39 protein-coding genes and 1 riboswitch (1 of these 40 cut by a window edge) are annotated in these 48,383 nt (G+C 71.5%); of the genes, 16 read left to right on the plus strand and 23 right to left on the minus strand.

From position 1 onward, the window contains the following. Positions 1–363, plus strand: partial view of a DUF6882 domain-containing protein gene (locus tag KVS71_RS12815; RefSeq protein WP_217584735.1) — the 3' portion only. 360 nt of this gene lie to the left of the window's left edge; only the last 363 of its 723 coding nucleotides appear in the window; its start codon lies off the left edge, out of view; the stop codon is at positions 361–363. An 80-nt stretch (positions 364–443) separates the two neighbouring features. Here the strand turns inward: KVS71_RS12815 and KVS71_RS12820 are convergent, their stop codons facing one another. Together KVS71_RS12820 and glyA are read right to left on the minus strand one after the other, a co-directional pair. Further along, entirely contained in the window at positions 444–1,322 is an 879-nt protein-coding gene (locus KVS71_RS12820; RefSeq protein WP_025103804.1) for a bifunctional methylenetetrahydrofolate dehydrogenase/methenyltetrahydrofolate cyclohydrolase, read from the minus strand. Next, a complete protein-coding gene (glyA, locus tag KVS71_RS12825; RefSeq protein ID WP_025103803.1) occupies positions 1,319–2,593 on the minus strand; it encodes a serine hydroxymethyltransferase in 1,275 nt (424 codons plus the stop codon). Before glyA ends, KVS71_RS12820 begins: the two co-directional genes overlap by 4 nt. Before the next feature lie 38 nt (positions 2,594–2,631). Next, a riboswitch (ZMP/ZTP riboswitch) is annotated at positions 2,632–2,716 on the minus strand. Positions 2,717–2,833: 117 nt separating this feature from the next. Between glyA and KVS71_RS12830 the strand changes: the two genes are divergently transcribed. The 6 genes from KVS71_RS12830 to KVS71_RS12855 all read left to right on the plus strand — a co-directional run bounded on the left by KVS71_RS12830 (position 2,834) and on the right by KVS71_RS12855 (position 10,263). Continuing rightward, positions 2,834–4,345: a family 20 glycosylhydrolase gene (locus KVS71_RS12830; protein ID WP_105949393.1), complete on the plus strand. Its 1,512-nt coding sequence runs from the start codon at positions 2,834–2,836 to the stop codon at positions 4,343–4,345. Next, entirely contained in the window at positions 4,342–5,514 is a 1,173-nt protein-coding gene (locus KVS71_RS12835; RefSeq protein WP_105949392.1) for an N-acetylglucosamine-6-phosphate deacetylase, read from the plus strand. The genes KVS71_RS12830 and KVS71_RS12835 overlap by 4 nt, the downstream gene beginning before the upstream one ends. A gap of 505 nt (positions 5,515–6,019) precedes the next feature. Next, positions 6,020–8,107 carry a sigma-70 family RNA polymerase sigma factor gene (locus KVS71_RS12840; RefSeq protein ID WP_217584736.1) on the plus strand — a complete coding sequence of 696 codons (2,088 nt, stop codon included), beginning with the start codon at positions 6,020–6,022 and terminating at the stop codon, positions 8,105–8,107. Between the two features lie 9 nt (positions 8,108–8,116). Next, positions 8,117–8,488, plus strand: coding sequence for a YrdB family protein (locus tag KVS71_RS12845; RefSeq protein WP_060922849.1), 372 nt, complete (start codon positions 8,117–8,119; stop codon positions 8,486–8,488). Between the two features lie 10 nt (positions 8,489–8,498). Then, positions 8,499–9,863: an FAD-binding oxidoreductase gene (locus tag KVS71_RS12850; protein ID WP_060922848.1), complete on the plus strand. Its 1,365-nt coding sequence runs from the start codon at positions 8,499–8,501 to the stop codon at positions 9,861–9,863. Then, the gene (locus KVS71_RS12855; RefSeq protein WP_060922847.1) at positions 9,856–10,263 is read left to right on the plus strand and encodes an NUDIX domain-containing protein; all 408 of its coding nucleotides are present in this window, start codon (positions 9,856–9,858) and stop codon (positions 10,261–10,263) included. The genes KVS71_RS12850 and KVS71_RS12855 overlap by 8 nt, the downstream gene beginning before the upstream one ends. A gap of 9 nt (positions 10,264–10,272) precedes the next feature. On the opposite strand, the gene nagB is transcribed toward KVS71_RS12855, so the two are convergent. From nagB to KVS71_RS12880, 5 genes are all read right to left on the minus strand, one after another. Continuing rightward, the gene (gene nagB / locus KVS71_RS12860) at positions 10,273–11,052 is read right to left on the minus strand and encodes a glucosamine-6-phosphate deaminase (protein WP_060922846.1); all 780 of its coding nucleotides are present in this window, start codon (positions 11,050–11,052) and stop codon (positions 10,273–10,275) included. Next, positions 11,045–12,010, minus strand: a complete 966-nt coding sequence (locus tag KVS71_RS12865) for an ROK family protein (RefSeq protein WP_217584737.1) — start codon at positions 12,008–12,010, stop codon at positions 11,045–11,047. Before KVS71_RS12865 ends, nagB begins: the two co-directional genes overlap by 8 nt. 31 nt (positions 12,011–12,041) lie before the next feature. Continuing rightward, positions 12,042–13,229: an ROK family transcriptional regulator gene (locus KVS71_RS12870; protein ID WP_060922844.1), complete on the minus strand. Its 1,188-nt coding sequence runs from the start codon at positions 13,227–13,229 to the stop codon at positions 12,042–12,044. A gap of 79 nt (positions 13,230–13,308) precedes the next feature. Beyond that, a complete protein-coding gene (locus KVS71_RS12875) occupies positions 13,309–16,578 on the minus strand; it encodes a family 20 glycosylhydrolase (RefSeq protein WP_217584738.1) in 3,270 nt (1,089 codons plus the stop codon). Continuing rightward, complete coding sequence (locus KVS71_RS12880; protein ID WP_217584739.1) at positions 16,569–17,786, minus strand: alanine racemase; 1,218 nt, start codon at positions 17,784–17,786, stop codon at positions 16,569–16,571. The genes KVS71_RS12875 and KVS71_RS12880 overlap by 10 nt, the downstream gene beginning before the upstream one ends. A gap of 25 nt (positions 17,787–17,811) precedes the next feature. Here KVS71_RS12880 and KVS71_RS12885 point away from each other — a divergent pair, with 25 nt between their 5' ends. Together KVS71_RS12885 and KVS71_RS12890 are read left to right on the plus strand one after the other, a co-directional pair. Beyond that, positions 17,812–18,216 carry a RidA family protein gene (locus KVS71_RS12885; protein ID WP_025103791.1) on the plus strand — a complete coding sequence of 135 codons (405 nt, stop codon included), beginning with the start codon at positions 17,812–17,814 and terminating at the stop codon, positions 18,214–18,216. Positions 18,217–18,331: 115 nt separating this feature from the next. Then, positions 18,332–19,819, plus strand: coding sequence for a L,D-transpeptidase (locus KVS71_RS12890; RefSeq protein WP_259984155.1), 1,488 nt, complete (start codon positions 18,332–18,334; stop codon positions 19,817–19,819). Between the two features lie 85 nt (positions 19,820–19,904). Here the strand turns inward: KVS71_RS12890 and KVS71_RS12895 are convergent, their stop codons facing one another. Continuing rightward, the gene (locus KVS71_RS12895; protein ID WP_060922842.1) at positions 19,905–22,124 is read right to left on the minus strand and encodes an NADP-dependent isocitrate dehydrogenase; all 2,220 of its coding nucleotides are present in this window, start codon (positions 22,122–22,124) and stop codon (positions 19,905–19,907) included. 165 nt (positions 22,125–22,289) lie between these two features. Here KVS71_RS12895 and KVS71_RS12900 point away from each other — a divergent pair, with 165 nt between their 5' ends. Continuing rightward, positions 22,290–22,748 (plus strand): N-acetyltransferase, encoded by a 459-nt coding sequence (locus tag KVS71_RS12900; protein ID WP_060922841.1) that lies wholly within the window; start codon positions 22,290–22,292, stop codon positions 22,746–22,748. Positions 22,749–22,832: 84 nt separating this feature from the next. On the opposite strand, the gene KVS71_RS12905 is transcribed toward KVS71_RS12900, so the two are convergent. The 8 genes from KVS71_RS12905 to KVS71_RS12940 all read right to left on the minus strand — a co-directional run bounded on the left by KVS71_RS12905 (position 22,833) and on the right by KVS71_RS12940 (position 33,545). Further along, complete coding sequence (locus tag KVS71_RS12905; RefSeq protein ID WP_083371022.1) at positions 22,833–23,654, minus strand: hypothetical protein; 822 nt, start codon at positions 23,652–23,654, stop codon at positions 22,833–22,835. 107 nt (positions 23,655–23,761) lie between these two features. Further along, positions 23,762–25,573 carry an ABC transporter ATP-binding protein gene (locus KVS71_RS12910; RefSeq protein WP_060923216.1) on the minus strand — a complete coding sequence of 604 codons (1,812 nt, stop codon included), beginning with the start codon at positions 25,571–25,573 and terminating at the stop codon, positions 23,762–23,764. Beyond that, entirely contained in the window at positions 25,570–27,516 is a 1,947-nt protein-coding gene (locus KVS71_RS12915) for an ABC transporter ATP-binding protein (RefSeq protein WP_060923215.1), read from the minus strand. The genes KVS71_RS12910 and KVS71_RS12915 overlap by 4 nt, the downstream gene beginning before the upstream one ends. 307 nt (positions 27,517–27,823) lie before the next feature. Continuing rightward, positions 27,824–28,321, minus strand: a complete 498-nt coding sequence (locus tag KVS71_RS12920; RefSeq protein WP_105949384.1) for a methylated-DNA--[protein]-cysteine S-methyltransferase — start codon at positions 28,319–28,321, stop codon at positions 27,824–27,826. Next, a complete protein-coding gene (locus tag KVS71_RS12925) occupies positions 28,318–29,826 on the minus strand; it encodes an AlkA N-terminal domain-containing protein (RefSeq protein ID WP_217584740.1) in 1,509 nt (502 codons plus the stop codon). The genes KVS71_RS12920 and KVS71_RS12925 overlap by 4 nt, the downstream gene beginning before the upstream one ends. Positions 29,827–29,970: 144 nt before the next feature. Beyond that, positions 29,971–31,578 (minus strand): bifunctional phosphoribosylaminoimidazolecarboxamide formyltransferase/IMP cyclohydrolase, encoded by a 1,608-nt coding sequence (purH, locus tag KVS71_RS12930; RefSeq protein ID WP_060923212.1) that lies wholly within the window; start codon positions 31,576–31,578, stop codon positions 29,971–29,973. Positions 31,579–31,609: 31 nt separating this feature from the next. Next, positions 31,610–32,197: a phosphoribosylglycinamide formyltransferase gene (purN, locus tag KVS71_RS12935; RefSeq protein WP_060923211.1), complete on the minus strand. Its 588-nt coding sequence runs from the start codon at positions 32,195–32,197 to the stop codon at positions 31,610–31,612. Positions 32,198–32,258: 61 nt separating this feature from the next. Then, entirely contained in the window at positions 32,259–33,545 is a 1,287-nt protein-coding gene (locus tag KVS71_RS12940; RefSeq protein ID WP_217584741.1) for a DUF6350 family protein, read from the minus strand. A 91-nt stretch (positions 33,546–33,636) separates the two neighbouring features. On the opposite strand from KVS71_RS12940, the gene KVS71_RS12945 reads away from it, so the two are divergent. After that, on the plus strand, positions 33,637–35,112 hold the full coding sequence (locus tag KVS71_RS12945) for an NCS2 family permease (protein WP_217584742.1): 1,476 nt from the start codon (positions 33,637–33,639) through the stop codon (positions 35,110–35,112). 129 nt (positions 35,113–35,241) lie between these two features. Here the strand turns inward: KVS71_RS12945 and sucD are convergent, their stop codons facing one another. Together sucD and sucC are read right to left on the minus strand one after the other, a co-directional pair. Then, entirely contained in the window at positions 35,242–36,144 is a 903-nt protein-coding gene (gene sucD / locus KVS71_RS12950; RefSeq protein ID WP_217584743.1) for a succinate--CoA ligase subunit alpha, read from the minus strand. Positions 36,145–36,162: 18 nt separating this feature from the next. After that, complete coding sequence (gene sucC / locus KVS71_RS12955; RefSeq protein ID WP_025103777.1) at positions 36,163–37,329, minus strand: ADP-forming succinate--CoA ligase subunit beta; 1,167 nt, start codon at positions 37,327–37,329, stop codon at positions 36,163–36,165. Positions 37,330–37,502: 173 nt separating this feature from the next. On the opposite strand from sucC, the gene KVS71_RS12960 reads away from it, so the two are divergent. From KVS71_RS12960 to KVS71_RS12970, 3 genes are all read left to right on the plus strand, one after another. After that, positions 37,503–37,787, plus strand: a complete 285-nt coding sequence (locus KVS71_RS12960) for a hypothetical protein (protein ID WP_060923023.1) — start codon at positions 37,503–37,505, stop codon at positions 37,785–37,787. Between the two features lie 125 nt (positions 37,788–37,912). Then, positions 37,913–38,578: a TetR/AcrR family transcriptional regulator gene (locus KVS71_RS12965; protein WP_060923022.1), complete on the plus strand. Its 666-nt coding sequence runs from the start codon at positions 37,913–37,915 to the stop codon at positions 38,576–38,578. Between the two features lie 67 nt (positions 38,579–38,645). Next, on the plus strand, positions 38,646–39,881 hold the full coding sequence (locus KVS71_RS12970) for an acyl-CoA dehydrogenase family protein (RefSeq protein ID WP_217584744.1): 1,236 nt from the start codon (positions 38,646–38,648) through the stop codon (positions 39,879–39,881). Here the strand turns inward: KVS71_RS12970 and KVS71_RS12975 are convergent. Then, complete coding sequence (locus tag KVS71_RS12975; protein ID WP_217584745.1) at positions 39,878–40,429, minus strand: GNAT family N-acetyltransferase; 552 nt, start codon at positions 40,427–40,429, stop codon at positions 39,878–39,880. The two genes, KVS71_RS12970 and KVS71_RS12975, sit on opposite strands and share 4 nt — an antisense overlap. Next, on the minus strand, positions 40,429–40,911 hold the full coding sequence (locus KVS71_RS12980) for a hypothetical protein (protein ID WP_060923019.1): 483 nt from the start codon (positions 40,909–40,911) through the stop codon (positions 40,429–40,431). Before KVS71_RS12980 ends, KVS71_RS12975 begins: the two co-directional genes overlap by 1 nt. A 65-nt stretch (positions 40,912–40,976) precedes the next feature. Between KVS71_RS12980 and KVS71_RS12985 the strand changes: the two genes are divergently transcribed. Both KVS71_RS12985 and KVS71_RS12990 read left to right on the plus strand, forming a co-directional pair. Beyond that, entirely contained in the window at positions 40,977–42,428 is a 1,452-nt protein-coding gene (locus tag KVS71_RS12985) for an NAD(P)/FAD-dependent oxidoreductase (RefSeq protein ID WP_217584746.1), read from the plus strand. Positions 42,429–42,471: 43 nt separating this feature from the next. Next, positions 42,472–43,515 (plus strand): ATP-dependent DNA ligase, encoded by a 1,044-nt coding sequence (locus tag KVS71_RS12990; protein WP_060923017.1) that lies wholly within the window; start codon positions 42,472–42,474, stop codon positions 43,513–43,515. 7 nt (positions 43,516–43,522) lie between these two features. On the opposite strand, the gene ligD is transcribed toward KVS71_RS12990, so the two are convergent. The 3 genes from ligD to KVS71_RS13005 all read right to left on the minus strand — a co-directional run bounded on the left by ligD (position 43,523) and on the right by KVS71_RS13005 (position 48,294). Beyond that, positions 43,523–44,593: a non-homologous end-joining DNA ligase gene (gene ligD / locus KVS71_RS12995; RefSeq protein ID WP_060923016.1), complete on the minus strand. Its 1,071-nt coding sequence runs from the start codon at positions 44,591–44,593 to the stop codon at positions 43,523–43,525. Between the two features lie 63 nt (positions 44,594–44,656). Next, on the minus strand, positions 44,657–45,796 hold the full coding sequence (locus KVS71_RS13000; RefSeq protein WP_083371020.1) for an SseB family protein: 1,140 nt from the start codon (positions 45,794–45,796) through the stop codon (positions 44,657–44,659). Positions 45,797–45,840: 44 nt separating this feature from the next. Continuing rightward, positions 45,841–48,294, minus strand: coding sequence for a UvrD-helicase domain-containing protein (locus KVS71_RS13005; protein WP_217584747.1), 2,454 nt, complete (start codon positions 48,292–48,294; stop codon positions 45,841–45,843). Positions 48,295–48,383 lie beyond the last annotated feature (89 nt).

Genomic DNA, 48,383 nt, shown 5'->3' on the forward strand with positions numbered 1-48,383 from the left:
TGGATCGCCCGCGCGGCGCACACGATCGGCGGCGTGGCGGTGGAGCTCACCGGACGCTCCCCGTACTACTCGGCCCCCGTCGACGGCGGCACCCGCGCGGTGTTCCTGCTCGACGCCCCGCTCGCCCCGCTCACGGTCGCCGACACGGTGGTGGCCCTCCCCCGCACCCTCGCGCAGACGCCCCTTCCCGACGCCCGCACGGCGGTCTGGGACCTCGCTCGTCTCGCCGGGTGGACCCTCGCCTGGACGGACGAGTCCTTCTCCGGCGCCACGGTGACCGACGCCTCGGGCACCGCGACGATCCGCTTCGACGAGCAGGCCCGGATCAGCGGCGTGGAGAGCTCGCTGCACGGCCAGGGCTGAGTCCGCAGAATCGCACGAACGCCGCAGGGATCCCGGGGATCCCTGCGGCGTTCGTGTGAATCTGCGACGTGGTGCGGAGGTCACACCGTCCGCTCGGCCGCCTCGACGACGTTGGTCATGAGCAGGGCGACCGTCATCGGCCCCACCCCTCCCGGATTCGGCGACAGGTACCCGGCGACCTCGGCGACCTCGGGAGCGACGTCACCGAACACGAGGTTCTTGCCGGTCTCCGGATCAGTCTCGCGGGTGACGCCCACATCCAGCACCGCGGCTCCGGGCTTGACGTCCTCGGCGCGGATGAGGTGCTTGACCCCCGCGGCCGCGACGATCACATCGGCCTCTCGCAGGTAGCGCGGCATGTCGACCGTGCCGGTGTGCGTCAGCGTGACCGTGGCGTTGAGGTCGCGACGGGTCAGCAGCAGCCCGATCGAGCGCCCGATCGTGACACCGCGACCGACGACCACGACGTGCTTGCCCTTGAGGTCGTAGTCGTTGCGCAGCAGCAGCTCGATGACACCGCGCGGGGTGCACGGCAGCGGCGTGTGGATCGGCGCGTTGACGTTGAGGACGAGACGCCCGAGGTTGGTCGGGTGCAGCCCGTCCGCGTCCTTCGCCGGATCGATCCGCTCCAGGATCGCGTCGGTGTCGAGGTGCTTCGGCAGCGGCAGCTGCACGATGTACCCGTGGCAGGCGGGATCGGCGTTGAGCTCGTCGATCAGCGCCTCGACGTCGGCCTGGGTGGCATCAGCCGGCAGCTCGCGCTGGATCGAGTTCATCCCGATCGCCTCCGACTGCCGGTGCTTCATGCCCACGTAGAGCTGCGAGGCGGGGTCGGCTCCCACCAGCACCGTGGCGATGCCGGGGGTGACGCCCTTCTCCTTCAGCGCGGCGACCCGCTCCGTCAGCTCGGCACGGATCTCGGCCGCCGCCGCCTTGCCGTCGAGGACGACCGCGGTCACTGCTGCAGGTCCGGGTAGAGCGGGAAGGCCGCGGCGAGCGCGTCCACGCGAGCGCGGAGCGCCTCGATGTCGGCACCCGGGAGCAGCGCGAGGGCGATGATGTCGGCCACCTCGGTGAACTCGGCGTCGCCGAAGCCGCGGGTCGCGAGCGCCGGCGTGCCGATGCGGAGACCCGAGGTCACCATCGGCGGACGCGGGTCGTTCGGCACGGCGTTGCGGTTCACGGTGATGTGGATGTCGTGCAGGAGGTCCTCCGCCTGCTTGCCGTCGATCTCGGCGTCGCGGAGGTCGACGAGCACGAGGTGCACGTCCGTCCCGCCCGAGCGCACGGCGATGCCGGCGTCCTTCACGTCCTGCTGCGACAGGCGCTCGGCGATGAGCTTCGCCCCGCGCAGCACGCGCTCCTGGCGCTCCTTGAACTCCGGCGTGCCGGCGAGCTTGAACGCGGTCGCCTTCGCCGCGATCACGTGCATGAGCGGACCGCCCTGCTGACCGGGGAAGACCGCGGTGTTGATCTTCTTGGCGAGGTCGGCGTCGTTGGTGAGGATGAAGCCCGAGCGGGGGCCGCCGATGGTCTTGTGCACCGTGGAGGACACGACGTGCGCGTGCGGCACCGGGTTGGGGTGCAGGCCGGCGGCGACGAGGCCGGCGAAGTGCGCCATGTCGACCCAGAGGATCGCGCCCACCTCGTCGGCGATGGCGCGGAAGGCGGCGAAGTCCATCGTGCGCGGGTAGGCGGACCACCCGGCGATGATGACCTTGGGCTTGTGCTCGATCGCGAGGCGGCGGACCTCGTCCATGTCGATCGTCGAGGTCTCGGCGTCGACCCCGTAGGCCACGATGTCGTACAGGCGCCCGGAGAAGTTGATCTTCATGCCGTGCGTGAGGTGGCCGCCCTGGTCGAGCGAGAGGCCGAGCAGGGTGTCGCCGGGGCGGGCGATCGCGTGCAGCACAGCGGCGTTCGCGGACGCACCGGAGTGCGGCTGGACGTTCGCGAACTCCGCGCCGAACAGGCTCTTGGCGCGGGAGATCGCGAGCTCCTCCGCGACGTCGACCTCCTCGCAGCCGCCGTAGTAGCGGCGGCCGGGGTAGCCCTCGGCGTACTTGTTGGTGAGCACCGAGCCCTGCGACTGCAGGACCGAGACGGGGACGAAGTTCTCCGAGGCGATCATCTCGAGGAAGGTCTGCTGACGCTTCAGCTCGCGATCGAGGACCTCGGCGATCTCCGGGTCGACCTCGGAAAGCGGGGCGTTGAAGTAACGGTCGGTCATGACGTGCTCCTTTTGACGACGGATTCGAAAAGGGTGTTCCTATCGGCCCAGGCGCGCGGTCGAATTCCGTGGTCAGTCGCTCCCCGGTGGTTGTCCACCCAGACGCCAGTCGCGACGGTTACGAGCATAGCCGATGCGCGACCCCGCGCACGCGGCCGTTTCGGGCACCGTGCCCGCCGTCCGCAGAATCGTTTCGATCCCCCTGTTCCCTTGCGGCGATCCGACGGCTAGGTTTTGTTCATGGTCCTACCTCTTGATCTGCCCCTCGTTCCCGCTCCGGTGTCCGCGAAGGCCAGGGAGGGACGTCTGCCGCTCGCCGCGACGACGCGCGTGCTCGGCTCCTCCCCCGCCGCCGGACAGCTGATCGACGCCGTCGAACGCCGCACCGGCCTCCGCCTCACCGAGGTGGACTCCGGCCCCGCCGAGATCGAGCTCTTCGTCGACGCGGCGTCGTCCGCGCCGGAGGGCTACACGCTCGAGGTCGGCGACCGCGCCATCCTCATCGGCGCCGACGAGGCGGGGCTCTTCTACGGGGTCCAGACGCTGCTGCAGCTGCTTCGGGAAGACGACGCGGGCTGGGCGCTGCTCCGCGCCGACATCGCGGACGCCCCGCGCTTCGCCCGCCGCGGCGTGATGCTCGACGTGGCGCGGCACTTCTTCGGCGTCGAGGACGTGAAGCGGTTCATCGACAGCACGAGCGCGCTGAAGTTCAACCACCTGCACCTGCACCTCACCGACGACCAGGGCTGGCGCGTGCACATCGACTCGTGGCCGCTGCTCACCGAGCGGGCCGCCGCCACCGCGGCCGACGGCGCCCCCGGCGGCTTCTACACCAAGGACGACTACCGCGAGATCGTGGCGTACGCGGCCGCACGCCACATGATCGTGATCCCTGAGGTCGACCTTCCCGGCCACACCCACGCGATCGGCGTGGCTTACCCGGAGTTGGTCGAGGCCCCGGTCCTGAACGACGCGCTGGTCACCCAGTCCGAGCAGCTCGGCCAGCCGCTCCCCGTGGCCGGAGAGCCCTACCTGGGCTGGGGCGTCGGGCACTCCAGCGTGCGCATCCACGAGGAGGAGACGTACCGGTTCGTCCGCGACGTCGTCCGCGAGCTCGCCGAGATGACCCCGGGGCCCTACATCCACATCGGGGGCGACGAGTCCCTCGGCACGCCCCAGGCCGACTTCGACCTCTTCGCGGAGCGCGCGACGGCGATCGTCGTCGAGGAGGGCAAGACCCCGGTCGCGTGGCACGAGATGGGGTCGGCAGCCGGCATCGCCCGCGGCACGATCGGCCAGTACTGGGGCATGACGACGCCGACGGGCACGCATGCCGAGGAGGCCGCGCACTTCGTCGAGCGCGGCGGAGCCCTGATCATGTCGGCGGCGGATGCGACATACCTCGACATGAAGTACACCGCCGAATTCCCGCTCGGCCTCACCTGGGCCGCGATCATCGACGTCCGTCGCGCGTACGAGTGGGAGCCGACCGCCGTGCTCGCCGTGCCGGACGAGGCGATCCTGGGGATCGAGGCGCCGCTGTGGTCCGAGACCACCCGCACACTCGACGAGGTGGAGCAGCTCGTGTTCCCCCGTGCCGCCGCGCAGGCCGAGATCGCCTGGTCGCCGCGCGAGGGCGTGGGCCGCACGTGGGAGTCGTTCCGCGCCCGGGTCGGCGCCCTCGCGCCGCTGTGGAAGGCTGAGGGGGTCGATTTCCACCCCGCCCCCGATATCCCCTGGAGCGCCCGTTGAAGACCCTCTCCTCCGCGACCGGTTCCCTGGTCATCCACTCCGTCCGCCTCGTCGACCGCGGGGAGATCGTCGAGGACGGCTGGGTGCGCATCGAGGACGGCGTCGTGGCGTCCCGCGGCACCGGAACGGACTGGGAGCCCGCGACCGAGGTCGTGGACGGCGCGGCGGTGGCGGGCGCGGGCGCGCTGCTCACGCCGGGCTTCGTCGACATCCACGGTCATGGCGGAGCGGGCGCGGCGTACGACGACGGTGTGGACGCGATCCGGACCGGACGGGATCTGCACCGCGAGCACGGCACCACCAGGGCCGTCATCTCGCTCGTCACCGGCACGATCGACGACCTCGCCCGCAGTGTCGCCCTGATCGCCGCCCTGACCAGGACCGATGCGGACGTGCTCGGCTCGCACCTGGAGGGGCCGTTCCTCGACCCCGGTCACCACGGCGCCCATGAGCCCTCGCTGCTGCGGCACCCCGTCGCGGCCGACGTGGCCCGTCTGCTGGAGGCCGGAGAAGGCACCGTCCGTCAGGTCACCATCGCGCCGGAGCTCCCCGGCGGGATCGACGCCGTCCGTCAGATCGTCGCGGCGGGGGCCGCGGCAGCGGTGGGGCACACCGACGCCGACGCCGCCATGGCCGTCGCCGCCTTCGAAGCCGGCGCCTCGCTGCTGACCCACGCGTTCAACGCGATGCCCGGCATCCACCACCGCGCCCCCGGTCCGGTGCTTGCCGCGGCCACCGATCATCGAGTGATCCTGGAGGCCATCGCCGACGACGTGCATCTCGATCCGCACGTCGTCAAGCTCGTGTTCGACGCGGCGCCGCGTCGGGTGGCGCTCATCACCGACGCCATGGCCGCGGCCGGGAGCGCCGACGGCAAGTACGACCTCGGTGCGGTGAAGGTCACCGTCGAGAACGGCGTGGCCCGCGCGGACGACACCGGCTCGATCGCCGGCTCCACGCTGACTCAGGATGTCGCCCTGCAGCGGGCGGTGGCGGCCGGCGTCCCCCTTCCGGAGGTCGTGCGGGCGCTCACGGAGACCCCGGCCCGCGCGATCGGACGCGAGGCGCACCTCGGCGCGCTGCGGCCCGGCCTGCTCGGCGATGCCGTGCTTCTGGACGCGGAGCTGCGCGTCGCGCGGGTCTGGTCGGGACCGGCGCTGCCCGCCTAGGAGGACAGCGCTGCGCGCGACGCGCAGCGCTGCGGTCTCCGGTCGATCGGACGAGATGCGGCGCCGGATTCCCCAGATCGGCGTCGCGCGTCTCGCAAGGTGGGAGTGGAGGGCCGCCGTTCTCCCCAGATCGGCGGCCCTTTCCCTCCCGCTCGAGCGGGCGGGGCCGGGAGCTCCTCCCCCGAGGATCCCGACCCGCCCACTGGTGCAGTACCCCCCGCACCAGCGCCGGAACTCCGCCCCCCGGTGGAGTCCATTTCGGCTGTCTCTACGGGATGAGACGAAGGGGCGCCCGGTTCATTACGCGGTTCTCTGAAAAAAGTTCAGAAAACTTTCCGGGCGGTCTGCGCCGGGCACCGCGGAGCCCTCCCGAGCATCTCCTCCGAGTCCGCACCGGGGCTGGCCACCATGCCGATTTCGCGAGAGAATGGTCTGACCGCGTAATGAAAGACGCCTTCTCGCGTCTCTCCTCCTGGGGACGGCTGTGTGCCCCGGGACCAGATGGATGACAGTGCACCGAGAGAACACCACACCAGACGAGACCATCGGCGATGCCGATCTGATCCTCCGCGTCCGCTCCGGCGACAAGGGGGCGTTCGGGGAACTCTGGAGACGGCACTACCCGTCCGGCATGGCCGTCGCCCGATCGGTGACATCCTCGATCGATCCGGACGACCTGGTGCAGGAGTCCTATACCCGCATCTACCAGGCGATCCTCAAGGGCGGCGGCCCCAACGGCTCGTTCCGCGCCTACCTCTTCACCAGCATCCGCAACACCGCCGCTGCGTGGGGACGCGCACGCCGCGAGACCGCGATCGACGAGCTCGACACGGTGGCCGACCCGGACAGCACCGAGCACGCCACGAACGAGGCCCTCGACCGCAGTCTCACCGCGCAGGCCTTCCGCAGCCTCCCGTCGCGATGGCAGGAAGTGCTCTGGTACACCGAGATCGAGCAGATGAAGCCCCAGGAGGTGGCCCCGCTCCTCGGCATGAAGGCGGGCGCGGTCTCGCAACTCGCCTTCCGCGCCCGTGAAGGGTTGCGTGAGGCCTGGATCCAGGCGCACCTGCGCAGCGCGAGCCCCGGCTCTGAATGCCAGTGGACCATCGAGCACCTCGGTGCCTACTCGCGCGGCAACCTCGCGACCCGCGACCACCGTCGCCTGGAGCTGCACCTCGACGAGTGCGCCCGCTGCATGATCGTCGCGGCCGAGGCCAAGGACGTCTCCAAGCGCCTCGCACTCGTCCTGCTCCCGCTCGTCCTCGGTGCCACCGGCGCCTCCGGGTACCTCGCAGCTCTTCAGGGCGGTGCGCCGGTCCTGGCAGTGGCGGGGATGTCGTCGACCATTCCGGGTGCGGTCTTCGTCGGCGACGGCGGCATCGGTCAGGCCGCGGCAGCCGGCTCCGGCGCCGCCGGGTCGGGAGCCGGCTCCGCCGGCGGCACGGGCGCGAGCACGGGTGGCGTCTTCACGGGCATGGGCGCCGTCGTCGGTGCCGGGTCCGCCGCCCTCGTGGTGGCCGGAGTGGTCGCCGCTGCGGCGATCGTCCCCGGCCTCACCGGTTCGAACCCGGCGACCTCGCTGCCCAGCGCCTCCGACACCGATCCGTCGTCGATCACGACCGACATCGCGCCGGACTCGTCGCTCGACCTCGACGAGCCCGTGGTGATCGAGACGCCGGACGTCGAGCAGCCGCCGGCTCCGCCCGCAGAGGACGAGGCGGCTCCGCCGGTCTTTTCGGAGACCGGACCCGACGCGGCTCCCGCCGCCCCCGTGGTCGTCCCCGCGCTCCCCGAGGCCACGCTGCCGCCCGTCGCTCCCGTGGACCCGGTCGATCCCGTGGATCCGGTAGACCCCGTGGACCCGGTAGACCCCGTCGACCCGGTAGACCCCGTCGACCCGGTAGACCCCGTCGACCCGGTAGACCCCGTCGACCCGGTGGACCCCGTCGACCCGGTGGACCCCGTCGACCCGGTAGGCCCCGCGATCCCCACGGACCCGCCCACCTGGAGCACCGCCGACGTCTGGTTCGGCGACGATCTGCACTGGTACTACTTCGTGCCGATCGAAGGCGCCCCGGGTGCGATCGTGCAGGCCCTTCTCGCTGGCGAACTCGCCGACAGCGTCGTCCTGGGCGAGGCTGGCACCGGCACCCTCGAACTCCGCACTTCGTGGGACCAGTTCTTGAACGCCGACCTCGTGCCGGTGACGTTCCGGTACTACCTGCCGTCCGGCGAGGCGGGCCCCTCGTCCGACACGACGCTCTACGCACTGGAGCCCCAGGGCGCGGGCGCGGATGAGCGCACGGCGGCTTCTGCTCCCGTCGAGCAGACGGCGGTCGTCATCGACGAGGCCGAACCGGTGGCCCCTCCGGTCGATGAGGTCACGGCGCCCACCACCCCCGAGGAGAACGCGCCACCGGTCGACGAGGCCGCGGACACCGTTGAGCCGGAGCCTGCTGCAACGGCGCCGACGGAGCCCGCACCGGCCCCCGAAGCTGCACCGGCCGCCGAAGCTGCACCGGCCGTACCGGCCGAGGAGGCCCCGGCCGCGGAGGCCCCGGCTCCGGCGGAGGACGCTCCGGTCGCGGAATAGACTGGACGCATGACCCCGGATTCCTCCCCTGTCGCCGGCGTCGATCGTCCGGCCCTCACGGCCCTCGACATCGTGCGCGTGGTCGTCCTCATCGCAGCGATCGCCTCGCTCGCCCTGTGGGGGTTCGCCAGCTGGGAGCTGCCGTGGAACATCGTGATCGGCGTGGGGGCGCCCGTCGTCGCCCTCCTGCTGTGGGCGCTCTTCCTCTCCCCCCGTCCCGTGCTCCGGGTGCACCCCTTCCTCCGCGCCGTCGTGGAGCTCTTCATCTACGTCGGCGTGACCATCGCCTGGTGGTCCATGGGCCAGGCCCTCATCGGCACGGCCTTCGCGCTGGTGGCCGTCGTCGCCGGGGTCCTCAGCGGACGCCGCGCCCTGGCATGAGCGCACGGTCGTGAGCGCCGTCTCGCTGCTCCGCGACGCCCTCGGGGCGCGCGTGGACGTCAGCGAGCAGGCGAGGCATGACGCCACGGCCGACCGCTCCGGCCATGCCGCGGTGGGTCTCCCCCTGGCCGTCGTCCACGCGGAGAGCGTGGACGACGTGCAGCAGACCATGCGCATCGCCTCGGCTACGCGCACCCCCGTCGTCGTGCGCGGCGCCGGGACCGGGCTCGCCGGGGCCGCCAACGCCGGCGATGGAGAGATCGTCCTCTCCCTCCGCCGTATGGACGCCGTCCTCGAGGTGCGGCCGGACGACCTCCTCGCCGTGGTCGAACCCGGGATCCTCAACGCCGACCTCAACGCGCATCTGGCGGCCCAGGGACTCTGGTGGCCGCCCGACCCCGCCAGTCGTGACATCTCCACCGTCGGCGGCAACATCGCGACCGGAGCCGGCGGACTGCTCTGCGCGAAGTACGGCGTCGTCCGCGATGCGGTCCTCGGCGTCGACCTCGTCCTCGCCGACGGGCGCCTGTTGCACCTCGGGCACCGCAGCGTGAAGGGCGTCACCGGGCTCGACCTCACCGCCCTCGTCGTGGGGTCGGAGGGAACGCTCGGCGTCGTCGTCGGGGCCACGCTCAAGCTGCGCCGCCTGGTGCCGGGCGAGACCTGCACCGTGACGGCGACCTTCCCCGGCGTGCGCGCGGCGGCCGCAGGATCTGCGGCGGTGACCGCCGCGGGGATCCAGCCCGCCATCATGGAGCTCATGGATGCCGCGAGCCTCGCCGCCGTCCACGCCCTGCTCGCCCTCCCCGCGCCGACCCCGGGCGCCGCACAGCTGACGATCCAGACCGACGGTCCGGCCGCGCGCGCAGAGGCGGACGCCATCGCCGCGATCCTGAGCGCCCACGAGGGCGTTCCCGTGGTCTCGCACGACCCCGTCGAGGGCGATCGTCTGCTCGCGATCCGACGGTCGATGCACGCCGCGATGGCGTCCCTCGGGACCACGCTCATCGAGGACGTCTCGGTACCGCGGAGCGCGATGCCGGCCATGTTCGACGAGATCGCCCGGATCGAGCGGCAGTTCGACATGGTGATCCCGACGGTGGCCCATGCCGGCGACGGCAACCTGCACCCGAACTTCATCTTCGAGGGCCCGGAGACCCCGCCGCAGGTGTGGGCGGCGGCCGACGAGCTCTTCCGCGCCGCGATCCGGCTGGGCGGAACCCTCACCGGCGAGCACGGCATCGGCGTCCTCAAACGGCGCTGGCTGGCCGACGAGCTCGGCGAGGATCAGTGGCGCCTCCAGCGCGACATCGCCGCGGTCTTCGACCCGCTCGGCATCCTCAACCCCGGAAAGGTCTTCTCCCCCGATGCCTGACATCCATGTGAGCGCCGCCGTGATCGTCGATACGCAAGGGCGGGTCCTCGTCGTCCGCAAGCACGGCACGACCCGCTTCATGCAGCCCGGAGGCAAGCCGGAGCCGGGCGAGTCGCCCGTCGAGACCCTCATCCGCGAGCTGCACGAGGAGCTCGGCCTCGAACTCGCGGAGTCCGACCTGCGCCCTTTGGGCCGCTTCGTGTCGGCGGCCGCCAATGAACCGGGTCACCGCGTCGTGGCCGATGCCTTCGCGACCTCGGTGGATCCGGCGACGGTGCAGGTGCAGGCCGAGCTCGCCGAGCTGCGCTGGATCACCCCGGACGACGCCGCAGCGCTCCCGCTGGCCCCGCTGAGCGTCGAGCATCTGCTGCCGCTCGCGTGGCCGGCCGGAGCGCGCTAGCGCCCCGGATCAGATGCCCTGCCAGGCCGGCTTGTTCGCGAACGTGTAGCGGTAGTAGTCGGCGAGCTGCAACTTCGAGGCGGCGGCCTCGTCGACGACGACGGTCGCGTGCGGGTGCAGCTGGATGGCCGACCCGGGCAGCAGCGCGGTGACCGGCCCCTCGACCGCACCGGCCACGGCCTCGGCCTTGCCTTCGCCGAACGCCAGCAGCACGAGGTGGCGCGCTTCCAGGATGGTCCCCAGCCCCTGCGTGATGCAGTGCATCGGGACATCGTCGATCGAGTCGAAGAAGCGGGCGTTGTCCTCGCGGGTCTGCTCCGTCAGGGTCTTCACCCGGGTGCGGGAGGCGAAGGAGGATCCGGGCTCGTTGAACCCGATGTGCCCGTCGGTGCCGATGCCGAGGATCTGCAGGTCGACCCCGCCCGCCGCGGCGATGGCCGCGTCGTAGTCCTCACCGGCGTGCTGGATGGTGGCCTCCGCGCCGTTCGGCACGTGGATGCGCTCCGGGTCGAGGCCGAGCGGCTCGACCACCTCGCGCGTGATCACCGATCGGTAGCTCTCCGGGTGGGACGGGTCGATCCCGACGTACTCGTCGAGCGCGAAGCCGCGCACCTGCGAGACGTCGCGCCCCGCCAGGCGGCTGCGGAGTGCCTGGTAGACGGGCAACGGCGTCGATCCGGTCGCGAGCCCCAGGACGGCGTCCTGGCGACGGTCGATGAGCTCGACGATCTCGGTGGCGACCAGGGCGCCGGCGGCCTCGGCATTCTCGACGATGACGACCTCAGCCATGCGGAACGATCTCCTTCTCAGAAATGGATGCGCCCACCAGAGCGGCGCCGAAGGCGGCGGCGGGGGAACCCGCGGGGAGCAGTTCGATTCTCTCATCCAGCCGCAGGGATTTCAGGAACGGTGACGCCTGGGCGCCCGCGTGCAGGGCGGCGCGGATCCCGTCCGCTAGACGACCGCCGAGCGCGGTGAGACCGCCGCCGATGACCACGGTCTCGACGTCGGCCGACAGCACGAGCACGCGCACGGCCGCTGCCGCACCGAAGAAGAGGTCCGCCTGCAGCGCCAGAGCGTGCGGATCGCCCGCGTCCGCCGCCTCGACGATGTCCTTGACGCGCAGTGCGCCGGGACGCCCCCAGGCCTTGGCCAGCGCCCCGCCGCCGCAGAAGGTCTCCACGCAGCCGCGCTGTCCGCAGCCGCACAATCGGCCGCGCGGGTCGACCGAGAGGTGCCCGACCTCCCCCGCGGTCCCCCGCGCGCCGCGCCAGATGCGGCCGTCGACGACGATGCCGGCTGCGACGCCGGTGCCGAGGTTCAGGTAGGCCATCGAGCCGGCGACGTCGCTCAGGACGGCGGCGCCGAGCGCAGCCGCTTTCACGTCGTTCTCCACCCGGAAGGGGACGCCCAGCGCCTGCTCGGCGCGCGCCGCGAGGTCGAGCGACTCCACGCCGAGGTTCACGGCGTGGAGCACACGGCCGGTCTCCGCGTCCACGACGCCGGGGATGCCGATGCCGGCGGAAGCGACGGCGGACAGCGGCAGCCCGCTCTCCTCGGCGAGGGCGGCGACGGTGGAGACGATGCTGTCGACGACGGCGTCCTCTCCCCACCCGGTCGGGCGACGCAGGCGGGCGAGGATCGTCCCGGCCGGGTCCACGGCGACGGCGTCGATCTTGGTGCCGCCGACGTCCAGACCCACGCGAAGGGGCCGACCGGCGCGGTCGGCCGAGGCGGGGACGATCATCGGATGCCGTTCCCGGTCATGGTCGCGGAGGTCACGACACCCCCAGCTGCCCCGAGAGCACCATCACCGCGGCGCCTCGGAGCACGATGTCGTCCTGACGGGTGAGCCGCACCATGACGTCCTCGAAGACGCCTTCGAGCGTCCGCGCGTGGAGCGTCTCGACGGCCGCGTCGATGAGCGTGCCGTCCAGCAGCTCAGCGGGCCCGGAGAGCACGACCTCGGACAGGTCCAGGGCGGCGACGATCGGGGCGATCGCGATCGCCATGCGGGTCCCGGAGTCGCGGAGGATCTCCTCGCGCGCGGCCGGGTCGGCGTCGAGCGCCTCCTGCATGCGACTCACGCTCAGCCAGGCCTCGAGGCAGCCGATCTTGCCGCACGCGCAGCGAGGCCCGCCGTCCGTGCCGACGACGACGTGACCGATCTCCCCTGCGGCGAAACGGCTGCCGAGGAGCGGCTGGCTGCCGGTGATCAGCCCTGCGCCCACGCCTCGGCCGATCTTGATCAGCATGAAGTCGGCTTCCGCCTCGCCGAACGTGTACTCGGCGAGGACCGCGGCATTGGCGTCGTTCCGCGCCAGCACGGGCAGGTCGAGGTCGGCGCTGAGCTTCGCCTCCAGCGGGAAGTCGGTCCAGCCGAGGTTGGGCGAGCTGAGGACGAGGCCGTCCGGACGCACGACACCCGGGGTGCCGATGCCCACGCCGAGCACCGGCTGCGTGGCGATCTCGACGAGGGTCTGCGCGAGGCCGCGAAGCGCGTCGTACGCCGCGTCGCCGTCCGGCGTCTCCGGACGCGGCACCTGCCGCCGCTCCAGGACGTCGCCGTCGAGGCTGAGCACGGCCCCCTCGAACGCGGTCGGTCCGGACAGGTCGAGCCCGATGATCTGATGCCCCACCCGGTCGATGTCGATGAGGATCGGCGGCTTTCCGGGCCCGACCGCCTCGCGGACGCCGATCTCGACGACGATGCCGTCGGCGATGAACTCCGCGACGAGGTCGGAGATCGTGACCCGCGTGAGGCCCGTCTCGCGGGAGAGGTCAGCGCGGCTCATCGCCCCCGAGTGGTAGAGCGTCTGCAGCACGAGCGCGCGGTTATGGCCGCGGGCGTGCTCGGGGAGCACCTTGGTGCGCGAACGGAGATGCCGCGCAGGGCCGAAGGCGTGCGCGTTCGCGGCGACGAAGTCTGTCGTCGCCGCGGGGCGCTGATCATCCGAAACGGACATGTTTGTTAGTAGACCTTACGAACAGGAATTGTGCAACTGTCCCGCGCGATTCCGCGGGCAGGGTTACCGAAACGTGACATCAAGCCGACCGCGGATCCTCGACAGCCGCCCGGCGGAGCAGGCGCTCGACGAGGCCGGCGACGATCCCCTCCCTGGTCTCCACCGTCATCGGCTTGCCGGGAACCCCTGGTCGCCGCTGCTCGGGCGACGGACCGTCCAGCGGACGATACCGCACCCCCGCGGCGGCGAGGCGTCGCAGATGCGTGGGCAGCCGCCGTGCGAAATCGGCGAACGGTGCGGGCTCTCCCCCATCCCAGAGACGCTCCGCGATCGCGGCGAGGCGCGGGAACATCGCGAAGTCGACCCGGTCCCTGCTCGGCAGGTGCTCCGTCCAGACGTTCGCCTGCCCGCCGACCGCGCCCTCGACGACCTCGAAGGAGTACGCGCGCTCGATGGTCAGCGGGGGCCCGACGCGGATGGGCTCCTCGGGCGATTCGGACTGCGGGTAGTCGAGGTAGACCTCGAGATCCGGACATCCCACGACCGGGATCCCCCGCCGCAGCGCCTCGCGCATGGCGACCGGCCCGCGCCAGGCGAGGATGCGGACGCCCTCGGGGACGTCGCCCTCCAGCACCTCGTCCCAGGCCAGCGCGGTGCGCCCGCGGCGGCGGACGTGGTCCACGAAGTGCGCCGTGAACCACGGCTGCACGTCGTGCGCCGTGGCGAGCCCCAGCTCTCGCATGCGTGCCGCGGCGGCTGCACTCTCCGCCCACTCGGTCACCGGCACCTCGTCGCCGCCGATCCCGATCCATGCGGACGGGAACACGTCGCACAGCGCGTCGATGGCGGCACGACCGAAGGCCAGCGCCTCCGCGGTCGGCGCGAGGGTGCGGGCGTTCACGCCGAATCGCTCCCACGGCCCGGTGGGGGGCGTCCCGACGTCGAGGTTGCCCAGCTCCGGGTAGGCGGCGAGCGCGGCCTGGATGTGCCCTGGCAGCTCGACCTCGGGCACGAGCGTCACGAAGCGCTCCTCCGCGTACCGCACGAGGTCGCGGAGCTCGGCGGAGGTGTAGAAGCCCTCGTGCGCGCCGGGCTCGACCGTGGCCTCCGGTCCGTGACCGCGTTGCGTGGCCTCGCGCCGTGCGCCGACCTCGGTCAGACGCGGGTAGCCGGGTACCTCGAAGCGCCATCCCTGATCGTCCGTCAGGTGCAGGTGCAGGATGCTGAGGTGGTGATCGGCGAGCAGGTCGACGAGGCGACGCACGTCCTCCACGGGGCGGAAGTGGCGCGCCACGTCGAGCATCACTCCGCGCCAGGCGGAGGCAGGAGAGCCCTCCCAGCGCCCTGCCGGGATCGTCGCGGGGAGAGCGGGGTCGTGGTCCGGGTCGCGGAGCTGGCGGAGCGTGGTCGCGCCGCGGAAGACCCCCTCCGGCGTCGCCCCCGCGATCTCGATCCCGGAGGCCGTCACCGACACCCGGAAAGCCTCGGGCCCCTGCCGCCCCGCCGCGGAGGCCGCGGCACCCAGCTTCTCGTCGATCAGAAGGCGGATGGCGGGCAGGGTGTCGTCCGCTCCCGCGCCGCCGAGCCGTGCGACCGCGGCCGCCAGCTCCGGCGCGCCGAGGATCGGGGTCGAGGGCGTCCACCGGAAGCCCGGAGCCAGGGAGTCGATCTCCGCGGCGATGTGCGGCACCGTCGCCCGCGGCGCCGACGGAGGCATCCGCAGCGCACGGCCGGCGACGGCACCCGTGGGGTCGCCGTCGATGACGACCGGCACGCCGCCGACGAGCACCTCACGCACGCCCTGCGGCGCACCGTGCGGGTCGTCGAAGGTGGCGCCGGCCGCGATCGTCTCCGGGTCGAACAGCACCAGGTCGGCGGTGGCGCCCTCGCGGATCACGCCGCGCGGTGCGTCGCCGCGGTCGAGGCCGAGGCGGGCAGCCGGGTTGCCGGAGAGATGACGGACGGCCTCCTCGAGGCTCAGCACCCCCAGCTCCCTGACGTAGTGCCCGAGGTAGCGCGGGAACGTGCCGCGGCCGCGCGGGTGCGGGCGCGCGCCGATGAGGATGCCGTCGCTGCCGCCGGAGTGCCGCGGGTGCCGCATGATGGCCCGGACGTTGTCCTCGTCGCCGATGTGCATGAGCACACCCGTGGCGCCCGCATCGGCGAGGATCGTGTCGATCACGACATCGACGGCGCGCTGCCCGGTCTCCGCCGCGATGTCGGCGATCGTCCGGCCGACGAGCCCGGCGAGACCCGGGTGGGCCGTCCCGGAGATCTGGATCGCCGACCAGTCCGCCGCCTCGCCGTGGAATCCGTCGCAGCCGATCTCCTCCAGCTCGACGCGGACCGCCTCGCGTCCCTCGGCGTCGAGGGCCCCCAGGACGCCGAGCAGGTCGCCGGTCGCCGCCAGCCTGCTCGGCAGCAGGGCGGAGAGGGTCGTGGCCCCCGGAAGGTAGGGGTAGGTGTCCAGGGTCACGTCGACACCGTCGGCCGTCGCCGCGTCGACGAGGGCCAGCAGCTCGGCGGCGCGCCCGCGGTTCGGGGCGAAGTTCATGGTCGCGTGGGTGAGATGGACGGGGCACCCGGTGCGGCGGCCGATCTCGATGGCCTCGCGATACGCGTCCAGCGCCGCCCGCCCGTAGCTGCGGGTGTGCGGCGCCCAGTAGCCGCCGCGCTCCGCCACCACCCGGCAGAGGGCTTCGAGCTCCGCGGTGTCGGCGTACATCCCCGGGGTGTAGGTCAGGCCGCTCGACATGCCGAAGGCTCCGGCATCCAGGGCCTGGCCGAGGATGTCGGTCATCGCCGCGATCTCGGCAGGGGTCGCCCGGCGGTCGTCGTGCCCGACCACCATCATCCGGAGGTTGCCCTGCGGCACCAGCACCGCGGCGTTCGCCACCGCGGCGACGTCTATCGCCTCCAGGAAGTCGTCCATCGACCGCCACGGGACCTCCGCCGGCCGCCCGTTCCAGCCCGCGATCTGGGCGGGGATGACGGCGGCGGTCGCCTCGTCCAGCGGCGCGTAGCCCAGGCCGTCCTGCCCGAGCACCTCTGTCGTGACCCCCTGCCGAATCTTGGCGTCGTGCGCGGCGCCCTGGAGCACCGCGAGGTCACTGTGCGCGTGCATGTCGATGAAACCGGGCGCCAGGACGAGGCCGGACGCGTCGACCTCGACCGCGCCGTCCGGCAGCTCGAGCGTCGTCCCGTCGCCGTCGCGGACGACGGCGACGACCCTTGCCCCCTCCACCGCGACGTCCGCGACGAAGCGCGGCGCGCCGGTGCCGTCGACGACGGTCGCCCGCCGATAGACGCGCACCAGGCCGGCGGCGGCCTTCTCGGCGCTCAGAAGCATGTCGCCACCGCGTCGATCACCCGGGGGTCCTCGTCGTCGGGGTCGTCGATCACGGCGACGACGCGCCACTTGTCGAACGCGGTGCACGGATGCGAGAGACCCAGCCGCACGACCTCGCCCACCGCGACGGTCGCCCCCTCGGCGGGTCGGAGGAAGGCGTGCTGGTCGTTCAGGGCGGTCACGGCGCCGGCGACCGACTGCGGCACCGGGAGGTCGATGTCGAACGGCACGTCCCGCCGCCCGGCGTCGAGCAGGGCGAGGCCGGGTTCGGGCTGGGAGACCACCCGCGACCACGCGTGCATCGCGGAACGCAGCGGAGCGGTGTCCGTGAGCGGGCCGAACGGCGACATGCGGGAGTAGAAGCCGTCGTCGTGGATCTGGAAGGCACCGGAGCGCAGCACGACCTCGGCGTCCGCTCCCGCGGCGCCGAGGACCGCGGCGGCGCGATCGGGGAAGGAGCTGCCCCCCGCGCTGAGCACGGGGCGGACGCCGTCGGGGTACTCCAGTCGGCGGTGCAGCTCGACGAGCGTGGCCAGGAAGCCGTCGACCGCGGCGACCGAGGCCGCGGAGCGATCGGGACCGAAGGGCCCCTCGTAGCCCGTCACCCCGGCCAGGCGGAGACCAGGGGCGGCCGCGATCGCCGCGGCGATGCGCTCGCCCTCGGCCACGGTCCGCGCCCCCGTCCGTCCCTGCGCGCCGCCCAGCTCCACGAGCACGTCCAGCGGCCGCGGGGCATCGGCGAGCGCGTCGGCGAGGATCGCGACACCGGCGAGGGAATCCGCGCCGCAGAGGATCCGCAGGTCCTCATCGGCGGCGAGCATCGCTCCGAGCTCGCGGGCCGCGGCGCCATCCGTCACCCCGTTGGCGATGAGCACCGTCGGCACGCCGGCGTCGACGGCGACGCGGGCCTGCCACGGCGTCGCGACCGAGATCCCCCAGGCTCCGGCGTCGAGCAGCCGCTGCCAGAGCGCGGGCGCCATCGTGGTCTTGCCGTGCGGGGCGAGGCGGACGCCCTCGCGCATGGCCCAGCCGAACACCGTGTCCTCGTTGTGCGCGATCGCGTCCGCGTGCACCGTGAGCACCGGAGTACCGAGGTCCGAGAGACGCAGACCGGCCGCGCCGACCTCCGACAGACGCAGCCCCGCGGCGTGCGCCGGGAACCCCTTCGCCCAGGCGCCGAGGACGGGATCCGGAATTTGTAGAGGCATCTAACAAGGCTACTAGGCTGGCGGCATGACCGCGAAGACACGAGTTTCCACCGACGCCGCCCCCGCCCCCGCGCACACCTTCTCGCAGGGCGTCCGCAAGGGCCCGATCGTCCAGGTCTCCGGCCAGGGCCCCGTCGACCCGCAGACGAACGAGTACCTGTACCCGGGCGACGTCGCGGCGCAGACCACCCGCACGCTGGAGAACGTCAAGGCCATCGTGGAGGCTTCCGGGGCCACGTTCGACGATGTCGTGATGCTGCGCGTCTACCTCACCAAGCGCGAGGACTTCCCGATCATGAACGAGGCCTACGGCGCCTTCGTCGAGGCCCACACGACCAGCGGCGTCCTGCCCTCGCGCACCACGGTGTTCACCGGCCTCCCCCGCGAGGAGATGCTCGTCGAGATCGACGGGCTCGCCGTCGTCGACTGACCCCACCCGCCCCGGGCGAACGGGGAGGCACCTTATCAGGACCGTTGCCTCCCCGTTACCAGCCATCCCGTACCATGGACGACAGGACACGTCGAGACTGCGGGGGGTGTAGTTCGTGACCGATCTGATTTCCACGCCGGGCGCTGCAACGGGGGCACAGCCCGACGATGCGACACCGACGAGCGTCCTGACGCCGGAGGCGGCGACCGACACGGCCCCGCCGCAGACCGGCGAGCAGCCCCTGGCCTGGGCTCCCGTCGAGCCCGCCCCGAAGAAGCGCCGCCTCGGCCTGTGGATCGGTCTCGGCCTCGGCGTGGTCGCGCTCGGCGCCGGCGCCGCCTCGATGATCCTCATCGCCCCCGGCACCACCGTCGCGGGCATCCCGGTCGGCTGGATGACTCCGGGCGCGGCTGCCGAGGCGATCAGCTCGCACCTCGCCCAGACCGAGGTCACCCTCACGGGCGATGGTGATGACGCCGTGCTCACCGGCGCCGACCTGGGCGCGACCGCCGACGCCACGGCCCTCGCCGATGCGGCGTTCGCCGCCCACCCGATGTGGAACCTCGGGTCCTGGATGGGTGACCCCGTGTCGGCCGACATCGTGCTCGACCAGGAGACCGCCACCGCAGCTCTCCGCGGCGCCGTCCCCGGCAGCTTCGTCGACCCGGTCGACGCCGGAGTCGTCTTCGACGCCGCGAAGGGCACCTACACCGTGACGCCCTCCGTTCCCGGCACCGGTATCGACGTGGCCGATCTCAACGCCGCGTTCGTCGAGGCCGTCGGCGACGGCCGCACGACGTTCGACTACCCCGGCGGCCCGGCGGAGGCCCTGCCCGCGGTGTCCGACGAGGACGCGACGGCGACCGCCACCACGCTCAACACCATGCTCTCCTCCATCGGCTTCTACGTCGGGAAGGAACGGACCGTCCCGGTCTCCCCCGCGGTCGCCGCGTCCTGGCTGACGGTGGTCGACGACGAGGGTCAGCTGCGGATCGAGGCGGACCCGGCGGCGATCCAGACCACCGTCGACACGCTCGCCGCCGCGGTGGACCGCGCCCCTGTCAACGCGACCAACATCGTCGACTCCGCGGGGAACGTGCTGCGCGCCGAGAAGGAGGGCGCCACCGGACGCGCCCTCGGCGACACCGCCGGCATCGCCGACGACTTCGCGACGCAGCTCGCCGCGGGAGACGGCGTCTTCGCCCTCTCCGTGACGGAGACCCCCTTCGAGACCACGAACCTGTTCCGCCGCGCCGAGATCAACCTCAGCACGCAGCGCGCCTACCTGTTCGAGAACGACAAGGTGGTGCAGTCCTGGGCCGTGTCGACCGGTCTTCCCGGAACGCCCACGCCGACAGGCAACTTCAAGGTGTTCGCACACACCGCGATGCAGGACATGGGCTGCTACGAGGGGGCGCCGTACTGCACCGAGGACGTGCCCTGGATCACGTGGTTCGCCCCGAACATCGGCTTCCACGGCACCTACTGGCACAACAACTTCGGCAACCGGATGAGCCACGGCTGCGTGAACCTGCCGATCGACCTCGCCAAGTACGTCTACGACTGGTCCCCCGTGGGCCTCGAGGTCTCCGTCTACAACTGATCCGGAACCCTGCACCGGGCGAAGCCGGCAGGGGAAGACAGCAGAAGGGGGCGGATGCCGCAGCATCCGCCCCCTTCTCGTCGTCTCAGCGCAGGGCGTCGACGATCTCGTTGAGCGTCGTGGACGGGCGCATGACCGCCTCGACGAGCTTCTCGTCCGGACGGTAGTAGCCGCCGATCTCCACCGGGGAGCCCTGCACCGCGTTGAGCTCGGAGACGATCGTCTCCTCGTTCGCGGCGAGCTTCTCGGCGATGGGCGCGAAGGCGGCGGCGAGCTCCGGGTCCTTCGTCTGCTTCGCCAGCTCCTGCGCCCAGTACAGGCCGAGGTAGAAGTGGCTGCCGCGGTTGTCGATCGTGCCGAGCGCACGGCCGGGCGAGCGGTCCTCCTCGAGGAACGTGCCGGTCGCGGCGTCGAGCGTCTCCGCGAGCACGCGGGCCTTCTCGTTACCCGTGCGGTCGGCGAAGTGCTCGAGGGAGGCCGCCAGCGCGAAGAACTCGCCCAGCGAGTCCCAGCGCAGGTAGTTCTCCTCGACCAGCTGCTGCACGTGCTTCGGCGCGGAGCCGCCGGCCCCCGTCTCGAACAGTCCGCCGCCGGCGAGCAGCGGCACGATGGAGAGCATCTTGGCGCTCGTGCCGACCTCGAGGATCGGGAACAGGTCGGTGAGGTAGTCACGCAGCACGTTGCCGGTCACCGAGATGGTGTCCAGGCCGTGACGCATGCGGGCGAGCGTGTACCGCGTGGCCTCCTCCGGCGCGAGGATCGTGATCGTCAGACCCTTGGTGTCGAGCGTGGCGAGACCCTGGTGCACCTTCGCGATGATCTGCGCATCGTGCGAGCGGTTCGCGTCGAGCCAGAACACCGCGGGGGCACCCGTCGCGCGGGCACGGCCGACCGCGAGCTTGACCCAGTCCATGACCGGGATGTGCTTGGTCTGCGTCGCGCGCCAGATGTCGCCCTCGCCGACCTCGTGCTCGATGAGGACGGTGCCCTCGCTGTCGAGCACCTGGACGATGCCGTCGGCGGCGATCTCGAACGTCTTGTCGTGGCTGCCGTACTCCTCGGCGGCCTGCGCCATGAGGCCCACGTTCGGCACGGTGCCGATCGTGGCGGGGTCGAGCGGGCCGTTCGCGATCACATCGTCGATCACGGCCTGGTAGACGCTCGCGTAGGACGAGTCGGGGATGACCGCGATGGTGTCGGCCTCCTCGCCGTCCTTGCCCCAGAGCTTCCCGCCGTTGCGGACGAGAGCGGGCATGGACGCGTCGACGATGACATCGCTCGGCACGTGCAGGTTGGTGATCCCCTTGTCGGAGTTCACGTACGACAGGCGCGGCCCCTCGGCGATGGCCTTGTCGAACGCCGCGGCGATCTCCTCGCCACCGGCGACGTCCGCCAGCCCCGCGAGGATCGAGCCGAGACCGTCGTTCGCGCTGAGTCCGGCCTCGGCGAGCTGCGTGCCGTACTGGTCGAAGACGTCCTTGAAGAATGCCTTCACGACGTGACCGAAGATGATCGGATCGCTGACCTTCATCATCGTGGCCTTGAGGTGCACCGAGTAGAGCACGTCGTCGGCCTTGGCCTCCGCGAGCGTGTCAGCGAGGAACGCGTCCAGCTCCTTGGCGGACAGGAACGTGGCGTCGATGATCTCGCGCGGGAGGACCTTGAGCCCCTCCTTGAGGACCGTGACGGTGCCGTCCTTCGCGGTGTGGCGGAAGGAGAGGACGTCGTCGTGCGCGGCGACCCAGGAGCGCTCGTTGTGCTTGAAGTCGTCGTGGCCCAGGGTCGCGACGCGGGTCTTCGAGCCCTCCGCGAACGGCTTGTTGCGGTGCGGGTGCTTCTTGGCGTAGTTCTTCACCGCCAGCGGCGCGCGGCGGTCGCTGTTGCCCTCGCGCAGGACGGGGTTCACGGCGGAGCCCTTGATGCGGTCGTAGCGGGCGCGGATGTCCTTCTCCTCCAGCGACGAGGGCTCGTCCGGGAAGTCGGGGACGTCGTAACCCTGCTGCTGCAGCTCCGCGATGGCGGCCTTGAGCTGCGGGATCGACGCGGAGATGTTCGGCAGCTTGATGATGTTCGCCTCGGGGAGCGTGGCGAGGCCGCCCAGCTCCGCCAGCGCGTCGCCGACCTGCTGCTCGGGGGTGAGCTTCTGCGGGAACGCGGCGAGGATGCGGCCGGCCAGAGAGATGTCCCGCGTCTCGAATTCGATACCCGCCTGGCCCGTGTAGGCCTGGATGATCGGCAGGAAGGAGGCGGTGGCCAGTGCCGGTGCCTCGTCGGTGTAGGTGTAGATGATGGCGTCGTCGGTCACCGGGACGTTCTCCGTTCACGAGGGCTATTTGTCTCGATACCAAGATACCTGAGCGTCCCGGACCCCGAAGCGGCGGTCCCACCGAAGAGACTCCCTCGGACGAACGGTCCGTGAAAAGTCCGCCCGAGTGATGAATGCGGTGAGCGGAGGGGCTAGCCTGGGGGCATGTCCGAACTGCGCATGGTCGAACTCTCCGCCGCGACGATCGTCGCCGTGAACAACCTGTCGCTCAAGCCCGGACAGGAGCAGTTCCTCGCCCCCGTCTCGTACGGCATCGCGGCCACCGTCATCAACCCGCAGACCTCCTGGCAGCGGGTGATCCTGGACCGCAACGAGGTCGTGGGATTCGTGAGCGCCAACTTCGATGACGAGGCGCCGGAGGAGCACTTCCGCTCCGTGCTGTGGCGCATCAACGTCGACGCGGACGACCAGGGTCGCGGCATCGGCCGCTTCGCCGTCGAGAACCTCATCGACGAAGCGCGCAACCGCGGCGTCGACCACGTCAACGTCATCTACGAAGCCGGCGAGGACGGCCCGGAGGCGTTCTTCCGCCGCGTCGGGTTCACCCCCGTCGGGGAGACGGCCTACGGCGAGGTCATCGCCGAGATCCGCGTCCCCTCCTGAGACCGGCGGCGGGGTCTCGAATCCCCTCCCCCATCGAGACTCCGTCGCCCTCGGACCTGCAGGGCGGCGTGCTCTCGATCCTCCTCAGCGCTGACCGCTGCCGTCCGGGGGCGTGCCCTTGCCCCGACGGCTGTTCCACGCGGCCAGCGCGGACGCGGCGGCACCCGCCGCCCGATCGATGGCCTCGGCGGAGCGGTGCAGCATGTCCTGCGCGGCGTCCTGCCAGGCCGGTGTGGGCGGCGCCTCCCCCGTCTGGACCTTCGCCGCGTGCTCGGCGGCCTCGAACGCCCGCTCCAGCTCCGCGACGGCGTCGCGGTAGGCCGCGTACTCGGCGGCGGTCACGCGGCCCGTCGTCTGCCGACGCGCCTCGACCGCCGCACCGGCGGCCCGCAGGTAGGCGGCCGTCTCCGGGCGCTTCACGTCCGTCATCTCGGGATAGGTGATCTGCAGCGCGGTGTCGGTCTCGTACCGCATCCATCGCGCCGTCACCGCGTCGTGCTCCGCGTACAGGCGCTCCAGCGGCCGCGGGGCGGAGCCGGCGGGGATCGCGGCGCGGGCGGCGTTCACCCTGACGCGTCGGGCGCGGACGTCGGCGGCCGCCGCTCTGGCGTCGCGTTCGCGCTCCTTGAGCATGCGCCGGGCGCCGGCCACCTGCTCGGCGCTCGCGCGTTGCGCGGCCCGCTCGGCGGAGACCCGCGCGAGGTCGGCTCGTGCCACCTTCAGCGCCGTCCGTCGCACCACCGCGCGCTGCTGGGCCTCGCGGAGGTCGTGCCGGGCGGCGTCGTACTCCAGTCGGCGGCCGCTGCGGGTGTTGCGACGACGCACCCCGATCGCGCCCGCGGTCACCCCGGCGGCGGCGGTCGGCGCGAGCCACCACCACTCCGCGACGAGGAGGAAGGGGTCCATCCTTCGATGCTACCGATCGCGGAGCACGCGCGCCCGGACGAGGAAGCCCCGGCATCCGGACGGATGCCGGGGCCGCTGTCGCGTCAGCGCGTCAGCGCGTCAGCGCGTCAGACGAGCGTCTCCTGCCAGGCCGCGTGCAGCTGGGCGAACTTCCCGGTGCCGCCGATCAGGGCGGCCGGGGTGTCGTCCTCGATGATCCGGCCGTGCTCCATCACGAGCACACGATCCGCGATCGCCACCGTCGACAGCCGGTGCGCGATGATGATCGCCGTCCGGTCGGCCAGCAGCGTCTGCAACGCGTCCTGGATCAGCCGCTCGGACGGGATGTCCAGCGAGGCCGTCGCCTCGTCGAGGATCAGCACCGCCGGGTCGGCGAGGAAGGCGCGGGCGAACGAGATGAGCTGTCGCTGCCCGGCCGAGACACGACCACCGCGCTTGTTCACGTCGGTGTCGTACCCGTCCGGCAGGGCCGAGATGAACGCGTCGGCGCCCACCGCCCGCGCCGCCTCGCGGATCTCGTCGAGCGTCGCGTCCGGGCGCCCGAGCGCGATGTTGTCGGCGACGGTCCCGCTGAACAGGTACGCCTCCTGCGTGACCATGACGATCGCGCGGCGGAGGTCCTTCGGGTGCAGCGACCGCAGATCGACGCCGTCGAGGGTCACCGTCCCCGCGGACGGGTCGTAGAACCGCGAGATGAGCTTGGCCAGCGTGGACTTGCCCGCCCCCGTCGTCCCGACCAGCGCGATCGTCTGCCCGGCGGGGATGTCGAGCGAGAAGTTCGGCAGGATCGTCTTGTCCTCGTTGTACGCGAAGGTGACCTCGTCGAAGCGGATGTGCCCCCGGGACTCCCAGAGGTCCACCGGCTTCTCGGGGTCCGGCACCGTCGGCACCTCCTCCAGGACGCCCGACACCTTCTCCAGCGCCGCGGTGGCGGACTGGTAGGAGTTGAGGAACATCGCGATCTCCTGCATCGGAGCGAAGAAGTTGCGCACGTAGAGCACGGCGGACAGCAGCACGCCGACCGTCAGCGCTCCTTCCGAGACCCGGATGCCGCCCCACAGCACGACCACGCCGAGCACGAGCGCCGCGACGCCCATGAGCCCGGGCTCGAACGTGCCGAACAGCAGCATCGAGCGGCGGTTCACGTCGCGGTACTCGCCGGCCACGCCCTGGAAGGCCTCGTCGTTGCGCGGCTCCTTCCGGAATGCCTTGACCGCGCGGATACCCGTCATGGTCTCCACGAACTGCACGATCACCTTCGCGCTGATCACCCGGGACTCTCGGTACACGAGCTGCGAGCGCGAGTAGAACCAGCGCATGAGGAAGAACAGCGGCACGCCGCCGATCGCGAGGATCAGACCGGACTGCCAGTCCCACACGCACAGGGCGATGAAGGTGAAGACACCGAAGAGCACGCCGGAGACGAGCTCGTTCAGGCCGCCGTCGAGGAGCTCCTTGATGGAGTCCAGGTCGCTCGTCTGGCGCGAGATGATCCGCCCCGAGGTGTACGACTCGTGGAACTCCAGGCTCAGGCGCTGGGTGTGCAGGAAGATGCGCTTGCGCAGGTCGAGCAGGACGGCCTGGGTCAGCTTGGCCGCGATGATGACGTACCAGGCGATGAGCACGGCGGCGAGAGCACCCGCGAGCAGGTAGATCCCGCCGACGACGAACGTCGGCATCCAGTCGGCGTCGTCGAGCACCGCGGGGAGCGCCCGGTCGAGGCCGATGCTGATGAGGATCGGTCCGGCCACCTGCAGCGCCGTCGAGATCACGAGCACCGTGGCGGCGAGCACGATCTGCGGCTTGAGCGGGCGCACGAGCGAGCCGAGCAGCCGCAGCGAGCGGCGGCGGATCGCCCTGCTCTCCTCCGTGGTGAGGCGGGAGCGGTCCTCGTCCTGGGTTCCGGTGAGGGAGCTCATCGCTGCACCTCCTCTCCTGCGAATCGGGGGGCGCCTCCGGGCGCCTCGTCATCGGCCTCCTCGCGGATGCCTTCCTGCACGGTCTCGTGGATCTCGGCCTGCTCGTCGCGGATGATCGGGATGGCCCCGGTGCGGGCGGCCTCCTCGGCCTCCAGGCTGGAGATGACGTGCCGGTAGTGCCGACTCGTCTTCAACAGCTCGGTGTGCGTGCCGACGGCGGTGATCCGGCCGTCCTCCAGCAGCGCCACGCGGTCGGCGAGGGCCACGGTGGACGGACGGTGCGCGACGATCATCGCGGTGGTGTCGGCGAGCACGTGCCGCAGCGCCTCCTCCACGAGCGCCTCGGTGTCGACGTCCAGCGCCGACAGCGGATCGTCGAGGACGAGCACCCGGGGGTTGGCGGCCACGGCGCGGGCGAGGGCGAGCCGCTGGCGCTGTCCGCCGGACAGGCTCAGTCCCTCCTCGCCGATCACCGTCTCGACGCCCTCGGGGAGGGTGTCGACGAAGGCGGCCTGGGCGACGTCGAGCGCCTCGCGCAGGACGCGCTCGGCTTCGGGGCTGTGCACGTCGAGGTCGGCGCGGCCGAGCAGGACGTTCTCGCGGACCGAGGCCGAGAAGAGCGTCGCGTCCTCGAACGCCATCGCGATGTGCTCCCGCAGCTCGGCGAGCGTGAGGTCGCGCACGTCGACGCCGTCGAGCGTGACCCGCCCTCCCGTCACGTCGTACAGCCGCGTCGGCAGCGTCGTCAGCGTGGTCTTGCCACTGCCGGTGAGGCCCACGAGCGCCATGGTCTCGCCCGGCCGCAGCACGAGGTCGATCCCGTCGAGCAGGTCCCGCTCGTCGGCCGCCGCATCCTGGTAGCGGAAGTGCGCGTTCTCGAACGCGAGCTCGCCACGCGGGTTCTCGATGTGCACCGGGTTCTCCGGATCGGTGATGGTGTTCGTCTCCGAGAAGATGTCGAAGACGCGGTCCGTCGCCGTGCGCGCGTCGAGCATGAACGAGAAGAGGAAGCCGATCGACTCGATGGGCCAGCGCAGCACGACGGCCATCGCGAAGAAGGCGAACAGCTCCGCCGACGTGATCGCGTCCTGCGAGATGAGCCAGATGCCCGACATGAGGCTGAGGCCGAAGGCGATCTGCGGCATGAGGTCGAGCCAGAACCAGATCGAGGCGATGGCCCCGGCCTTGCTCATCTCGGTCTCGCGCAGCGTCTCGGCCTGACGGCTGAAGCGGCGGAGGGCGTGCGTGCCGCGGCCGAACGCCTTGAGCACGCGGATGCCGTGCACGCTCTCCTCGACGCTCGTGGCGAGGTCACCCGCCTGGTCCTGGCTGCGGCGGGTGAGGGCGCCGTAGCGCTTCTCGAACAGGTAGCCGCGGATCCACAGCGGGACCGCCGTCACGAGAAAGATCGTGCCCAGCAGCCAGTGCCAGCGGAACAGCAGCACCGAGCCGATGAGGATCGTCAGCACGTTCACGACCAGCAGCACGAGACCGAAGGCGAGCCACCGGCGGATCAGGCCGATGTCCTGCATCATGCGGCTGAGCAGCTGCCCGGACTGCCACCGGTCGTGGAACGCGACGGGAAGCGTCTGCAGGCGTGAGTAGAGCTCGGTGCGCATGCGGTACTCCACCTGCGTGGCGGGGAAGAGCACGAACTGCCGACGGAGCCACACCATGAGCGCCTCGCCGAGGCCGAGGGCGAACACGGCGAGCGCTCCCCAGACGATCGCGTCGAGCGCCCCAGACTGCACCGGCCCGCCGATGATCTGCTCGAGCACGATGGGGATCATCAGCGCGATGAGGGCCGCCGCGAGCGCGCTGGCGGCACCGCCGGCGAGACGCCAGATGACCGGCTTCACGAACGGCTTGAGCCGCCACAGCGCGGCGGGCGTGGAGAGGGAGGAGGAGGGGGACGGGTTCTGCGCGGAAGACGAGGAAGACATGTCTCTCAGAGGAGTCGAAGGGGAGAAGAGCGGGGGAACGGATGCGAGAGCGAGCTCACGGAGCCCGGCATCCGGTGCAGAAGGGGGGCGGAGGCTCTAGGAGAGCGGGCGCGCCGGGGTCGAGCCGAGGGTGGCGATCCGCGCGGTGGCGATCGTGGTCATGGTGTCCTCCTCAAGGGCTCGGCGAGGTCGTCCGGTTGGCGCGACAGCCCATCAGCCTATTCCTGTGAACGAGCTGAGCGCAAGGGGAATTCCCGGGACGGCGAAGAGCCCGCTCCGTCCGGAGCGGGCTCCTCGGCTCGGGAGGTCAGCGGGCGGCGTGTTCGCGCGCCAGAAGGCTCTCCTTCACGGGCAGCCCCCAGGCGAAGCCGCCGAGGGAGCCGTCCGTGCGGAGCACGCGATGGCAGGGCACGAACAGGGCCGGGGCGTTGCGGGCGCAGATCGACGCCGCCGCGCGCACGGCCTGGGGGTTGCCGAGTCGGGTCGCGAAGCCCGTGTAGGTCAGGGGCTCCCCCGGTGCGATGGTGCGCAGCGCCGCCCAGCCGGCGAGCTGGAGGGCGGTGCCGGTCTGCGCGACCGCGACCCCGTCGATCGCCGCGACGTCGCCCGCGTAGTACGCGCGGACGGCGCCCGCCGCGTCCGTCTCGGCCTCGCGCACGGCATCGGGGCGTACCCGGGCGGGAAGACGGCCGAGGATCGCCTCGACGTCGTCCGTCCAGCCGGACACGAGGACCCGCTGGCGGTCGTCGGCGAGGATCGTGAAGGGACCGTCAGCGGTGTCGAGGGTCTGGATGAGAGCGGTCATGAGGTCTCCTCGGTGTCGGATGCGATGTCGCGGGCGGGCCGGACGGTGGATCTGCGCCGCGGTCCGACGGGACGGATCGGGGCGGCACGCCACAGGTGCCCGCTGAGGTAGCTCCGCCACGGTGCGGCGCGCTCCGCCCAGGCGGTGAGGGTCTTCGGTTCGGCGGGCAGCCCGGACGCGGCAGCACCGGCACGGAGAGCGACGTCGCCGGGGAGCAGCACGTCCGGATCGCCGAGCACCCGCATCCGCACGTAGTCGGCGGTCCATGGTCCGATCCCCGGCATCGCGAGGAGGGCGGCGCGCTGCGTCGGGCCGTCATCGCCCACGGTGAGGGTCAGGCTCCCGTCCGCCAGGGCCGCGGCGGCTCCCGTGATGGCGCGGATCCGGGCGGCGGGCCCGCGCAGCACCTCCGCGCCGTGGGCCGCGATGGCCGACATCGTCGGGAACAGCAGGCCCTCGGGGGTCCGCTCCCCCAGCGCGTCGGTGAGCGCGGTGAGCGCGGTGCGGGCGGCGACGACCGTGATCTGCTGCCCGATCATCGCGCGGATGAGCATCTCGTGCGGATCGGCAGCCCCGGGCACGCGGATGCCGGGGGTCCGCGCGACCAGGGGCGCGAGGGGCGGGTGCGCGGCCAGGGCCTCGTCGACCGCGAGAGGGTCGGCGTCGAGGTCGAAGATGCGGCGTGCGGTGGCCACCAGCGGCGCGAGGTCGCCGAGTTGCGCGACCCGGGCCCGGAGGTGCAGGCGCTCCGTCTCCTCCTGACGCACCTCGAACCACGCGGGGCCGCCCGGCATCCGGAGATGACGGGAGAACGACGTCGCCGTGGCCTCCTCGACGCCCGTCACGGCTCGCGCGGCCATCCACGCGAAGACCCCGGCCGCATCCAGGGGGCCCCGGTACGGCAGGACGAGATCGATCGTTCCGGGGGCGGCCGCGGAGGGCGTGCGGCGGCGGGCACGCAGCTCCCCCGGCGTGAGCCCGAACACCTCCCGGATCGTGTCGTTGCCCTGGCGGATGCTGTGGAAGCCGGCGGCGAAGGCGACATCGGCGATGGGCATGTCGGTTCCCACGAGGAGCATGCGGGCGGTGTGGGCGCGGTGCGCTCTCGCCAGCGCGAGCGGTCCGGCGCCGAGCTCGGTCGTCAGCAGCCGCGTGAGATGACGGCTCGAGTAGCCGAGTCGCGACGCGAGTCCTGGCACCCCCTCGCGCTCGACCACGCCGGACGCGATCAGGCGCATGGCCCGCGCGGCCGTGTCTCCGCGGACGTCCCACGCGGGCGACCCTGGGGCGGCCTCCGGCAGGCACCGCTTGCACGCGCGGTAGCCGGCCTCGTGCGCCGCGGCACTCGTCGGATAGAACGTGACGTTCTGTGGCTTCGGCGTGCGCGCGGGGCAGCTGGGCCGGCAGTAGATCCCTGTCGAGCGCACGGCGGTGACGAACTGCCCGTCGAAGCGGGTGTCCCGAGCGCTGATCGCCCGGTAGCGCTCGTCGAAGGAGGGGCTCATGTCCTCCACTCTCTCACCCCCGCGCGGCTACGGCTGGCGGAAATCGGACATCGCGGTTCTCTCCCCGAGACCCCGCCTACGCGCCGAGACCCCGGCGTGCAGACGTGCGCACGCCGGGGTCTCGGCAGAAGACCGGGGTCTCGGTCAGTGGAAGAAGTGACGCTCCCCCGTGAAGAACATCGTGACGCCGGCCTTGCGCGCGGCATCCACGACCTCCTCGTCCCGCACGGAGCCGCCGGGCTGCACGATCGCCGTGACACCCGCGTCGATGAGCACCTGGGCACCGTCCGCGAACGGGAAGAACGCGTCGGACGAAGCGACGGATCCGGCGGCACGGTCGCCCGCCCGCTCCACCGCGAGGCGGCACGAGTCGACGCGGTTGACCTGGCCCATGCCGACGCCGACCGTCGCGTTGTCCTTCGCCAGCACGATCGCGTTCGACTTCACGGCCCGGCACGCCTTCCACGCGAAGATCAGGTTCTCCATCTCCTCGTCGCTCGGACGCTCCCCCGACACGAGCTCCCAGTTCTTGGCGACGGAGACGATGTCGTCCGGGAAGCGGTCCGCGTCCTGGAGCAGAAGCCCGCCGGACACGAGGCGCACGTCCATGCGCTCCTGCTGCCAGTCCTCGGGGAGTTGCAGCAGGCGCAGGTTCTTCTTCGCCTTGAACACCTCGAGGGCCGCGGGCTCGAACGACGGCGCGACGATGACCTCGGTGAAGATGTCCTTCAGGTTCTCGGCCATCTTCAGCGTCACGGTGCCGTTCGCGGCGATCACGCCGCCGTACGCCGACACGGGGTCGCACTCGTGGGCGCGGAGGTGCGCGCTGGCGATCGGGTCGAGGGCGTTCGGCGCGGTCGTGGCGATCCCGCACGGGTTCGCGTGCTTGATGATCGCGACCGCCGGCTTGACCATGTCGTAGGCGGCGCGCAGGGCGGCGTCCGCGTCGACGTAGTTGTTGTACGACATCTCCTTGCCCTGCAGCTGCGTGGCCTGAGCGATGCCGTGGCCGCCGGCGCGGGTGTAGATGGCGCCGCGCTGGTGGGAGTTCTCGCCGTAGCGCAACGTCGCGAGCCGCTCGGCCTGGATCGTCAGGTGCGCCGGAAGGTCGCCCGGGTCGTTGAGCGTGCCCTCGGCGAACCACTGCGCGACGGCCGTGTCGTAGGCCGCGGTGTGCGCGAACGCCCGCGCCGCGAGCTCCCGCCGCTGGGCGAGAGACGTGCCGCCCTGTGCCACGGCCGCCACGATCGCCGGGTAGGACTGCGGCGACACGACGATCGCGACGTTGGCGTGGTTCTTCGCCGCCGCACGCACCATGGCGGGGCCGCCGATGTCGATCTGCTCCACCACGTCGTCACCCTCGGCGCCCGAGGCCACGGTCTCCACGAACGGGTAGAGGTTGACGACGACGAGTTCGAACGGCGCGATGTCGAGGTCGGCGAGCTGCCGCTCGTGATCTTCCAGGCGCAGGTCGGCGAGCAGCCCGCCGTGCACCTTCGGATGCAGGGTCTTGACGCGACCGTCGAGCATCTCGGCGACTCCCGTGACCGCGGCCACATCCGTCACCTCGAAGCCGGCGTCGCGGATGGTGGACGCCGTCGACCCGGTCGAGACGATCTCGACGCCCGCCTCCGCGAGCGCAGCGGCGAGCACGAGCAGGTCGGTCTTGTCGCTGACCGAGACGAGAGCGCGCCGGATCGGCACGGTGTCGCGATCGCGGTAGAGCGTGGGGTCGTGGCGGGGGCCGGCCATGATGGGCTCCTTCGTGCGGGGGCGTCGGGGGTCAGGGGGCGGAGGTCAGGGAGAGGTCGCCGGTAGCGATGCGCCGAACGACGTCGATGAGGAGCCGGCGCTCGACCGGCTTGATGCGCTCGTGCAGCGTGTGCTCGGTGTCGTCGGCCCGGATCGGCACGCGCTCCTGGGCGAGGATGGGGCCGGTGTCGACCCCGTCGTCCACGACGATCACGCTGGCGCCGGTCTCGCGGACGCCCGCGGCGAGGGCGTCGCGGACGCCGTGCGCTCCGGGGAACTCCGGGAGGTACGCGGGGTGGGTGTTGATGATCCGCGGCGCATAGGCGGCGACGAGGGAGGACGGCAGCAGGCGCATGAGGCCGCTGAGCACCACGAGGTCGGGCGACCAGACGGCGAGCTGACGGCCCAGCTCCTCGCCCCACGCCTCGCGGCTCTCGTGTTCGTGCCACGGCACGGTGAAGCTGGGGATGCCGAACTCCTCGGCATGGGCCAGCCCGTCGGCTTCGCGATCCGCCCCGACGACGACGACACGCGCCGGGAAATCGGGGTGACGAGCGGCCTCGAGGAGGGCGCGAAGGTTCGAGCCGGCGCCCGAGATGAGTACGGCGACCGTGAGCACGCGCCCAGTCTACCGGCGTGCCGATGACGCTCCGACCGGCGTCGCCGGAGGCCCGAGGCGGCTAGCGGCGGTCGTCGTCAGCGTGCTCCTCGGAGGCCCGTTCGGACATCTCCGCGATCCAGCGATCGGTGCGCTCCTCCGCGAGCTCGTCGCGGTTGCGGGGGGACAGCAACAGGATCGCCGCCCCGACGAGCACCTCCGCCCCCAGAGACAAGGCGAACGGCAGTATCGCCGGACCGACGACCTCGAGTCGGCCCGGGCCCATCGAACCGTTCGCGAAGGCGGCGGCGAGCGCGGCAACGCCGCCTGAGACCGCGGCGATTCCGACCGCGATCACGACGCGCTGCAGGAGCCCCAGCGGCGTCCCCTCCCATACGAGCCGCGAGCGCACGGCCCACCCGGCGAATGCCCCGGCGGCCACCGGGATGAGGATGACGATGAGCATCCAGAACGAGGAGTTCTCCGGCAACAGACCGAACGCCGGGATGCCGGGCACGACGCCGAGCTGGGTGCCGGCGGGCGACACCGCGGTCCCGGCCCCGACCGCGAACCCGGGGCCGGCCAGCCACGCGGCCGCCCACACCACGAAGGTCGGCAGATATGCGAGCTGCCCGAGGGTCAGCACGGTCGCCCCGAGGGCGTCGACCCGCGCCGCCTGGAACAGCGCGACGACCTCTCCGCCCCGCGTGAGGACCGACAGGGCGACGGCCAGGGCGGCGGCCCCGGTCACGCCCACGAGCGCGAACGCGGCGCCCCGCACGATCGCGGCGGGCACCGGCGCCCAGTCCTCCCGGGAATCCAGGATGTCGTGGATGCGGTCGAGCAGCCCGCCGTCGCCGTCCTCCCATGCCACCCGCACCGCGCCGCACACGGCGCCCACGAGGTACACGACGGGGGGCAGCAGGATGGCGAGAGCCAGCGGGACCCGCGCGGCGCCGAGCGCCGATGTGAGAGCGACGACCGTCGAGATCACGGCGAACACGACGGTCCCCGAGAGCGATCCCCACACCCAGGCCCCGGACCGAGCGGCCCGGCCCCCGGAGCGAGCGGCGAGGAGCAGAGTGAGCAGCAGGAACGCCATCGGCGTGACCGAGATGACGAACCGCGCGGCGTCTGCGGGAATCGCCAGGGTGACGAGCAAGGCGTCCGGGATCGTGATCTCCAGCGGCACGCCGTGGCCGAACTGCCACAGCGTTCCGGTGAGCGGCCACAGCGCTCCCCAGTCGGCGGTCACGCCGAAAGCGAGTGTCCAGAGGAGCGTCAGCGGCGCCAGCAGCACGGCCAGACCGACGGCAGCCGTGATGGCGGCGTCGAGGGCGGCGAGGAGCGCGACGAGGAGGCGTTGCATAGCGCCTTCGAGACTACGACGAGTTCCCCTTCGGCCCCCGTGGGCGCGCGCGAGGCGGACGACACGGTAGCGTTTCTCCGGAGGTTTCCCGATGACTACTGCCCCACCCGCCCCGGCGTCCACCGGACCCACCGGTACCCTGGACCGCTTCTTCGAGATCAGCAAGCGCGGATCGACGATCGGCACCGAGATCCGTGGAGGCCTCGTGACGTTCGTCACGATGGCCTACATCGTGATTTTGAACCCGATCATCCTGTCCGGAAAGCCGGACGTCGCCGGCGACATGCTCGACTTCAACGCCGTCGGCGCCGCGACGGCCCTGACCGCCGGCATCATGACGATCCTCTTCGGTGTCGTCACCCGCCTGCCGTTCGGCTTCGCCGCCGGTCTCGGCATCAACGCCTTCGTCGCGTTCTCCGTCGTCGGCCAGGTCACCTGGCCCGAGGCGATGGCGCTCGTGATGATCAACGGCGTCGTGATCGTGCTGCTCGCCGCCACCGGGCTGCGGAAGGCGATCTTCGATGCCGTGCCCTTCCAGCTCAAGATCGCGATCACGGTCGGCATCGGCCTCTTCATCGCCTTCATCGGCTTCGTGAACTCCGGCTTCGTCACCGCGACCGGTGCCTCGTCGCCGCCCGTCGGCCTCGGCGTCAACGGCTCCGTCGCGACCGTGCCGAGCCTGCTGTTCGTGATCACGCTGCTACTCACCGGCATCCTCGTCGCGCTCCGCATCAAGGGCGGCATGCTCATCGGCCTCATCGGCGGCACCGTGCTCGCGGTCGTCGTCGAGGCGATCTGGCACATCGGCGCCCGCGGCGTCGACGACGAGGGCAACGTCGTCAACCCCGGCGGCTGGGGTCTCACCGTCCCTGCGCTGAACGGCTCCCCCGTCAGCGTCCCCGACCTGAGCCTCATCGGCGCCGTCGACTTCTCGTTCGACCTCGGCAAGGTCAGCCTCGTCGCGCTCGTGATGATCGTCTTCACGCTCCTCTTCACGAACTTCTTCGACGCCATGGGCACCATGACGGGCCTGGCGAAGGAGGCGAACCTCGCCGATAACAACGGCGACTTCCCGCGCATCAAGTCGGCGCTGGTGGTCGAGGGCGTCGGAGCGATCGCCGGTGGTGCGACCTCGTCGTCCTCCAGCACCGTCTTCATCGAGTCCGGAGCCGGCATCGGGGAGGGTGCCAGGACGGGTCTCGCGAACGTCGTGACGGGCATCGTCTTCCTCATCGCGATGTTCCTCACGCCGCTGACCTCGATCGTCCCGACCGAGATCGCCGCCGCGGCACTGATCATCGTCGGTGCCATGATGATGGCGCAGATCCGGCACATCGACTTCGGCGACTTCCGGGTGCTGCTGCCGGTGTTCCTCACGGTCTCCGTCATGCCGCTGACGTACTCGATCGCCAACGGCATCGGGGCGGGCTTCGTGAGCTGGGTGCTCATCCACGCCTTCTCCGGCAAGGCCAGGACCATCAGCCCGCTGCTGTGGGTGGTCGGCGCCGGCTTCCTCATCTTCTTCGCCCGCGGTCCCATCGAGGCCCTCTTCGGCGTCGGGATCTAGCCCGTTTCGAATCGCGCAAATGGCCCCATTCCGACACGGAATGGGGCCATTTGCGCGATTCGAAAGTGTGGCGGCATGACGAAGGCCCCGGGGTGGAGCCCGGGGCCTTCAGGTCAAGCGTAGCTCAGATCAGAGCGACTCGATGATCTCGCGCATGAGAGCGGCGGTCTCGGACGGCGTCTTGCCGACCTTGACGCCGGCGGCCTCGAGGGCCTCCTTCTTCGCCTGCGCGGTACCGGCGGAACCGGAGACGATCGCGCCGGCGTGCCCCATGGTCTTGCCCTCGGGAGCCGTGAAGCCCGCGACGTAGCCGACGACGGGCTTGGTGACGTTCGCCTTGATGTACTCGGCGGCACGCTCCTCGGCGTCGCCGCCGATCTCGCCGATCATGACGATGGCCTTGGTCTCGGGGTCGGCCTCGAACGCGGCGAGCGCGTCGATGTGCGTGGTGCCGATGACCGGGTCGCCGCCGATGCCGATGGCGGTCGAGAAGCCCAGGTCGCGCAGCTCGAACATCATCTGGTACGTCAGGGTGCCGGACTTCGACACGAGGCCGATCGGGCCCTTGCCGGTGATGTTCGCGGGCGTGATGCCGACGAGCGCCTCACCGGGCGTGATGATGCCGGGGCAGTTCGGCCCGATGATGCGGGTCTTGTTGCCCTTGCTCTGCGCGTAGGCCCAGGCCTCGGCCGAGTCGCCCACGGGGACGCCCTCGGTGATGACGACGAGCAGCGGGATCTCGGCGTCGATGGCCTCGATCATCGCGTCCTTCGTGAAGGCGCCGGGGACGAAGGCGATCGACACGTCGGCGCCGGTCTCCTTCATGGCCTCGGCGACCGAGCCGAAGACGGGGAGCTCGACGGCGTTGCCGTCCTTGTCCGTGTGCGCGACCGTGGTGCCGGCCTTGCGGGCGTTGACGCCGCCGACGACCTGGGTGCCGGCCTTGAGCATCAGCGCGGTGTGCTTGGTGCCCTCGCCGCCGGTGATGCCCTGGACGATGACCTTGGAGTCCTTGTTGAGGTAGATCGACATTCTTCTCGTCCTTCAGTCTCAGGCGTTGGCGAGCTCGGCGGCCTTGTCGGCGCCCTCGTCCATGGTTGCGGCCAGGGTGACAAGCGGGTGCGCGTAGTCGGCGAGGATCGCGCGACCCTCGTCGACGCGGTTGCCGTCGAGGCGGACGACGAGCGGCTTGGAAGCCGTGTCACCCAGTGTCTCCAGGGCGCCCTTGATGCCGTTGGCGACGGCGTCGCACGCCGTGATGCCACCGAACACGTTGACGAACACGCTCTTGACCTGCGGGTCGCCGAGGATGACGTCGAGGCCGGCGGCCATGACCTCGGCCGAGGCGCCGCCGCCGATGTCGAGGAAGTTGGCGGGCTTGACGCCGTTGTGGTTCTCACCGGCGTAGGCGACGACGTCGAGCGTCGACATGACCAGGCCCGCGCCGTTGCCGATGATGCCGACCTCGCCGTCGAGCTTGACGTAGTTGAGGCCGGACGCCTTGGCCTTGGCCTCGAGTGGGTCGGCGGCGTCCTTGTCCTCGAGCGCCTCGTGCTCGGGGTGGCGGATCTCGGAGGCGTTGTCGTCGAGCGTGACCTTGCCGTCGAGCGCGATGATGTCGCCGTCTTCGGTGCGGACGAGCGGGTTGACCTCGACGAGCGTCGCGTCCTCACCCTTGTACACGTCGTAGAGCTTCACGAACACGTCGGAGACCTTCTCGACGAGGTCCTCCGGGAAGTTCGCGGCGCGGGCGATCTCGACCGCCTTCTCCTTGTCGATGCCGGTCAGCGGGTTGACCTCGACGCGGGCGAGCGCCTCGGGCTTCTCGACGGCGAGCTGCTCGATCTCCATGCCGCCCTCGACGGAGCAGAGGGAGAGGTAGGAGCGGTTGGCGCGGTCGAGCAGCACGGAGAAGTAGAACTCCTCGGCGATGCGCGCACCCTGCGCGACCATGACGCGCTTGACGACGTGGCCCTTGATGTCGAGGCCGAGGATGGCCTTCGCTGCCTCGTACGCCTCGTCGGGCGTCTTGGCGACCTTGACGCCGCCCGCCTTGCCGCGGCCTCCGGTCTTGACCTGGGCCTTGACGACCACGACACCGCCGATCTTCTCGGCAGCCGCCTTCACCTCCTCGGGGGTGTCCGCGACGATGCCGGCGAGGACCGGCACTCCGTACTTCTCGAAAACGTCTCGTGCCTGGTACTCGTACAGATCCACTGTGCTTCCTTCACTGGGCTGCGGTCTGGTCTGGTGATTCTCTCGATGTCGAGACATCGACCAGTCCCCCAGCCTACTACCGCAGGCTGAGCGCTCCGACGCCCGCGGACGTGGGCGACGCCCCGACTCCTCCGGTACGATCCTCAGTCTCGGAGCAGGACGGAGGAGACCACGTGAGCGACCTCACCGCCACCCAGGCGCAGCGCATCATCCGCGAGGAGAAGCTCACCGCGACCGCCAACTGGTTCGGCCCTACAGGCCGGCCTCAGTCGTCCGCCTGGATCGAGCGGGAAGGCGAGGAGTGGATCGTCTGGGAGGCCGATGAGCGCGGTGAGCGCTTCCATGCGCCGCTCCGCTTCCGCTCGGAAGCCGAGGCCCTGGACCTCTTCATACGGATCGCTCGGCGGTATCGGGCATCGGACTCGCGCGCGAGTCGGCGACCCTCGGACGCCTCGTGACCACAACCAGGATCAGCATGGACGGTCGCGCGCCCTCACGGAAACGCGGGTCCTGGAACTGCCGTAGCGGTGCGCTCCCGCGGGGACGCTCGGGCGCGAGCCCCACGGCGGTCTAGGATTTCGCCATGCACGAATCCGCAGAGCTGCGCACCGGGGGCGTCGTCGCCGCCGCGCTCGAACTCTTCAGCGCCCAGGGGTTCGACCAGACGTCCGTGGAGCAGATCGCCAAGGCCGCCGGCGTCTCCCGGTCGACCTTCTTCCGGCAGTTCGGCGGCAAGGAGGACGTGGTCTTCGCCGATCACGAGGTCCTGCTCGAGCAGCTTCGGGAGTTCCTCGACGAGGGCCACGACGATCCGTGGGGTGCGGTCTGCGCGGCATCGGAGTCCGTGTTCACGCACTTCGCGAACGACCCTCAGCTCGCGCGACGGCGCTATCAGATCGTGCGGGAGGTGCCGGTGCTCCGCGAACGCGAGATCATCACCGTGTTCCGCTACGAGCGGCTGTTCGACGAGTACCTGCGCAGCGCCCTGCCGGGAGTGGATCCTCTGGACGCGGTGGGCTTCGCGGCCCTCGTGACGGCGGTGCACAACCACGTGCTGCGGCAGCTCCTTCGCGGACGGAAGAAGGTGCCGCTGTCCACCCTCCAGTCCGCGCTCGCGGATGCGCGTCGGCGGTACGGCGTGGGCGAGGCCGCCGACGCGGGCGCTCCGGACGACGTGGTCGTGGCGGTCTTCCCCCGGTCGATGCCGATCGCCGAGGTGACCAGGAGGCTCCGCTCCGAGCTCGACTGAGCCGACCGGGGCGGTCGTGGTACCGAGTATCGAGGAGTACGATACCTGGTGTCACGAAGGAGCACCCATGAGCATTGAAGCCTCCCCCTTCCCCGGCGAGCGCGTCTCGTCCTACGACGTCACCGGACGTCAGGACAGCGACTACTACGCGGTCTTCGCCGACATCCCCGCCGCCGACCGGGAGGCCTGGGACCGCGCGAAGGCGTACGTCGACGAGGTCGCCCCGCAGATGGCCGAGGCGTGGGACCGCGCCGAGTACCCGCTCGACGCCGCACGCCGCATGGGCGAGATGGACCTCGTCGTCGACGGCGTCGACCACCCCGCTCTGACCCGGCTCTCCCCGCTCGCCGCGGGCCTGGTCAACATGGAGATCTCGCGCGGGGACGGCTCCCTCGGCACGATCCTCGCCGTGCAGGGGGGCCTCGCGCTGCGGACGCTCGCCCTCTTCGGTTCGCCCGCCCAGCAGGACCGCTGGCTCACGGCACTCGCCGACGGCTCCGTGCTCGGGTCCTTCGCCTTGACCGAGCCCGACCACGGCTCCGACTCCGTCTCGCTGGAGACCGTGGCCCGCCGCGACGGGGACTCCTGGGTGCTCCGCGGCGCCAAGAAGTGGATCGGCAATGGCGCCTCGGGCGGGATCACCTTCGTCTGGGCGCGGGTCGAGGACGAGTCCGCCGCCGAGCACGGGGCGGTGCGGTGCTTCCTCGTCGAGCAGGACACCCCCGGATACACCGGCACCGTGATCCGCGGGAAGGCCTCCCTCCGCGCGATCCATCAGGCCCACATCCGCCTGGACGACGTGCGGGTGCCGCTGGACGCGGTGCTGCCGGGGACGAAGAGCTTCAAGGACGCCTCGACCGTGCTGTACGCCACCCGGTCCGGGGTCGCGTGGTCGGCGCTGGGCCACGCGACGGCCTGCTACGAGGCGGCGCTGGCCTACGCGAAGCAGCGCGTGCAGTTCGGCAAGCCGCTCGCGAAGTTCCAGATGGTGCAGGAGCGGCTCACGCACATGCTCGAGGATCTGACGGCGATGCAGCTCTACTGCCGCCGGATGGCCGATCTGGAGCAGGCGGGGTCGCTGCGGCCGACGCAGGCCTCGCTCGCGAAGTTCCACAACACCCGGGCGGCCCGACGGATCGCCGCGACGGCGCGGGATCTCCTCGGCGGCAACGGCATCCTCCTCGAGAACGGCGTCATGCAGCACCTGGCCGACATCGAGGCCATCCACACCTACGAGGGCACCGAATCCGTGCAGGCTCTGCTGCTCGGCCGCGACATCACCGGGATGAGCGCTTTCGCCTAGCCCTTCGAATCGCTCACTTTGCTGGATTCGGCGGCGGGATGCTGCAAAGTGCGCGACTCGAAGCAGAGGAGGCGGTCGCGGTCGTCCCAGGGGTCGACGGGACGGAAGCCGCGGGACGTGTAGAGCCGGATCGCGGCGTCGCGCCAGTCCCAGACCGACAGCCGCACCGTCCCCTCAGCCGCCGCCAGGACGGCGTCGAGCAGCGCGGAGCCGACGCCGCGGCCGCGGACCGCCGGATCCGCCCACAGTCGCTTGATCTCGGTGTACCCGGCATGCGGAAGAGCGATCACCACGCCGACCGGAGCCTCGTCGAGCTCCGCCACGAGCACCCGTCCTCCGGCGTACGCGGTCGCCGGATCACGGACCTCCGGCCGGTACCGCTCGGGGAGTTCGCCGTCGGGTTCCGCCGGATCGCCCAGGACGTCGTGCTTCTCCTGCTCGGTCTGCCGGAGGTACGTCGACACCGCGGCACCGACGAAGGCCGCGTCACCCGGCCACTCCGCCTCGCGGACGGTGACGCCACCGCGCGACGCGGAGGCGGCGGGCATCAGTCGCAGCCGCAGCCGCCGGCGGGCGTCTTCACCATGAAGCACACGTCGCACACGCCGTAGTCGCGCTCGACGGGCTTCGGAGCCGCGGGCGTGCGGGGAGCGGCGGGGGTGCGCGGCGTCGAGGAGCGCTTGACCTTGACCGGGGCCTGGGGGGCGAACTCGCTCGGGTGCGTGACGTAGAAGTAGGGCGCGCGTCCCTCGCTGGGCTGCAGGCGGAGGCGGGTGGACCCGACGGTCACGACCTCGTCCTCGGTGAAGCCGTTGGTGTACGTGCGGCCGATGTGCAGCGCCGCCCCCTCGCGGCGGATCGCCTCGATGTAGCGACCGCGATCGATCAGCGATGTCACCCCCGCGGAATCGACGATCTCGGTGATGAACGCGTGGTTCACCGGATCGATGCGGTGCGCGCGGAGCGCCTCGGAAAGCGAGCGGTACGGACGGGAGGTGCCGGCGGGGGTCGGGCCCTGGACTTCATTCATCCCTTCCAGGATCGCACGGCGCAACCCCCTCCGCCGACCGGGGGTTCGCGTGCGAGACTGACCGCATGGCACTCGCGACGATCATCGGATCCGGACCGAACGGCCTCGCCGCCGCCGTCTCCCTGGCCCGCGCCGGCTACCGGGTGCGGGTGCTCGAGGCCGCGGACACGGTCGGAGGCGGCCTGCGCACCCAGGAGGCCACCCTCCCGGGCTTCCGTCATGACGTCTGCTCGGCCGTCCACCCTGCGGCGGTGGCCTCGCCGTTCTTCCAGGCGTTCGGACTCGACGAGCGGATCGAGTGGATCCGCCCCGAGATCTCGTTCGCCCATCCGCTGGACGGGGGCCGTGCCGCCATCGCCTGGCGCGACATCGAGCGCACCGCGGCCGAGCTCGGCATCGACGGGGACGCGTGGCGGCGCCGGCTCCGCCCCCTCAGCACCCACATCGACGGCGTCACGGACTTCACCGGGAACCAGCTCCTCCGCCTCCCGCACGACCCGATCACCGCCGTGCGCTACGCCATCCGCATGCTCGATCAGGGCACTCCCCTGGCGCGCGCCGCCTTCCGCACCGACGAGGCGGCCGCGCTCATGGCGGGAGTCGTCGCGCACGCGAACTCTCCGCAGCCCACGCTCGCGGGGGCCGCGGCCGGGCTGCTGCTGGCCGGGCTCGCCCACGCCGGCGGCTGGCCGTACCCCCGCGGCGGCTCGCAGGTGATCGCCGACGCCCTCATCGCCGACCTCGAAGCCCACGGGGGCTCGATCGAGACCGGGGTCCGCATCGCCGATCTCGCCGCGCTGGACTGGGGCGACCCCGGCCGCGGCGACGTGCTCCTGCTCAACACCTCCCCCCGGCTCGCCCTCACCCACCCGGACATCCCGGCGTCGTATGCCCGTGCGCTCCGTGGGTATCGTTACGGCGCCGCGGCGGCCAAAGTCGACTTCGCGCTCGACGGCCCGATCCCGTGGACGAACGAGCACGTGCGGAGCGCGCCCACCGTGCACGTGGCCGGGACGAGGGACGAGGTGTGGAACAGCGAGAACGCGGTCGCCGTCGGTCGCGTGTCCGAGCGCCCCTACGTCCTGGCCGTCCAGCCGTCGCTCTTCGACCCGACCAGGGCACCCGACGGCAAGGCCGTGCTCTGGGCGTACATCCACGTGCCGAACGGCTCCGACCTCGACCCGACCGAGCTCATCACCGCGCAGGTCGAGCGGTTCGCGCCGGGGTTCCGCGACCGGATCCTCGCCCACCACGCGGTGCCGGCGTCCTCCCGCGAGGCGATCAACCCGGCCGAGATCGGCGGCGACATCTCCGGCGGCGTCTTCGACATGCGTCAGGCCCTGCGCCGCCCCGTCCTCTCCCCCGCGCCGTGGCGCACGCCGATGCCGGGCGTCTACCTCGCATCGGCCTCGACTCCGCCCGGGCCCGCGGTCAACGGCATGGCCGGGTGGCACGCGGCACACACCGTGCTCCGCGACGCCGGCACTTCCGCGGAACTCGACGACCTGTTCGGCTGACCCGGCTCTTTCCCCCGCTCGCTGCCCGGTCCAGGATGGGTGCATGCGCTACGAGATCCCGGCCCCCATGCTCGCCAAGGCCGTCGCGACAGTGCCCGACCCCGACAAGACACCGGGCGGGCTCCTCTACGAGCCGAAGTGGGACGGATTCCGCGGGCTCATCGCCTGGGACGGCGAGACGGTCGAGATCGGGTCTCGCGGAGCGAAGCCCCTCACGCGCTACTTCCCGGAGCTCGTCGACGCGATCCCGCAGCTGCTGCCGGTGCCCTGCCTCCTCGACGGCGAGATCGTCGTGGCCACGGGTCCGCACGGCGCGCAGCGTCTGGACTGGGAGGCCCTCAGCCAGCGCATCCACCCGGCCGCCTCCCGGGTCGCGAAGCTCGCCGTCGAGACCCCGGCCCTGTTCATCGCGTTTGACCTGCTCGCGTCCGGCGAGGACGACCTGCGCGACCAGTCGTTCGAGACGCGGCGGGCCCGGTTGGAGACGCTCATGGAGTCCGTGGAGCACCCGCTGCACCTGACGAGGACCACTCGCGATCGGGATGCCGCCGTCCGCTGGCTCCAGGAGTTCGAGGGCGCGGGGCTGGACGGCGTCGTGGCCAAGCCGCTGGCCCAGCCGTATGCACCGGGGAAGCGCACCCTCTTCAAGATCAAGCATGCGCGGACCGCCGACGTCGTCGCCCTCGGTTACCGCATCCACAAGTCCGGCACCGGGGTCGGCTCGCTGCTCGTCGGGCTCTACGACGCCGAGGGGACTCTGCGCCAGGTCGGCGGCGTCGCGGCGTGGAGCGACGCGAAGCGGAAGCAGCTCGTGGAGGAGCTCGCTCCGCTGGTCGAGCGCGACGAGGACGGCGCCGCCGTGACGGGTGAGGGTGAGCGGTCGCGGTTCAGCGGGTCGAAGGACGTGTCGTTCGTGCGGCTGCGTCCCGAGCGGGTGCTGGAGGTGCGGTACGACCAGCTCGAGGGCGCCCGCTTCCGTCACACCGTGCAGTTCGAGCGGTGGCGGCCGGACCGCGACGCCCGCTCCTGCACGTACGACCAGCTCGACACCGTCGAGGGCTACGACCTCGCCGACGTCCTGAGCTGAGCCCGGCTCAGTCGTCGACGGGGTTGCCGTCGGCGTCCCAGTTCGCGGCGTTCTTCTTGCTCGGCTGCACGCGCGGCGGCTCGCCCGGCATCTTCGGGAACTCCGGCGGGAAGGGCAGCTCCCCGAGGCCGTTCGCCGTGTCGCGCTCCCACCACTCCAGGAGCGTGTCGATGCGCCCGGGCCTCGCCTGCATGTCGGCCCACGGGTCGCCGACGTCCGCCAGCCGCTGCGGGATGCTGCGCACGGTGAAGGCGCGCGGGTCGAGATCGTCGAGCTCCTCCCAGTGCACGGGCGTCGCGACGGTCGCACCGGGGAGGGCACGCGGACTGTACGCGCCGGCCATCGTGCGGTCGCGGTTGGCCTGATTGAAGTCGACGAAGAGGCGCTCGCCGCGCTCCTCCTTCCACCAGTTCGTCGTGACCCGGTCCGGCATCCGGCGCTCGAGCTCGCGGCCGGCGGCGATCACGGCATGCCGCACGTCGAGGAACTCGTGGGTGGGCTCGATCGGGGCGAAGACGTGCAGTCCCCGGTTGCCGCTCGTCTTCGCGAACGCCTCCAGGCCGGCCTCCCGCAACACCTCCCGCAGGGCGTGGGCCGCGGGGACCGCCTCGGCGAAGCCGGTGCCCGGCTGCGGGTCGAGGTCGATCCGCAGCTCGACGGGGTTGTCGGAATCGGTCGCCAACGACGCCCAGGGATGGAAGACGATGGTGTTCATCTGCACAGCCCACACGATCGCGCTGGTGCGGTTCAGGACGATCTGAGGATGACGGCGGCCGCTGTTGTACGTGACCGTGACGGCGTCGACGAAGTCCGGAGTGCCCTTGGGCGGGTTCTTCGAGAAGAATCCCTCCGGCCGCGGTCCTCCGGCGGTCCCCACGCCGTCCCGGAAGCGCTCCAGCGACACCGGCCGGTTGCCGTTCGCCGCGAGGAACGGCACCGACACGAGCTGCACGTACTCGGCGAGCTCGGCTTTGGTGATGCCGAGGTCGGGCCAGACGACCCGGTTCGGACTGGAGAGCGCGACCTCACGCTCTCCGTCGGTGTCGGCGACGGTCAGGGTCACGCGTTCAGAGGCCATGCTCCGACCCTAGGGGGCGGTCACGACCCGCGGAACCCCCGGCAGATCCCGGTGCGCGCGCCGTCAGTCCTCGATCCGCACCGCGCGCACGAGCACCGGCGCGAGGGCGTCGCGCTCCACCACCATGGAGGGCCCTGCGGAGTCGATGATGACGCCGGCCATCTCGGAGTGGCTCGACAGCACCTTCGCGAGCTGGTCCGGCTCGAACGGCAGCGGGCGGTCGCCCCGGCCGAGCGCGATGACCTCCAGCGGGTGCGAGAAGAGCTGGAGGAAGCGGCGGCCGTCGGCGGTCTGCGCCTCGGCGATGCCGACCTGCCCGGTGCCGGATCCGTCGTTCACGGCCACCCACATGCGCGTCGTGGCGAGAGCCTCGCCCACCTTGGCGGGCGAATCCTGCTCCCGCGGCGCCGCGAGCAGGGACTTCACGGTCATGTCGACGTCGGCCTGCTCGAGCGTCTTCTGCAGGAGCTCGGTGGGGAACACCACACGGTGCGGCGCGGACGCGTTGTCGATGATGAGACCCGCGAAGTCGCCGGAGACGACCTGCTGCATGACCGAGGTCGTCGGCTGGGCGACAGCGGAGGTCGCGGACGGATCGGCTTCGAGCTGCACGGAATCCCGGACGGCGGCCGCCGAGCTGAACGCCAGCATGAACTGGCGCTCCCCGTCGCGGACCACGGCGACGGCCAGCGGCTTGCCCTCGCTGATCTGCGCGCGGGCATCGCCGTTCACGCGGATGTAGAGGTGCCCCTGGAGAGCCTGGCGGAGCACCCCGAGGAGCTGCTCGTTCGAGGCCCCTGCCTCGATCTGCGCCAGGGACTCGCGCAGGAGGACGTTGTCCTTCATGCCGGCCACGGTCTCGGTCTGCTCGGGCGGGAGCGCGGGAGCGAGCGGGAGCTTCCGCTCGGCCGCCGGTGCCGCGGGCTCCGCGGTGGGGCTCGGCGGCGTCGGCGCGGCAGCGGGCGCTGCGGCTGCCGCCGCGGCCTCCGGATCGGGAAGCGCGACCTCGGGCCCGGCTTCGGCGCCGACACCGCGGAACGCCTGTACCGAGATGCCGACGGTGGGCGATGCCTCGGCCGTCGACGCCTCCGACTCCTCGGTCGCCGTGCTCGCGTCCTCCTCGCTCTCGGTGGCCGGAGCGGCGGTGGGGGCGGGAGCGACGGCGTCGTCGCCGGACTTCTTGCGGCGGGAGAAGAGGGCCATGGGAGCCAGCCTAACCGTGTCTCCCCGCCCTCTCCGCCGCGACGTCAGAGCTTCTGGATCGGGGCGACCTTGATGAGCAGCTTCTTCTGCCCTGCCGTGTCGAACCGGACATGGGCGATGCGCTTGGCGCCTTCGCCGGTGACGGCGTCGACCCGCCCCTCGCCGAAGTCGTCGTGGCGGATGCGGTCTCCGGCGGCGAGTTCGAGGTCGCCGTTGTCGCGCATCTTGGCGGTGACGCGGTTGGGGATCTTGTCCATCGCCGTCGAGAGCGGCTTGAGGGAGTCGCGGGGCAGGGCCTTCACGCCGAAGCGGTCGCCGGACCCGCCGGAGCGACGGGCGTTCAACGCACGCGACTGCATGCCCCCGCGGGAGTTCACGTCGCCCGGGGACTGCCGCCAGTCGATGAGGGAGGCCGGGATCTCCTGCAGGAACCGGCTGGGCATGGCGACCGTCACCTCGCCGAACTGCGCGCGGGTCATCGCCAGGGACAGGTGCAGGCGCTTGCGGGCGCGGGTGATGCCCACGTAGAACAGGCGCCGCTCCTCCTGCGGGCCCCCGGGCTCTCCCGCCGAGATGCGGTGCGGGATGAGGTCTTCCTCGACGCCGGTGACGAAGACGGCGTCGTACTCCAGTCCCTTGGCGGTGTGCATCGTCATGAGTGAGACCGACCCGGACTCGTCGTCGAGGTCGTCCGCATCGGAGACCAGCGCGACCTCGGTGAGGAAGTCGGTGATGGTGCCCTCGGGGTTGTTGCGCGCGAAGTCGCGGGTCACGGCCACGAACTCGTCGAGGTTCTCCACGCGGGCCTCGTCCTGCGGGTCGCGGCTGGCACGCAGCGCGTCGAGATAGCCGCTCTTGGAGAGCAGCAGGCTGAGCCCGTCCGCCACGGAGGTGGGCGGCGGCACCTCCCCCGTCGGCGGGAGCATGATCGCCGTCGCCTCGGCGAGCACGGCGTCGAGCTGGGCGATGGCGGCCTGGATCTTCGGGCCGACGCCGAGCTGACCGGGCAGCGACAGGGCATCGCGGAAGGAGATCCCGTGCTCCTCGGCGAAACGGGCGATGGCGGTCTCGGTGACGTCGCCGATGCCGCGCCGCGGCTTGTTGAGGATACGGCGCACCGCCATCTCGTCGGCGGGGTTCGCGACCGCCACGAGGTAAGCCAAGGCGTCCTTGATCTCGGCGCGCTCGTAGAACTTCGTGCCGCCCATGATCTTGTACGGCACGGCCGAGCGGATGAAGATCTCCTCCAGCGCGCGGGACTGCGAGTTCGTGCGGTAGAAGACGGCCATCTCCGAGTACGGCATGCCCTTGCGGTGCAGGGCCTCGATCTCGTCGGCGACGAACTGGGCCTCGTCGTGCTGCGAGTAGCCGGTGAAGCCGATGATCCTGTCGCCCTCGCCGCGGTCGCTCCAGAGCTTCTTGTCCTTGCGGTCGAAGTTGTTGCCGATGACGGCGTTCGCCGCGGAGAGGATGTTCTGCGTCGAGCGGTAGTTCTGCTCCAGGAGCACGACCTTCGCCCCCGGGAAATCGCGCTCGAACTCGCTGATGTTGCGGATGTCCGCGCCGCGGAAGGCGTAGATCGACTGATCCGAGTCGCCGACCACCGTCAGCGACGCTCCGGCCTCGCCGGCTCCCGGCGCGGGCTCGGGGTCGGGCTCGAAGATCATCATGCCGTTGGCGGTATACGGCTCCGGTGTCGAGCCGACGCCGGACACCGGACGGGTGAGCTCGTGGATGAGCGCGTACTGCGCGTGGTTGGTGTCCTGGTACTCGTCGACGAGGATGTGGCGGAAGCGACGGCGGTAGGTGTCGGCGACCTGCGGGAACGCCCGGAACAGGTAGACCGTCTGGCCGATGAGGTCGTCGAAGTCGAAGGCGTTGGCCTTCTGGAGCTGCCGCTGGTAGTCGGCGAAGACCTCGACGAAGACGCGCTCGGCCGGGTCGCTCATGTTGGCCTGTCGCGCGTAGGACTCGGCATCGGAGAGCTCGTTCTTGAGCTTGGAGATGCGCCCCTGGACCGCCGCCGGGGTGAGCCCGTAGGCGTCGGCCTCGTGCTCCTTGACCAGCCGCTTGAGGAGGGCGCGGGAGTCTCCGGAGTCGTAGATGGTGAAGTTCTTGGTGAACCCGAACTGCTGGGCCTCGCGGCGGAGGATGCGCACGCACGCGGAGTGGAACGTGGAGATCCACATGCCGCGCGCGGCGTCCCCGATGAGCCCTTCGACGCGCTCGCGCATCTCGCCGGCGGCCTTGTTGGTGAAGGTGATGGCGAGGATCTGGCTCGGCCACGCCTCGCGGCTGCGCAGGAGCGAGGCGATGCGACGCGTGAGCACGCTCGTCTTGCCCGAGCCGGCGCCGGCGACGATGAGCAGGGCGGGGCCGCGATACGTGACGGCCTCGAGCTGCTGGGGGTTGAGGCCGGCGAGGAGGTCGTCCTGCGCGGGGGCGCCGGAGGACTGCGGGCCGACGGAACCGGGGACGATGAGAGGGGCTTCGGTCATGACCTCTCGAGTCTAGGTGCGCGGGTCAGAATCGGGTGGCGTGGCGCGCGGCGTTGACTCTGGCATCGCGCGCTGACGGTCGCGAACGG

The sequence above is a fragment of the Microbacterium sp. GbtcB4 genome, from assembly GCF_019091465.1.
GTDB classification, from domain to species: domain Bacteria; phylum Actinomycetota; class Actinomycetes; order Actinomycetales; family Microbacteriaceae; genus Microbacterium; species Microbacterium paraoxydans.

What these genes read in the sequence shown, in the direction of transcription:
- sucD (WP_217584743.1), bottom strand. Translation starts at nt 36,144, where the DNA reads ATGTCGATCTACCTCAACAAGGACTCCAAGGTCATCGTCCAGGGCATC.
- KVS71_RS12980 (WP_060923019.1), bottom strand. Translation starts at nt 40,911, where the DNA reads ATGAATGAAGTCCAGGGCCCGACCCCCGCCGGCACCTCCCGTCCGTAC.
- KVS71_RS12830 (WP_105949393.1), top strand. Translation starts at nt 2,834, where the DNA reads ATGGTCCTACCTCTTGATCTGCCCCTCGTTCCCGCTCCGGTGTCCGCG.
- KVS71_RS12845 (WP_060922849.1), top strand. Translation starts at nt 8,117, where the DNA reads ATGACCCCGGATTCCTCCCCTGTCGCCGGCGTCGATCGTCCGGCCCTC.
- KVS71_RS13000 (WP_083371020.1), bottom strand. Translation starts at nt 45,796, where the DNA reads ATGGCCCTCTTCTCCCGCCGCAAGAAGTCCGGCGACGACGCCGTCGCT.
- KVS71_RS12925 (WP_217584740.1), bottom strand. Translation starts at nt 29,826, where the DNA reads ATGAGCCCCTCCTTCGACGAGCGCTACCGGGCGATCAGCGCTCGGGAC.
- KVS71_RS12915 (WP_060923215.1), bottom strand. Translation starts at nt 27,516, where the DNA reads ATGTCTTCCTCGTCTTCCGCGCAGAACCCGTCCCCCTCCTCCTCCCTC.
- nagB (WP_060922846.1), bottom strand. Translation starts at nt 11,052, where the DNA reads ATGGCTGAGGTCGTCATCGTCGAGAATGCCGAGGCCGCCGGCGCCCTG.
- KVS71_RS12865 (WP_217584737.1), bottom strand. Translation starts at nt 12,010, where the DNA reads ATGATCGTCCCCGCCTCGGCCGACCGCGCCGGTCGGCCCCTTCGCGTG.
- KVS71_RS12970 (WP_217584744.1), top strand. Translation starts at nt 38,646, where the DNA reads ATGAGCATTGAAGCCTCCCCCTTCCCCGGCGAGCGCGTCTCGTCCTAC.
- KVS71_RS12920 (WP_105949384.1), bottom strand. Translation starts at nt 28,321, where the DNA reads ATGACCGCTCTCATCCAGACCCTCGACACCGCTGACGGTCCCTTCACG.
- purH (WP_060923212.1), bottom strand. Translation starts at nt 31,578, where the DNA reads ATGGCCGGCCCCCGCCACGACCCCACGCTCTACCGCGATCGCGACACC.
- KVS71_RS12905 (WP_083371022.1), bottom strand. Translation starts at nt 23,654, where the DNA reads ATGGACCCCTTCCTCCTCGTCGCGGAGTGGTGGTGGCTCGCGCCGACC.
- KVS71_RS12945 (WP_217584742.1), top strand. Translation starts at nt 33,637, where the DNA reads ATGACTACTGCCCCACCCGCCCCGGCGTCCACCGGACCCACCGGTACC.
- KVS71_RS12965 (WP_060923022.1), top strand. Translation starts at nt 37,913, where the DNA reads ATGCACGAATCCGCAGAGCTGCGCACCGGGGGCGTCGTCGCCGCCGCG.
- KVS71_RS12940 (WP_217584741.1), bottom strand. Translation starts at nt 33,545, where the DNA reads ATGCAACGCCTCCTCGTCGCGCTCCTCGCCGCCCTCGACGCCGCCATC.
- ligD (WP_060923016.1), bottom strand. Translation starts at nt 44,593, where the DNA reads ATGGCCTCTGAACGCGTGACCCTGACCGTCGCCGACACCGACGGAGAG.
- KVS71_RS12875 (WP_217584738.1), bottom strand. Translation starts at nt 16,578, where the DNA reads ATGCTTCTGAGCGCCGAGAAGGCCGCCGCCGGCCTGGTGCGCGTCTAT.
- KVS71_RS12910 (WP_060923216.1), bottom strand. Translation starts at nt 25,573, where the DNA reads ATGAGCTCCCTCACCGGAACCCAGGACGAGGACCGCTCCCGCCTCACC.
- glyA (WP_025103803.1), bottom strand. Translation starts at nt 2,593, where the DNA reads ATGACCGACCGTTACTTCAACGCCCCGCTTTCCGAGGTCGACCCGGAG.
- KVS71_RS12900 (WP_060922841.1), top strand. Translation starts at nt 22,290, where the DNA reads ATGTCCGAACTGCGCATGGTCGAACTCTCCGCCGCGACGATCGTCGCC.
- KVS71_RS13005 (WP_217584747.1), bottom strand. Translation starts at nt 48,294, where the DNA reads ATGACCGAAGCCCCTCTCATCGTCCCCGGTTCCGTCGGCCCGCAGTCC.
- KVS71_RS12990 (WP_060923017.1), top strand. Translation starts at nt 42,472, where the DNA reads ATGCGCTACGAGATCCCGGCCCCCATGCTCGCCAAGGCCGTCGCGACA.
- KVS71_RS12880 (WP_217584739.1), bottom strand. Translation starts at nt 17,786, where the DNA reads ATGCCTCTACAAATTCCGGATCCCGTCCTCGGCGCCTGGGCGAAGGGG.
- KVS71_RS12885 (WP_025103791.1), top strand. Translation starts at nt 17,812, where the DNA reads ATGACCGCGAAGACACGAGTTTCCACCGACGCCGCCCCCGCCCCCGCG.
- KVS71_RS12855 (WP_060922847.1), top strand. Translation starts at nt 9,856, where the DNA reads ATGCCTGACATCCATGTGAGCGCCGCCGTGATCGTCGATACGCAAGGG.
- KVS71_RS12840 (WP_217584736.1), top strand. Translation starts at nt 6,020, where the DNA reads ATGACAGTGCACCGAGAGAACACCACACCAGACGAGACCATCGGCGAT.
- KVS71_RS12870 (WP_060922844.1), bottom strand. Translation starts at nt 13,229, where the DNA reads ATGTCCGTTTCGGATGATCAGCGCCCCGCGGCGACGACAGACTTCGTC.
- KVS71_RS12985 (WP_217584746.1), top strand. Translation starts at nt 40,977, where the DNA reads ATGGCACTCGCGACGATCATCGGATCCGGACCGAACGGCCTCGCCGCC.
- KVS71_RS12975 (WP_217584745.1), bottom strand. Translation starts at nt 40,429, where the DNA reads ATGCCCGCCGCCTCCGCGTCGCGCGGTGGCGTCACCGTCCGCGAGGCG.